General features: G+C 62.4%; 55 protein-coding genes and 1 rRNA gene (1 of these 56 cut by a window edge). 30 read left to right on the top strand and 26 right to left on the bottom strand.

Annotated features, from left to right (window positions below; translation table 11 throughout):
• A protein-coding gene (locus ACIOVD_RS13290) for a LysR family transcriptional regulator (protein WP_095169305.1) crosses the window boundary here: on the bottom strand, positions 1-216 show its beginning. Its footprint begins 669 nt before the window's first position; 216 of the gene's 885 nt are visible here — the first part of the coding sequence; the start codon lies at positions 214-216; the stop codon falls past the left edge of the window.
• Positions 217-364: 148 nt separating this feature from the next.
• On the opposite strand from ACIOVD_RS13290, the gene ACIOVD_RS13285 reads away from it, so the two are divergent.
• Genes ACIOVD_RS13285 through ACIOVD_RS13275 form a run of 3 tightly spaced genes read left to right on the top strand, consistent with a single transcriptional unit; the run spans position 365 to position 2963 of the window.
• Complete coding sequence (locus ACIOVD_RS13285; RefSeq protein WP_095169306.1) at positions 365-1063, top strand: CoA transferase subunit A; 699 nt, start codon at positions 365-367, stop codon at positions 1061-1063.
• A 38-nt stretch (positions 1064-1101) separates the two neighbouring features.
• Positions 1102-1761: a CoA transferase subunit B gene (locus ACIOVD_RS13280; RefSeq protein ID WP_401128154.1), complete on the top strand. Its 660-nt coding sequence runs from the start codon at positions 1102-1104 to the stop codon at positions 1759-1761.
• A 20-nt stretch (positions 1762-1781) separates the two neighbouring features.
• A complete protein-coding gene (locus ACIOVD_RS13275) occupies positions 1782-2963 on the top strand; it encodes an acetyl-CoA C-acetyltransferase (protein ID WP_401128151.1) in 1182 nt (393 codons plus the stop codon).
• Between the two features lie 210 nt (positions 2964-3173).
• Here ACIOVD_RS13275 and ACIOVD_RS13270 read toward each other — a convergent pair whose 3' ends face one another.
• Positions 3174-4049, bottom strand: a complete 876-nt coding sequence (locus tag ACIOVD_RS13270) for a LysR family transcriptional regulator (RefSeq protein ID WP_095170981.1) — start codon at positions 4047-4049, stop codon at positions 3174-3176.
• A gap of 133 nt (positions 4050-4182) precedes the next feature.
• Between ACIOVD_RS13270 and ACIOVD_RS13265 the strand changes: the two genes are divergently transcribed.
• Positions 4183-5076 carry a DMT family transporter gene (locus ACIOVD_RS13265; protein WP_401128147.1) on the top strand — a complete coding sequence of 298 codons (894 nt, stop codon included), beginning with the start codon at positions 4183-4185 and terminating at the stop codon, positions 5074-5076.
• Between the two features lie 28 nt (positions 5077-5104).
• Here ACIOVD_RS13265 and ACIOVD_RS13260 read toward each other — a convergent pair whose 3' ends face one another.
• Positions 5105-5638: a DUF4174 domain-containing protein gene (locus ACIOVD_RS13260; protein ID WP_095171069.1), complete on the bottom strand. Its 534-nt coding sequence runs from the start codon at positions 5636-5638 to the stop codon at positions 5105-5107.
• Between the two features lie 521 nt (positions 5639-6159).
• On the opposite strand from ACIOVD_RS13260, the gene ACIOVD_RS13255 reads away from it, so the two are divergent.
• On the top strand, positions 6160-7206 hold the full coding sequence (locus ACIOVD_RS13255; protein WP_401128144.1) for a class I SAM-dependent methyltransferase: 1047 nt from the start codon (positions 6160-6162) through the stop codon (positions 7204-7206).
• Positions 7207-7256: 50 nt separating this feature from the next.
• On the opposite strand, the gene ACIOVD_RS13250 is transcribed toward ACIOVD_RS13255, so the two are convergent.
• Together ACIOVD_RS13250 and ACIOVD_RS13245 are read right to left on the bottom strand one after the other, a co-directional pair.
• Positions 7257-8042, bottom strand: a complete 786-nt coding sequence (locus ACIOVD_RS13250) for a sulfite exporter TauE/SafE family protein (protein ID WP_095170987.1) — start codon at positions 8040-8042, stop codon at positions 7257-7259.
• Positions 8043-8196: 154 nt separating this feature from the next.
• Positions 8197-8934, bottom strand: coding sequence for a tellurite resistance TerB family protein (locus ACIOVD_RS13245; RefSeq protein ID WP_401128141.1), 738 nt, complete (start codon positions 8932-8934; stop codon positions 8197-8199).
• A gap of 194 nt (positions 8935-9128) precedes the next feature.
• Between ACIOVD_RS13245 and ACIOVD_RS13240 the strand changes: the two genes are divergently transcribed.
• The 6 genes from ACIOVD_RS13240 (at position 9129) to ACIOVD_RS13215 (ending at position 14504) form a co-directional block, all read left to right on the top strand.
• Positions 9129-9914 (top strand): ABC transporter substrate-binding protein, encoded by a 786-nt coding sequence (locus ACIOVD_RS13240; protein WP_401128138.1) that lies wholly within the window; start codon positions 9129-9131, stop codon positions 9912-9914.
• A 253-nt stretch (positions 9915-10167) separates the two neighbouring features.
• Entirely contained in the window at positions 10168-10857 is a 690-nt protein-coding gene (locus ACIOVD_RS13235; protein ID WP_095170992.1) for an ABC transporter permease, read from the top strand.
• Positions 10858-10873: 16 nt separating this feature from the next.
• A complete protein-coding gene (locus tag ACIOVD_RS13230; RefSeq protein ID WP_401128135.1) occupies positions 10874-11569 on the top strand; it encodes an ABC transporter permease in 696 nt (231 codons plus the stop codon).
• Positions 11570-11578: 9 nt separating this feature from the next.
• Positions 11579-12691, top strand: coding sequence for a succinylglutamate desuccinylase/aspartoacylase family protein (locus ACIOVD_RS13225; protein WP_401128133.1), 1113 nt, complete (start codon positions 11579-11581; stop codon positions 12689-12691).
• 17 nt (positions 12692-12708) lie between these two features.
• Positions 12709-13473, top strand: coding sequence for an ABC transporter ATP-binding protein (locus ACIOVD_RS13220; protein ID WP_401128130.1), 765 nt, complete (start codon positions 12709-12711; stop codon positions 13471-13473).
• Positions 13474-13595: 122 nt separating this feature from the next.
• Positions 13596-14504 carry a MurR/RpiR family transcriptional regulator gene (locus ACIOVD_RS13215; RefSeq protein ID WP_095170999.1) on the top strand — a complete coding sequence of 303 codons (909 nt, stop codon included), beginning with the start codon at positions 13596-13598 and terminating at the stop codon, positions 14502-14504.
• On the opposite strand, the gene ACIOVD_RS13210 is transcribed toward ACIOVD_RS13215, so the two are convergent.
• The 3 genes from ACIOVD_RS13210 to ACIOVD_RS13200 form a co-directional block, all read right to left on the bottom strand.
• Positions 14501-14812 (bottom strand): AzlD domain-containing protein, encoded by a 312-nt coding sequence (locus tag ACIOVD_RS13210; protein ID WP_095171071.1) that lies wholly within the window; start codon positions 14810-14812, stop codon positions 14501-14503. The genes ACIOVD_RS13215 and ACIOVD_RS13210 overlap by 4 nt on opposite strands.
• Positions 14812-15510, bottom strand: a complete 699-nt coding sequence (locus ACIOVD_RS13205; protein WP_095171001.1) for an AzlC family ABC transporter permease — start codon at positions 15508-15510, stop codon at positions 14812-14814. The genes ACIOVD_RS13210 and ACIOVD_RS13205 overlap by 1 nt, the downstream gene beginning before the upstream one ends.
• A 187-nt stretch (positions 15511-15697) precedes the next feature.
• Entirely contained in the window at positions 15698-17269 is a 1572-nt protein-coding gene (locus ACIOVD_RS13200; protein WP_401128126.1) for a murein L,D-transpeptidase, read from the bottom strand.
• Positions 17270-17415: 146 nt separating this feature from the next.
• Between ACIOVD_RS13200 and ACIOVD_RS13195 the strand changes: the two genes are divergently transcribed.
• Both ACIOVD_RS13195 and ACIOVD_RS13190 read left to right on the top strand, forming a co-directional pair.
• Positions 17416-18129, top strand: a complete 714-nt coding sequence (locus tag ACIOVD_RS13195) for a murein L,D-transpeptidase catalytic domain family protein (RefSeq protein ID WP_095171006.1) — start codon at positions 17416-17418, stop codon at positions 18127-18129.
• A gap of 53 nt (positions 18130-18182) precedes the next feature.
• Positions 18183-18584: a hypothetical protein gene (locus ACIOVD_RS13190; RefSeq protein WP_095171073.1), complete on the top strand. Its 402-nt coding sequence runs from the start codon at positions 18183-18185 to the stop codon at positions 18582-18584.
• A gap of 3 nt (positions 18585-18587) precedes the next feature.
• On the opposite strand, the gene ACIOVD_RS13185 is transcribed toward ACIOVD_RS13190, so the two are convergent.
• From ACIOVD_RS13185 to ACIOVD_RS13175, 3 genes are all read right to left on the bottom strand, one after another.
• Complete coding sequence (locus tag ACIOVD_RS13185) at positions 18588-19688, bottom strand: polyamine ABC transporter substrate-binding protein (RefSeq protein ID WP_401128122.1); 1101 nt, start codon at positions 19686-19688, stop codon at positions 18588-18590.
• Between the two features lie 89 nt (positions 19689-19777).
• The gene (locus ACIOVD_RS13180; protein ID WP_401128119.1) at positions 19778-20593 is read right to left on the bottom strand and encodes a carbon-nitrogen hydrolase family protein; all 816 of its coding nucleotides are present in this window, start codon (positions 20591-20593) and stop codon (positions 19778-19780) included.
• A gap of 121 nt (positions 20594-20714) precedes the next feature.
• Positions 20715-21164: a thioesterase family protein gene (locus ACIOVD_RS13175; protein WP_095171012.1), complete on the bottom strand. Its 450-nt coding sequence runs from the start codon at positions 21162-21164 to the stop codon at positions 20715-20717.
• Positions 21165-21388: 224 nt separating this feature from the next.
• On the opposite strand from ACIOVD_RS13175, the gene ppnN reads away from it, so the two are divergent.
• Positions 21389-22762, top strand: a complete 1374-nt coding sequence (ppnN, locus tag ACIOVD_RS13170) for a nucleotide 5'-monophosphate nucleosidase PpnN (protein ID WP_320334074.1) — start codon at positions 21389-21391, stop codon at positions 22760-22762.
• A 57-nt stretch (positions 22763-22819) separates the two neighbouring features.
• Here the strand turns inward: ppnN and ACIOVD_RS13165 are convergent, their stop codons facing one another.
• Complete coding sequence (locus tag ACIOVD_RS13165; protein ID WP_401128115.1) at positions 22820-23608, bottom strand: ABC transporter substrate-binding protein; 789 nt, start codon at positions 23606-23608, stop codon at positions 22820-22822.
• A 23-nt stretch (positions 23609-23631) separates the two neighbouring features.
• Positions 23632-24828, bottom strand: a complete 1197-nt coding sequence (locus ACIOVD_RS13160) for a M20 aminoacylase family protein (RefSeq protein ID WP_095171019.1) — start codon at positions 24826-24828, stop codon at positions 23632-23634.
• A 119-nt stretch (positions 24829-24947) separates the two neighbouring features.
• On the opposite strand from ACIOVD_RS13160, the gene ACIOVD_RS13155 reads away from it, so the two are divergent.
• The gene (locus tag ACIOVD_RS13155; protein WP_401128111.1) at positions 24948-25901 is read left to right on the top strand and encodes a LysR substrate-binding domain-containing protein; all 954 of its coding nucleotides are present in this window, start codon (positions 24948-24950) and stop codon (positions 25899-25901) included.
• A gap of 38 nt (positions 25902-25939) precedes the next feature.
• Here the strand turns inward: ACIOVD_RS13155 and ACIOVD_RS13150 are convergent, their stop codons facing one another.
• Both ACIOVD_RS13150 and ACIOVD_RS13145 read right to left on the bottom strand, forming a co-directional pair.
• Complete coding sequence (locus tag ACIOVD_RS13150) at positions 25940-26503, bottom strand: YceI family protein (protein WP_401128108.1); 564 nt, start codon at positions 26501-26503, stop codon at positions 25940-25942.
• A 19-nt stretch (positions 26504-26522) separates the two neighbouring features.
• The gene (locus ACIOVD_RS13145; RefSeq protein WP_095171025.1) at positions 26523-27068 is read right to left on the bottom strand and encodes a cytochrome b; all 546 of its coding nucleotides are present in this window, start codon (positions 27066-27068) and stop codon (positions 26523-26525) included.
• Between the two features lie 165 nt (positions 27069-27233).
• Here ACIOVD_RS13145 and ACIOVD_RS13140 point away from each other — a divergent pair, with 165 nt between their 5' ends.
• Together ACIOVD_RS13140 and ACIOVD_RS13135 are read left to right on the top strand one after the other, a co-directional pair.
• Entirely contained in the window at positions 27234-27911 is a 678-nt protein-coding gene (locus tag ACIOVD_RS13140) for a type 1 glutamine amidotransferase domain-containing protein (RefSeq protein WP_095171027.1), read from the top strand.
• Positions 27912-28007: 96 nt separating this feature from the next.
• Entirely contained in the window at positions 28008-28949 is a 942-nt protein-coding gene (locus ACIOVD_RS13135) for a class I SAM-dependent methyltransferase (protein ID WP_095171029.1), read from the top strand.
• Positions 28950-28966: 17 nt separating this feature from the next.
• On the opposite strand, the gene ACIOVD_RS13130 is transcribed toward ACIOVD_RS13135, so the two are convergent.
• The 3 genes from ACIOVD_RS13130 to ACIOVD_RS13120 all read right to left on the bottom strand — a co-directional run bounded on the left by ACIOVD_RS13130 (position 28967) and on the right by ACIOVD_RS13120 (position 33300).
• Entirely contained in the window at positions 28967-31531 is a 2565-nt protein-coding gene (locus ACIOVD_RS13130) for an EAL domain-containing protein (RefSeq protein WP_401128104.1), read from the bottom strand.
• Positions 31532-32036: 505 nt separating this feature from the next.
• A complete protein-coding gene (locus ACIOVD_RS13125; RefSeq protein ID WP_401128101.1) occupies positions 32037-32729 on the bottom strand; it encodes a GNAT family N-acetyltransferase in 693 nt (230 codons plus the stop codon).
• A 46-nt stretch (positions 32730-32775) separates the two neighbouring features.
• A complete protein-coding gene (locus tag ACIOVD_RS13120) occupies positions 32776-33300 on the bottom strand; it encodes a DUF3087 domain-containing protein (protein WP_159994687.1) in 525 nt (174 codons plus the stop codon).
• 190 nt (positions 33301-33490) lie between these two features.
• On the opposite strand from ACIOVD_RS13120, the gene ACIOVD_RS13115 reads away from it, so the two are divergent.
• The gene (locus tag ACIOVD_RS13115; RefSeq protein WP_095171038.1) at positions 33491-33808 is read left to right on the top strand and encodes a DUF2388 domain-containing protein; all 318 of its coding nucleotides are present in this window, start codon (positions 33491-33493) and stop codon (positions 33806-33808) included.
• Between the two features lie 197 nt (positions 33809-34005).
• Here the strand turns inward: ACIOVD_RS13115 and ACIOVD_RS13110 are convergent, their stop codons facing one another.
• From ACIOVD_RS13110 to ACIOVD_RS13090, 5 genes are all read right to left on the bottom strand, one after another.
• Positions 34006-34701 (bottom strand): tRNA (adenine(22)-N(1))-methyltransferase TrmK, encoded by a 696-nt coding sequence (locus tag ACIOVD_RS13110; RefSeq protein WP_335929845.1) that lies wholly within the window; start codon positions 34699-34701, stop codon positions 34006-34008.
• A gap of 17 nt (positions 34702-34718) precedes the next feature.
• Positions 34719-35267, bottom strand: coding sequence for a cupin domain-containing protein (locus tag ACIOVD_RS13105; RefSeq protein WP_027618083.1), 549 nt, complete (start codon positions 35265-35267; stop codon positions 34719-34721).
• A gap of 201 nt (positions 35268-35468) precedes the next feature.
• Complete coding sequence (locus ACIOVD_RS13100; protein WP_177440708.1) at positions 35469-36749, bottom strand: FAD-binding oxidoreductase; 1281 nt, start codon at positions 36747-36749, stop codon at positions 35469-35471.
• Between the two features lie 57 nt (positions 36750-36806).
• Positions 36807-38297 (bottom strand): aldehyde dehydrogenase, encoded by a 1491-nt coding sequence (locus tag ACIOVD_RS13095; RefSeq protein WP_401128094.1) that lies wholly within the window; start codon positions 38295-38297, stop codon positions 36807-36809.
• 143 nt (positions 38298-38440) lie between these two features.
• On the bottom strand, positions 38441-39817 hold the full coding sequence (locus ACIOVD_RS13090; RefSeq protein WP_095171042.1) for a glutamine synthetase family protein: 1377 nt from the start codon (positions 39815-39817) through the stop codon (positions 38441-38443).
• Between the two features lie 280 nt (positions 39818-40097).
• Between ACIOVD_RS13090 and ACIOVD_RS13085 the strand changes: the two genes are divergently transcribed.
• From ACIOVD_RS13085 to ACIOVD_RS13065, 5 genes are all read left to right on the top strand, one after another.
• Positions 40098-40859 (top strand): gamma-glutamyl-gamma-aminobutyrate hydrolase family protein, encoded by a 762-nt coding sequence (locus ACIOVD_RS13085; protein ID WP_401128091.1) that lies wholly within the window; start codon positions 40098-40100, stop codon positions 40857-40859.
• A gap of 236 nt (positions 40860-41095) precedes the next feature.
• Positions 41096-42238: an ABC transporter ATP-binding protein gene (locus ACIOVD_RS13080; protein WP_095171046.1), complete on the top strand. Its 1143-nt coding sequence runs from the start codon at positions 41096-41098 to the stop codon at positions 42236-42238.
• Positions 42239-42267: 29 nt separating this feature from the next.
• Positions 42268-43149 carry an ABC transporter permease subunit gene (locus tag ACIOVD_RS13075; protein ID WP_401128335.1) on the top strand — a complete coding sequence of 294 codons (882 nt, stop codon included), beginning with the start codon at positions 42268-42270 and terminating at the stop codon, positions 43147-43149.
• A complete protein-coding gene (locus ACIOVD_RS13070) occupies positions 43146-44030 on the top strand; it encodes an ABC transporter permease subunit (RefSeq protein WP_095171050.1) in 885 nt (294 codons plus the stop codon). Before ACIOVD_RS13075 ends, ACIOVD_RS13070 begins: the two co-directional genes overlap by 4 nt.
• An 88-nt stretch (positions 44031-44118) precedes the next feature.
• Positions 44119-45216, top strand: coding sequence for a polyamine ABC transporter substrate-binding protein (locus ACIOVD_RS13065; protein WP_095171052.1), 1098 nt, complete (start codon positions 44119-44121; stop codon positions 45214-45216).
• Between the two features lie 316 nt (positions 45217-45532).
• On the opposite strand, the gene ACIOVD_RS13060 is transcribed toward ACIOVD_RS13065, so the two are convergent.
• Positions 45533-47896: a DNA polymerase II gene (locus ACIOVD_RS13060; RefSeq protein WP_401128088.1), complete on the bottom strand. Its 2364-nt coding sequence runs from the start codon at positions 47894-47896 to the stop codon at positions 45533-45535.
• Positions 47897-48497: 601 nt separating this feature from the next.
• Here ACIOVD_RS13060 and ACIOVD_RS13055 point away from each other — a divergent pair.
• The 6 genes from ACIOVD_RS13055 (at position 48498) to ACIOVD_RS13030 (ending at position 53093) form a co-directional block, all read left to right on the top strand.
• Positions 48498-48827 (top strand): hypothetical protein, encoded by a 330-nt coding sequence (locus tag ACIOVD_RS13055; protein ID WP_095171056.1) that lies wholly within the window; start codon positions 48498-48500, stop codon positions 48825-48827.
• A 217-nt stretch (positions 48828-49044) separates the two neighbouring features.
• The gene (locus tag ACIOVD_RS13050; protein ID WP_095171058.1) at positions 49045-49485 is read left to right on the top strand and encodes a CBS domain-containing protein; all 441 of its coding nucleotides are present in this window, start codon (positions 49045-49047) and stop codon (positions 49483-49485) included.
• A gap of 163 nt (positions 49486-49648) precedes the next feature.
• A complete protein-coding gene (locus tag ACIOVD_RS13045) occupies positions 49649-50245 on the top strand; it encodes a paraquat-inducible protein A (protein WP_095171060.1) in 597 nt (198 codons plus the stop codon).
• Positions 50242-50886 (top strand): paraquat-inducible protein A, encoded by a 645-nt coding sequence (locus ACIOVD_RS13040; protein WP_159994677.1) that lies wholly within the window; start codon positions 50242-50244, stop codon positions 50884-50886. Before ACIOVD_RS13045 ends, ACIOVD_RS13040 begins: the two co-directional genes overlap by 4 nt.
• The gene (locus ACIOVD_RS13035; protein ID WP_401128083.1) at positions 50867-52522 is read left to right on the top strand and encodes an intermembrane transport protein PqiB; all 1656 of its coding nucleotides are present in this window, start codon (positions 50867-50869) and stop codon (positions 52520-52522) included. The genes ACIOVD_RS13040 and ACIOVD_RS13035 overlap by 20 nt, the downstream gene beginning before the upstream one ends.
• Positions 52523-52538: 16 nt before the next feature.
• Positions 52539-53093: a membrane integrity-associated transporter subunit PqiC gene (locus ACIOVD_RS13030; protein ID WP_095171066.1), complete on the top strand. Its 555-nt coding sequence runs from the start codon at positions 52539-52541 to the stop codon at positions 53091-53093.
• 9 nt (positions 53094-53102) lie between these two features.
• Here ACIOVD_RS13030 and ACIOVD_RS13025 read toward each other — a convergent pair whose 3' ends face one another.
• Positions 53103-54071 (bottom strand): hypothetical protein, encoded by a 969-nt coding sequence (locus ACIOVD_RS13025; protein ID WP_178112606.1) that lies wholly within the window; start codon positions 54069-54071, stop codon positions 53103-53105.
• A gap of 215 nt (positions 54072-54286) precedes the next feature.
• Here ACIOVD_RS13025 and ACIOVD_RS13020 point away from each other — a divergent pair, with 215 nt between their 5' ends.
• Entirely contained in the window at positions 54287-54640 is a 354-nt protein-coding gene (locus tag ACIOVD_RS13020; protein WP_159994671.1) for a DUF2784 domain-containing protein, read from the top strand.
• Positions 54641-54703: 63 nt separating this feature from the next.
• Here the strand turns inward: ACIOVD_RS13020 and rrf are convergent.
• A 5S ribosomal RNA gene (gene rrf, locus ACIOVD_RS13015) occupies positions 54704-54819 on the bottom strand.
• Positions 54820-54991: the final 172 nt, after the last annotated feature.

Below are 54991 nucleotides of genomic sequence, written 5' to 3'. Positions count from 1 at the left end.
AATCAGGCGCCGGGCCAGGGGCAGCAGGGACTCGCCTTCGGGGGTCAGCGCGACATTACGCGTGGTGCGGCTGAACAATCGTCCGCCGAGGCTTTCTTCCAGGGCCTTGATGGTCAGGCTCAGCGCCGACTGCGACAGGTGCAGCCGCTCACAGGCCACGGCGAAGCTCAAACTCTGGGCCACGGCGAGAAACGCGCGGATCTGCTTGACGGTCATCTGCGTTCCTTATTATGAAGTACGTCACGGATTAACGAGTTTTATCTATTAATCCACCTTAAAAATCAACTTATCAAATGAATCGGATGGCGCAACACTCAACCCCATACGGCTAGCCAGCCGCCCACAAAGAATAAAAGAGGTGCATATGGCAGGTTTCGACAAGCGCGTGAGTTCCTATGAAGAGGCCCTCGCCGGCCTTGAAGACGGCATGACCGTGATCGCTGGCGGTTTCGGCTTGTGCGGCATTCCGGAAAACCTGATTGCCGAGATCAAACGCAAGGGCACGCGCGACCTGACCGTGGTTTCCAACAACTGCGGCGTCGACGGTTTTGGCCTCGGCGTGCTGCTCGAAGACCGGCAGATCAGCAAGGTGGTGGCGTCCTACGTCGGTGAAAACGCCCTGTTCGAGAAACAACTGCTGAGCGGTGAAATCGAAGTGGTGCTGACCCCACAAGGCACCCTGGCAGAAAAAATGCGCGCTGGCGGCGCGGGTATCCCTGCATTCTTCACTGCTACCGGCGTCGGCACGCCCGTGGCCGAAGGCAAGGAAGTGCGTGAGTTCCATGGCCGCCCATACCTGATGGAAGAGTCCATCACCGGCGACTTCGCCATCGTCAAAGGCTGGAAAGCCGACCACTTCGGCAACGTGGTCTATCGCCACACCGCCCAGAACTTCAACCCGCTGGCCGCCACTGCCGGCAAGATCACCGTGGTCGAAGTCGAAGAGATCGTCGAGCCTGGCGAGCTGGACCCTGCGCACATCCATACCCCTGGCATCTACGTTGACCGGGTGATCTGCGGCACGTTCGAAAAACGCATCGAACAGCGCACCGTGCGCAAGTGATCCACGCCCCCAGCCCGACGAACAACGGAGAATAAAAAATGGCTCTTACCCGCGAACAAATGGCTCAACGCGTCGCCCGCGAAATGCAGGACGGCTACTACGTGAACCTGGGCATCGGCATTCCGACCCTGGTTGCCAACTACATTCCCGAAGGCATGGAAGTCATGCTGCAGTCGGAAAACGGCCTGCTCGGCATGGGCGCTTTCCCGACAGATGATCAGGTCGACGCCGACATGATCAACGCCGGCAAACAAACGGTGACCGCGCGTATTGGCGCATCGATTTTCTCTTCCGCCGAATCCTTCGCGATGATTCGCGGCGGCCACATCGACCTGACCGTGCTCGGCGCGTTCGAAGTCGACGTACAAGGCAACATCGCCTCCTGGATGATCCCGGGCAAACTGGTCAAGGGCATGGGCGGCGCAATGGACCTGGTAGCCGGTGCCGACAACATCATCGTCACCATGACTCACGCCTCCAAGGACGGTGAGTCCAAGCTGCTGAGCCATTGCAGCCTGCCACTGACCGGCGCCAACTGCATCAAGCGGGTCCTGACTGACCTGGCCTACCTGGAAATCGAAAACGGCGCCTTCATCCTCAAGGAACGCGCACCGGGTGTCAGCGTCGAGGAAATCGTCAGCAAGACTGCCGGTAAACTGATTGTTCCGGACCACGTTCCAGAAATGCAGTTCGCCTGAACCCTTTGAGGAGAAATACGATGCAAGAAGTCGTGATTGTCGCCGCCACCCGGACTGCCATCGGCAGCTTCCAGGGTTCGCTGGCCTGCATCCCGGCGCCGGAACTCGGTGCTGCGGTGATTCGCCAGTTGCTGGCACAGACCGGTCTGGCCGCCGACCAGGTGGATGAAGTGATCCTCGGCCAGGTCCTGACCGCAGGCTCGGGCCAGAACCCGGCGCGCCAGGCCTCGATTCTCGCCGGCCTACCCCACGCGGTGCCGGCGCTGACCCTGAACAAAGTCTGCGGTTCGGGCCTCAAGGCCCTGCACCTGGGCGCCCAGGCGATCCGCTGCGGCGACGCCGACGTGATCATCGCCGGCGGCATGGAAAACATGAGCCTGGCGCCGTATGTGTTGCCAGCCGCCCGCACCGGCCTGCGCATGGGTCACGCGAAGATGGTCGACAGCATGATCAGCGACGGCCTGTGGGATGCGTTCAACGATTACCACATGGGTATCACCGCCGAGAACCTGGTGGACAAGTACAGCCTCAGCCGTGAGGAGCAGGACGCCTTCGCCGCCGCCTCCCAGCAGAAGGCCATGGCCGCCATCGAAGCCGGGCGTTTTGCCGACGAGATCACGCCGATCCTGATTCCTCAGCGCAAAGGCGATCCGCTGACCTTCGCGGTCGATGAGCAACCGCGCGCCGAGACCACCGCCGCCTCCCTGGCCAAGCTCAAGCCGGCGTTCAAGAAAGACGGTAGCGTCACCGCCGGCAACGCCTCTTCGCTCAACGACGGCGCCGCTGCCGTGCTGTTGATGAGCGCTGAAAAAGCCAAGCAACTGGGCCTGCCAGTACTGGCGAAGATCGCCGCCTACGCCAATGCCGGTGTCGATCCGGCGATCATGGGCATCGGCCCGGTATCGGCCACCCGCCGCTGCCTGGACAAGGCTGGCTGGAACCTGGCGCAACTGGACCTGATCGAAGCCAACGAAGCATTCGCCGCGCAGTCCCTGGCGGTTGGCAAAGAGCTGCAGTGGGATACGAGCAAGGTCAACGTCAACGGTGGCGCGATTGCCCTCGGCCACCCGATCGGCGCCTCGGGCTGCCGCGTGCTGGTGTCGTTGCTGCACGAGATGATCAAGCGCGACGCCAAGAAAGGCCTGGCTACCCTGTGCATCGGTGGCGGCCAAGGCGTGGCATTGGCCATCGAACGGGACTGATTCAACCCGCAACTGTGGGGCCGGTCCATTCAACATTGATGGTGCCTGACATGCCGCCATCGCTGGCAAGCCAGCTCCCACAGGTTGATGGGGTGTACCCAAAATCTGCGAAAGCCCAGAACCACTGTGGGAGCGGGCTTGCCCGCGATGGGGCCGGCCCATTCAACATCGATGGTGCCTGACTCACCGCCATCGCGAGCAAGCCCGCACCTACAAGCTGGCAGTCGCAAACTCTTCCTGCAGCATCGCGACGAACGCTTCCCGGGCCGGGTGATGCCGGGAGTGTTCGTGCCAATAGAACAGGTTGTCGATGGCCGTCAGCTCCGGGAATTCGTAGCTGGCCCAGCCGGCGCCCGGTCCGTACTGTTCGAAAATCCCCCTGGGCACCAGCGCCACGCCGGCCCCCGCACTGACGCAACCGACAATGCTGCCGTAACTGGCAATGCTGATGATCGGCAAGGCCTCCCCCTGCCCTAGCAGCCAGCGCTCCAGCGTTGCCCGGTACGGGCACCCCGAGGGCCACATGAAGATCGACTTGCCGCGCAGGTCGGCGGCCTCGCGCAACGGTCCCAGAGACGGCGACGCGATCAGCACCAGGTCTTCGCGGTACATGAGCTTGCGCTTGAGCAGTGGTCGCTCGACGTCGACCGCCACAATCACCCCGTCGAGCTTGTGCAGGAGCGTGTCCTCGAGCAACTGCGCCCAAGGCCCGGTCGTCAGCTCCAGGGCGACCGCCGGATAACGCCTATGGAATCGGGCCAACAACCTGGGCAGGCGGCCGCTGGCCGATGATTCGATCGCGCCGATGCGCAGCGGCCCGGACGGCGGCGCTCCGGGATCCACGGCACGCTTGGCTTCCTCGGACAGGGCCAGGATCTGCGCAGCGTAGGTCAGGAAGATTTCACCGGCCGGGCTGATCTGCAACCCCCGCCCCGCCCGGTAAAACAATTCGACGCCCAGCTCGCTTTCCAGCGACTTGAGGCGCGCGGTGATGTTCGAGGGCACGCAATGCAGCACCTGCGCAGCACGGGCAATGCTGCCGGTCTCGAAAACCGTCTTGAACATGCGAATCTGCGCCAGCTCCATACATCACCAAAAGTGAACATTCACCTCATGTTAAGTCAGTTGTAGTGAATAGGTAAGGCTCCAATACTCAAGGGGCAGAAGCCGTCACCTCGTCGCGGTCTTCGTTGCGCACCTGACCTGGCAGGCCGACCTGATGCCCACTCGTTCAACCCTGAAGATTCTCCTGGCCGTGCTGTTTGTGATCGTCTGCTGGGGTTACTCGCCGACCGGCATCCGCATCGGCCTGACCGCCTATGAACCCGGACACCTGGCGTTGTTGCGGTTCCTCGTGGCCTCGTTGTTGATGGCGTTGATCGCAGCCTGCAAGGGCATCGAGCTACCGCGCCTGCGCGACCTGCCACTGTTGCTCATGCTGGGATTGTTTGCCGTGAGCCTGCACCACATTGCGCTGAATTTCGGTCAACGCGGGGTCAGTGCCGGCGCCGCCAGCGTGCTGGCGCAGTCAACCCCGTTGTTCAGCGCGCTGCTGGCACATTTCATCTTCAACGACCGCGTCAGCGCCTGGCGTTGGGGATGTGTGGTGCTGGGGATGTGTGGCGCCGGCATCGTGGTCGCCGGTGATCGCGGCCTGGGCAGCATCGACCCCCACGGCCTGTTGATCCTGCTGGCCGCGCTGTCCTGGAGCCTGTACTTCGCCCTGCACAAACGTCATTGCCAGCGTTACAGCGGCCTGACGATGGTCTGCTACACGGTATGGTCCGGCACCCTGCTGTTGCTGGTGTTCCTTCCGGGCCTGGGCGCTGCGGTGGCCAGGGCACCGGCGCAGGTTCACCTGGCGGTGACGATTCTCGGGGTGTTCCCCAGTGCCCTGGCCTATCTGGCCTGGGCCTTTGTCTTGCGCCAGGTCGAGGCCAGCCGCGCCGCCATGGCGCTGTACCTGACACCTCCCACCGCCATGTTGATTGCCGCCGCCCTGCTGGGAGAACGGCCGGGATTGATGGTGATGGTGGGAGCGCTGGTGGTGTTGATCAGCGTGCTGGCGATGAACCTGGAGCAGCGGTGGGGGGTGGCCTGGTCAAGTCGATGACCTATGCAGGAGCACCCCCGCTCGAGTTTCAATCATCCAGCGGCTGTGGTGGTTTCGCCGGCTTGGCAGGCTTGGCGGCCTTGGTGCCTTTGGCTGGCGTTTCGGCGACCGCAGGTGCCGGTGGTGCCGCTTCTTTCTCGGCGGCAGGCAACTGGTCGACGGTCTCGAACAGCGCCTTGGCGTCTATCGGGCCCAGGTGTTCGAGTTTCTTCTCGCCGTCCTTGCCCACCAGGATGACCTTGGTCTCACCGCTGACCCCCAGTTTCAGTTCGCGAATCAACGCCATGGTGGTTTGCGCATCCAGGTCCTTGCCATCGCGCTGGCCCATCAACTGAACCACGGTGTAGAGCACCATGCTGCGGTCCTGGAAGGCTTTTTTGGTGGCCGGGTCGTCGAGGGATTTTTTCAGGTTGACCAGCGTCGGGTCGATGCTGCTGGGGGCGATGACAATCAGCGGCCGGCTCTTGCCGCGTTCCTGGGCCAGAGGCGTGTCGTTGTCGGCAGCGAACAAGGGGCCCGCGACAGCCAGCAAAGTAGCGAGGGTCAGTGACCGAATGAGCATGCGCATCTCCTTTTGATTTTCACGCTTATGATTGCGCATCAAGGCGAAAGATCCAGTTTTGATGTGGGAAATTTCTATCGCCATGTTGCCAAGCTTAGGTCAGCAGGGTTAATCCGCCACTGGCCGCCAGCCTCAAAGGAACGGGCATAGCGTGCAATGCGCCAGGCAAGACCAACGGCCAGGCGCATCTATACAACGCGTACTACACTGTTAGTGTTCCCAATAGGGGGACGTAGCCAAATCCGCGTCCGTCAGCAGCGTGCCTGCCCATTACCACGTTCATGACGCTGGAACCAATGGCCACTTCGTAAGCGTCCTGTGGGGCCCTGCCCCACAGCGACAACTCTGCAGGACGACGACTTCGCGTCCAACACGCCCGGACATGGTCTATGCCCGGGCATTCGCGTGGCAGGCAGTTCGCCCACGGTCGTCCCGATCATCCATCCGACCATCGCCTGACAGGCTGCTGTCGCTGCATGGTGTGCCTGGTTCAGCGGTGGCCTTTTTCAGGAGGCGCGGTTATGGACGAAGGCAAACTGCAGGACTTCATGGGCAAGCTGGTGACCGACATGGGCGGTGCCGCGATGCTCGCCAATGTGATCGTCGGCGAAGAGCTGGGCCTGTATCGCGCCATGGCGGACAGCCTGCCGGTGACCCCCGAGGTACTGGCCACCAAGACCGGCTGCAATGCCCGGCTGTTGCGTGAATGGCTCAGCGCCCATGCGGCATCAGGCTACATGGAGCACGCCGACGGGCAGTTCCGCCTGCCGGAAGAACAGGCCATGGCGCTCGCCCACGAGGACTCCCCGGTGTATGTCGCAGGTGGTGCCGGGGTAATAGCCGCCCTGTACCACGACAAGGACAAACTGCTGGCGGCCATGCGCGGCGACGGTGCATTGGCCTGGGGCGATCACCACCCATGCATGTTCAGTGGTACCGAACGCTTCTTCCGACCCGGCTACCGCGCTCACCTGGTGGATGAATGGCTGCCCGCCCTGGAAGGCGTGGTCGACAAGCTCAAAGCCGGCGCCAAGGTGGCGGATATCGGTTGCGGCCACGGGGCTTCCACCGTGGTCATGGCCAAGGCCTTCCCGGCCTCGACCTTTGTTGGCTTCGACTACCACGCCCCCTCCATCGCCACCGCCAACCAACGCGCCGAAGAAGGCGGCGTGGCCGACCGCGCGCAGTTCATCCAGGGCACCGCCAAAAACTACCCGGGCCACGACTACGACCTGGTCTGCTATTTCGACTGCCTGCACGACATGGGCGACCCGGTGGGCGCGGCCAAGCACGCCTATCGATCGCTCAAGGCCGATGGCAGCGTGCTGTTGGTGGAACCTTACGCCAGCGATCAACTGGACCAGAACAGCACCCCGGTAGGTCGCTTGTTCTACGCCGCCTCGACCTTCATCTGCACGCCCAACTCGCTGTCCCAGGAAGTGGGCCTGGGGCTGGGGGCGCAAGCGGGTGAGGCACGGTTGCGGGACGTGTTCAGCGAAGCCGGGTTCAAGCACTTCCGCCGGGCGGCGGAAACCCCGTTCAACCTGATTCTGGAGGCGCGCAAGTAACTGGAGAATGGCCAGGCACTGCGGCAACAGTGCCCGGCCAGCGCCCTGAATCAGAACGCCAGCTTGTAGCCGATGAACACCAGCATGGCCGCCAGGCACGGACGCAGCACGCCGTCGGAGACTTTGCCGGTCAGGTGACTGCCGATGTAGATCCCCGGCAGCGACCCCATCAGCAGGAACCCCAGCAGGTGCCAGTCCATGTTGCCCATGCTCGCGTGGCCAAGGCCGGCGACCAGGGTCAAGGGCACGGCGTGGGCGATTTCGGTACCCACCAAACGTTTGGTGGCCAGGAACGGGTACAGCAGGAACAGCGCCACCGTGCCCAGGGCACCGGCGCCAATGGACGTCAGCGCCACCATCACCCCGAGCAACGCCCCGGTGCCGATGGTCAGCAGATTGAGTTTGCGCTCGCTCAGGTGATAGTGATCGCCCGCGTGTTTATGGGCGAAGGCCAGTAACTGCTTCTTGAAGAAAATCGCCAGCGCGGTCAGCAACAGCACAAAACCCAGGGCCTGCTTGATGATCGCGTTGGTCGCCTGGGCGTCGTTGTTGAAGAAGGTGAGAAATAGCAGGGTCAGGGCCACGGCCGGCACACTGCCTGCGGTCAGCCAGCCGGTGATTTTCCAGTCGATGTTCTTGTTCTTCTGATGAACCAGCACCCCACCGGACTTGGTGATCGCCGCGTACAGCAGGTCGGTGCCGACGGCGGTGGCCGGATTGATACCGAACCACAGCAGAATCGGGGTCATCAACGAGCCGCCACCAATACCGGTCATACCGACAATAAATCCGACAACCAAGCCTGCAACTACAAAACCCAAATTACCGAAATCCATTGCCATACCTTACAGAACCAGCGTGACGAGCAAAAACTGGCAGGCAGCATAGCGATTTTTCTTATAACCACTTATATCAATGTGATCTGACTTTATAACCACGCGTGCAGCCCCTCCTGCCTCAATCCCGGCTGCTCCTACAGGGGGCTTGTGTTCACACGCCAGCCTGTTTCTCCAGCTGCACCTGCAATTGCGGATCGAGCTTCAACGCTGCGGCCAACTCGTCGAGGTAGGCGCGCTCGGCATCCTGCTGGTGATCGACCAGCATCACGCTGGCCAGGTACATTTCCGCGGCGATGGCCGGGTCGGTGGCCGATTGCGCGACGTCATTGGCGTCCAGCGGCTTGGCGACTTCGTCATCGAGCCACTGCTGCAGGTCGGGGTCGTCGGTGTGCCGGCCGATCTCGGTGCTGATCATCTGCTTCTCTTGGTCGTCAATACGCCCGTCAGCCTTGGCGGCGGCGATCAGTGCCCGCAACACGGCATGGCTATGGGCTTCGATTTGCGGGCCGGCAAGCAACTGGTCAACAGTCTGCGGCGCCTGTTGCGGGGCTGAAGCCTGGCTGCGTTGCCAGGCTTGATAGGCCTGGAAGGCCATCATCCCCAGGGACGCCAGCGCGGCATAATTGGTGCCGCTGGAGCGACCCTGGGTCGTACCGCCGCTGGCCCCCGCCCCACCCAGCAATCCTCCCAGCCCGCCGAGCAGGCCACCCAAGCCACCGAGGCCGCCGGCACCAGCAGCGGCGCCACCACCACCGGCGCCCAACAGGCCGCCAAGCAGCCCGCCCAAGTCACCCAGGCCGCCTTGCCCACCCGCGGCACCACCGCCCTGTTGGCCCTGCGCGCCCTGGCCGGCGCGCAGTAATTGTTCAAGCAGATCGCTGGTATTCATGGCAGTGCCCTCTTCGATGGCAGGAGTTCAGTCAGGCAACTCTAGCCCCACACAGCCATTGCGCCATGACCGTCTGGCTGACATAAAGCGCCAAACTGATATTTTTATTTTCATTGTATTGATTAATGAATTATTTCATGTCAATCATAGACCCATAAGAAGGGCATCCGCCCCCTACTCACGGAGTCAACACGATGAACACGACCGGACTTCTGGCTGCTCTGGCCTTCTGTGCCGCCAGCACCCTCGCCCACGCCGACGACAGCACCTTGCGCATTGGCATCGAAGCCGCCTACCCGCCGTTTTCCTTCAAGACCCCGGAAGGTGAGATCAGCGGATTCGACTATGACGTCGGCAATGCGCTGTGTGATGAGATGAAGCTCAAGTGCCAGTGGGTGGTCCTGGCCTTCGACGGGATGATCCCGTCGCTCAAGGTGCGCAAGGTCGATGCGATTCTGTCATCGATGTCGATCACCCCCGATCGCCTGAAGTCCGTCGACTTCACCAAGAAGTACTACCACACCCCCGGCAAGCTCGCGATGAAGGACGACGTGGTAATCAACGACCCGTTGCTGGATCTCAAGGGCAAGAAGGTCGGCGTGCAGCGTGCCTCGACCTACGACCGTTACGCCACCGAGCAACTGGCCCCGGCCGGAGTCGAGGTGGTGCGCTACTCCTCGCAAAGCGAAGCCTCGCTGGACCTGGCCTCAGGTCGCCTGGACGCGACCCTGGCGGACATCGTCAACACCGACGAAGCCTTTATCAAGACCCCGGCCGGCAAGGGTTTTGCCCTGGTGGGCCCGGACATCAACGACCCCAAGTACTTCGGCCGGGGTGCCGGGATTGCCTTGCGCAAAGGTGACACGGCCAACGTCGAGCGCCTGAACGCCGCGATCGACACCCTGCGCACCAACGGCAAATACCAGCAGATCATGGGCAAGTACTTCGCCTATGACATCTACGGTTCGACTGCCGAGTAAAGGTGGGTAAAGCGACTGCAGAGTTGCTTGCATGGGCGCCATCGCGGGCATGGGTGGAATACAGATGTGAGTTCGCCCCCGATCCAATGTGGGAGCGGGCTCGCCCGCGATGGCGGTGGGCCTGCCGACATCGATGTTGAAGGTGCCAGCCTCATCGCGGGCAAGCCCGCTCCCACAGGTTTTACCCCTTGTCTGATCGTCATCAACCCCTGTCGTCCCGCACGCCCAACGCGTGTCGGGTGAGGATTTCATCATGTTGCACGGCTACGGATCGAGCATTCTCGATGGCGCCTGGCTGTCGATCAACCTGGCCCTGAGTGCCATGGCGTTGGCCATTACCCTGGGCCTGCTCGGCGCGGCGTTTCGCCTGTCGCCGGTCAAGTGGCTGGCGAATCTGGGCGAGGCCTATACCACGGTGATTCGTGGCATCCCCGACCTGGTACTGATCCTGCTGATTTTCTACGGCGGCCAGGACCTGGTGAACCGTATTGCCCAAGGCGTTGGCTACGAGCAGTACATCGACATCAACCCGTTTGTCGCGGGGGTCTGCACTATGGGGTTCATCTTCGGAGCCTACCTGTCGGAAACCTTTCGCGGCGCCTTCATGGCCATTCCCGCGGGCCAGGGCGAAGCCGGCCGGGCCTATGGCCTGAGCGGCTGGCAGGTGTTCTGGCGGATCCTGGTGCCACAGATGATCCGCTTCGCCATTCCCGGTTTCACCAACAACTGGTTGGTACTGACCAAGTCCACCGCGCTGATTTCGGTGATCGGCCTGCAGGACATGATGTTCAAGGCCAAGAACGCCGCCGATGCGACCCATGAACCCTTCACGTTTTACCTCGCGGTTGCGGCGCTGTACCTGGTGATCACCAGTGTCTCGCTGGTGCTGCTGCGCACCCTGGAAAAACGTTATTCGGTCGGCATCAAAGCCGCCGACCTGTGACCGGGAGACCCTGACCATGCTCGACTACACCTTGATCTGGGACAGCCTGCCGCTGTACTTCGGCGGCGCCCTGCTGACCCTCAAGCTGCTGCTGATTTCCCTGGCCCTGGGCCTGATTTTGGCGGTGCCCCTGGCCCTGATGCGCGTCTCCCGGGCGCCCTGGCTCAACGCACCGGCCTGGCTCTACACCTACGTCATCCGGGGCACCCCGATGCTGGTGCAGTTATTCCTGATCTACTACGGCCTGGCGCAATTCGAGGCGGTGCGTCACAGCGTGCTCTGGCCGTACCTGTCCAGCGCGACCTTCTGTGCCTGCCTGGCCTTCGCCCTCAACACCAGTGCCTACAGCGCCGAACTGCTGGCGGGGAGCCTGAGGTCGACCCCCGGCGGCGAGATCGAAGCCGCCAAGGCCATGGGCATGTCGCGCCTGACCCTGTACCGACGCATCCTGCTGCCCTCGGCGCTGCGCCGGGTGCTACCGCAGTACAGCAACGAAGTGTTGATGATGCTGCAAACCACCAGCCTGGCCTCCATCGTCACCCTGGTGGACATCACCGGCGCGGCGCGCACGGTCAGTTCGCGCTACTACATGCCGTTCGAAGCCTTCATCACCGCCGCCCTGATGTACCTGGCCCTGACGTTCATCCTCGTGCGCCTGTTCAAGCTCGCCGAGCGCCACTGGCTGGCGCACCTGGCCCCACGTAAACACTAAGGAATTGCCATGCAGCACATTCAACACGTCCTGCCCTGGAGCGCCAGCGGCACGCAACGCACCCTCTCGGTGTTCCGCTTCGGCAGCGGCCCGCGCAAGGCTTATATCCAGGCGTCCCTACACGCCGACGAACTGCCCGGCATGCGTGTGGCGGTCGAACTCAAGCGCCGGCTGCGCGAACTCGAAGCACAAGGCCGCCTGAATGGGGTCATCGAACTGGTGCCGATGGCCAATCCGATTGGCATCGGACAGATGTTCCAGGCCACCCACCAGGGGCGCTTCGAATTCAACAGCGGCAAGAATTTCAACCGCGACTTCCCGGCACTCGCCGATGCGGTGGCCGAACGGGTCGCCGGCCAACTGGGCAGCGATGCCGAGACCAACGTGGGATTGATTCGCGAGGCCATGGTCCAAGCACTCAATCAACTGCCGGGCGCCGCGTCGGAACTCGACGGCCTGCGCGTGCTGCTGATGCAGCATGCTTGCACCGCCGATGTGGTGCTGGACCTGCACTGCGACTTCGAGTCGATCATGCTGCTCTACGCCCTGCCCCAGAACTGGCCACGGGTACGCTCGCTGGCCGCGCGCCTGGCGGCCGGCGCGGTGCTGCTGGCCGAGGACGCTGGCGGCAATGCCTTCGATGAAGCCTGCGCGGTGCCATGGCTGCACCTGGCCGAACGTTTCCCGCAGGCCAACATTCCCCTGGCCTGTGTGGCAACCACTGTGGAACTGCGCGGCATGCTCGACACCGAGGGCGATACCTGCGCGCTGGATGCCGAACAGATCCTCGGCTACCTGGCCGAAGTCGGCCTGATCAGCGGTGACTGGCCAACCGCGCCGGTCGAATGCTGTGAAGCGACGCCCTTTGCCGGAGCCCAGTACGCCTATGCGCCGCACCCGGGCGTGGTGAGTTTCCTGCAACCGGTGGGCGCCCGCGTCAAGGTCGGCGACCCGTTGTTCGAGGTGCTCGACCCCCTGACCGACCGCCACAGCGTGGTCACCGCCAGCACCGATGGCATCCTTTACGCCCGCGAACGCCTGCGTTTTGCCCAGCCCGGGTTGTGGTTGGCCAAGGTCGCAGGCAGCACCCCCATTCGCCAGGGTCGCTTGCTCAGCGACTGACTTCCGAGACCAAGACCATGAACACACTGGAAATTCGCGACCTGCACAAATCCTATGGCAGCGTCGAAGTACTCAAGGGCGTTTCACTCCAGGCCAGGGCCGGCGATGTGATCAGCATCATCGGCTCCAGCGGTTCGGGCAAAAGCACCTTCCTGCGCTGCATCAACCTGCTGGAGCAACCCAACGCCGGCGAGATCGTGCTCAACGGCGAACCGCTCAAGCTGCTGGCCAACAAGACCGGCGGGCTCAAGGCTGCCGACCCCAGGCAACTGCAGCGCATGCGCTCGCGCCTGGCCATGGTGTTCCAGCACTTCAACCTGTGGTCGCACATGAGCGCCCTGGAAAACGTCATGGAGGCCCCGGTGCATGTGCTGGGGATGGACAAGAAGGCGGCGCGGGAAAAGGCCGAGCACTACCTGGATAAAGTCGGCGTCTCCCATCGCAGGGGCGCCTACCCGGCCCATATGTCCGGGGGCGAGCAGCAGCGTGTGGCGATCGCCCGGGCGCTGGCCATGGAGCCTGAGGTGATGCTGTTCGATGAGCCGACTTCGGCCCTCGACCCGGAACTGGTGGGCGAAGTGCTCAAGGTCATGCAGGACCTGGCCCTGGAGGGCCGGACCATGGTGGTGGTGACCCACGAAATGGGCTTTGCCCGGGAAGTGTCGAACCAGTTGGTGTTCCTGCACAAAGGCGTGGTCGAGGAACGGGGCGTGCCTCGTGACGTGCTCGCCAACCCCCAGTCCGAACGCCTGCAACAGTTCCTGGCCGGCAGTTTGAAGTAATGCGCTGATCGGCGCCGGCCATCGCGAACGCAGTGCCGATGCGCTTCGGCTACACTGGCGCCCACTTATGTCGAGGGGGCGCTGTCGACCCCTTGAACCCTCTGGTAGATGGCGAGCCGGTTATGTCTGATTCCCCGAAAAACACCACGGTCTATGCCTCCCCGGTGATGCGCAAGCTGGCGCAGATCCTCGCGGACCTGCCGCCTTCACTGCGCAAGGTCGCCGACTTCATCCTGCGCCACCCGCTCAAGGCCGCGACCCTGACCATCGAGGAAATGGCTGCCGAGACCGCCACCTCCCCCGCGGCGGTCAATCGCCTGGCCAAGGCCCTGGACGTCGGTGGCTACAGCGGCATGAAGGCCGAGCTGGTGACCACCTTGCAGCAGATGGTCTCGCCCGTGGACAAGCTGCGCAACGAACTGGCGCAACGTCCCGGTGGCGCGTTCGGCCTGCACGAGCAGATCCAGAGCGCCACCAGCAACCTCGATACCGCCGGCAGCAACAATCACCCCGACACATTCGAGGCCGTGGTCACGTGCCTGATCCAGGCACGCAAGATCTACATCCTCGGTTTTGGCAACAGCGTCTACCTGGCCGGCCTGGCCGCCTCGACACTGATGCCGTTCTGCGCCGACGCCACGGCCATCAGCATGGAAGGCGGCAACGAAAACGCCGCCTACCGCCTGGCCGCCATCACCCGGGACGACGTGCTGCTGGCGATCTCCCTGCCCCGCTACTCCCTGGACACCCTGCAACTGTCGCGCTTTGCCCACGAGCGAGGCGCTACGGTGCTGGCGATCACCGACTCCCCGGCCTCACCCCTGACCCACGTCGCCCGGCACGTGCTGTTCGCCCCGGCCGATCATCCGGTGTTGACCAGCTCCTACATCGCCGTGCTGGCGCTGATCGAAGGGCTGGTCGCCGGGGTCATGGCACGCAACAAGGAAGCGGTGAAATTGGCCACTGAACTCACCGAAAGCGTGATGAGCTACCTGCACATCCCCGGCAGCAGCAAACCTGGCAAGCCTTAGAGCCACCAGCGCAGCAGGAAAAAGAACGCCATGCTCAACAGCATGCTGATCAGCGTGCTGCGGGTGTAGAGCACCAGGCCGATGGCGACGAGCGAGCTGAGCAGGTAGGGGTTGTCCCACTGCAGGTTCAGTTGCTGCTCGGGCATGAACACGATCGGCCCGCAGATCGCGGTCAGCATGCCGGGCACGGCAAAGCCGAGGAACTGGCGCGCGTTGCTGCTCAGGCGCACCGGCAGACGGGGTTCGAGGAACAGGTAGCGGTTGAGAAACACCAGCAGGCCCATGCCGAATATGACTGCCCAGACCATCATGTGCGTGCTCCCTGGAACTTGTTGCAGATAAAACCGGCGGTCATCCCCAGCAACCCGGCCAGCACCAGCGCCGAGCCCACTTGCCAGTAGGCGAACAGCACCGAGCAGAACAGCGAGACCGCCACGCAGACCACGGTGGGAATATTGCGCACCACCGGGGTGATCAAGGCGATGAAGGTGGCGGCGATGGAGAAGTCCAGCCCCAGGTGTTCAAGCCCCGGGATGCTGCTGCCCAGCACGATGCCGGCCAGGGTGAACAGGTTCCAGGCGATATAAAACGTCAGCCCCACCCCCAGCGCGTACCAGCGATTGAACTGCTGGCGGTCGAACTGACTGGTGAGGGCGAACAACTCATCGGTCAGCAGAAAACCCAGGCCAACCCGCCAGCGCGCCGGTAAAGGTGACACCACCGGGCGCAGGCTCATGCCGTACAGCAGGTGTTGCGAGGTCAGCAGCAAGGTGGTCAGCAGAATCGAGAAAATCCCCGCACCGCCCTTGAGCATGCCGATCGCCACCAGTTGCGCGGCGCCGGCAAAGACAATGCTCGACAGGCCCTGGCCCTGCAGGGGCGTGAGGTTGGCCTCGATGGCCATGGAGCCGGCCAGCAGCCCCCACGGCGCCGTCGCCAGGGACAACGGCATCACGGCCGCGGCACCGCGCAGGAAGGCACTGCGCGGCAGGAGAGTGTCAGACATAGTGCTCTACAACAAAAAGAGGGGATCTGAATGTGCCAGCCAAACGCCGGGCTGTCTTGAACAATCTTGCGCAATTCGCGGCAAGCCCCGCTGACGCCATCGCGGGCAAGCCTTGCTCCTACGGTCCTCGGGGCGCTGCAACCATGGGGACAGCCAGGACTTTGTGGGGTTAATGTCCCTGGGTTGTCTACAGGGTCACGCCCAGCGCGTTCAACAGCACCGGGTCGCGGCTGTAGATGTCCGGGGCGTACAACAGACGGCCGTGGCTGTCGGCCTGTACTGTCCAGTACGTCAGCAGGATCGGCACCGGTGTCGTCAGCCTGAACTCATGCGTCAGCCCGGTGGCCAGCAATTCGTTGGTGCGCAAGCGCTCCGCCGGGCTGAGCAGCATGTCGCGTAACTGCAAGGCATGCTCGACCCGCACGCAACCTGAACTGAACGCCCGCGGGCCCTTCTCGAACAACGCCTGGCTCGGGGTGTCATGCAGATACACCGAGAACGGATTGGGGAAACGCACCGCCATCTGCCCCAGGGGGTTTCGCGGGCCGGCGCTCTGGCGCAGGAGGATATTGCCCGGGTTGTCCCAGTCGATCTCGTCCACCGCCAGGGGATTGCCGTTGCGGTCCAGCACCTGCAGGTTCTGACGGCTGAGGAACGACTGGTCGCGGCGGATCTGCGGCAACTTGTCCTCGCGCATGATGGTCGGCGGTACGGTCCAGGTCGGGTTCAGGGTCAGCCGCGTGACCCGGGATTTCAACAACGGGGTTTGCCGTTCGGCGCGGCCGACCTGGGTGCGTGTCTGCCACACCGGCACCCCGCCCTGGAACAGGGTCAACTGGGCCGCGGCAATGTTCACCAGCAGGCTGTCGGGTTCCATGTCCTGCGCCAGCCAGCGAAAACGTTCGAGGTTGATCCGCAGTTGCTCACGGCGCAGTGCCGGGCTGATGTTGAGCTCCGCCAGGGTGCCGGCGCCGATGACCCCATCGGCTTGCAGCGAGTGGTCGAGCTGGAAGTTTTTCACCGCGCTGGCCAACTGCGCGCTGTAGTCGCTGCCGACATGGGCCGGCACGCTGGGCAGGTAGCCCTCGCTGACCAGGCGCTGGGCCAACCCGGGGACTCTGGGGTCCTGCATGCCCGGGCGCAACAAGGCGCCCGCGGGCAATTGCGGCCAGTGCGGTAACGGCTGTTGACGCTGCGCCGCGTACACCAGGCGCAAGCTGCGGTACTGCTCAAGTGACGGGCGTGCGGCCTCGAAGGCGGCACCCAGGTCATGCACGCCGGGGCCAGCAATCGCCAGCAACTGGGCCGTGCGATCATCCGCGGGCGGCTGCGCATGCCACAGTGGCTCGAAGCGGCTTTGCTGCAGGCGCCCGTAATGCAACTCACGCAGGGCCTGCAGGTAACGCAGGCTGATGCCGATGTCGGTGCACAACAGGCCACCGACCGCATCCGCCGGCGGCAGGCTGTAGCGATTGGGGTCCAGGCCATCATCGACCAGCAACTGGAACTGCGCCAGCAAGGCCGCGACCCGGGCCTCGTCGGTCCACACCGGCAGATAGTCGTGCTGCTGGTAGAAGGCCTGCAGCAATGCCTGCGCCGAGGCGTCCGGACGCAGCTTCAGGCCCGGGCAATCCACCGGCACCTGGGTCACGGCCAATTGCATCGGCCCGGGGTGGTCTGCCAACTCGTTCTGGGCAGTCGCGACCAATGGCACAGCGAGCAGGCAAAGGCTCAAGTAAGATGCGTGTTTTTTGAACAACTGCTTTACTCCAATCCATGGCCGTCACGATTTGACGGTCGACCTCTGCAGCAGGTGCGGCAAGCAATCAGGCGAGCCCAACATGGGCCTGCCAGGGGCACGACAGGAAGTCGGGAGCCAACAATAGCATTGAGGACTCTCTTCGCATGTTTACCCTTTTGCGCCGGCTTGGCCTGGCACTGATCACCCTGGGCGCCATCTGTACTCCGGCGTTCGCCGCCAATACCTCACAACAGGCGTTATACAACAGCCTCGCCCACGCCGCCCCGGAACTCAATCCCCAAGCACTAAAAAGCGCCCTGAGCGCCATGCAATGTGCGGTCAGCAGCGGTGCCCAGCGCGCCGAGCACCTGGCAGTGATCGACTATTCCCAGCCTTCGACCGCGCGCCGCCTGTGGATATTCGACCTGCGCAAAAAATCCCTGGTGCTGCGCGACCTGGTGGCCCATGGGCAAATGTCCGGGGAAAACTTCGCCACCCAATTCTCCAATCGCATGGGCAGCTACCAGTCGAGCCTGGGCCTGTTCCGCACCCAGGAAAGCTATCAGGGCGCCCACGGTTATTCGTTGCGCATGGACGGCCTGGAGCCGGGCTTCAACGACCTGGCCCGCGATCGCGCGATCGTGATCCATGCCGCCGATTACGTGAACCCATTGTGGAGTGAGCGTCAGGGCCGGATCGGCCGCAGCCAGGGTTGCCCGGCGGTACGCCCGCAGGTGGCGCGCCAGGTGATCGATAAACTCAAGGATGGCCAGTTCATGTTTTCCTGGTACCCGGACCAGCGCTGGCTGAAGTCCTCGCCCTACCTCAACTGCCAGCCGCGCCAGGTGGCCAGTATCCTGAGTGCCAACAAGGGGTAACGGGTCACCGCCAGGACAAGCAAAAGCACGCGCATCTGGCTATGCTGCAAGCCATGACAGCCTCATTGCCGATTCGCCAACCCTGCCCACCCGGCGCCTGCGATTGCGGGCGTGAGGCCTTGCTCGACCTGCCCGGCGCCGACCCGCGCATCCTCCACCTGACCCGCCAGGAAGAAAAGCGCTTGCTCGAACGCCTGGAGAACCTCAAGAGCCTTGCCGACCTGGAGCATCTGCAGCAACGGATGTTCGAGCAGTTGGGCATCGGCGTGGAAATCAGCCCCAGCTTCCACGAGGTGCGCAGCATGCGCGGCATCGGCATTCGCCTGCGCGACCAACCGGGGCTGTGCCGCAAGACCCGACAAGCGATCCCGGCGGCGATTCGCCGGGGCCTGGAAAACCATCCGCAAATCGCCTACGAACTGCTCAACGCCAACGACCTGCTGCGTGATGCCTGAGGCTCAACTGCCCGTCTTGACCTTGCTCCAGACCCGGGTACGCACCCGTTCCATCTTCAGCGGCAAGGGTTCCAGCGGGTACAAGGTGGCCATGGTCTGCGGGCTCGGGTAGACACCCGGATTGGCGCGCACCTTCTGCTCCACCAGCGCCGTGGCGTCCTTGTTGGCATTCGGGTAGCCGAGGTAGTTGGAGGTTGCCGCGATCACGTCGGGGCGCAGCATGTAGTTGATGAAGCTCAGGCCCTGTTGCGGGTGCGGCGCGTCTTTGAGCAGCACCAGGTTCTCGACCCAGACCGGCGCGCCCTCGCGGGGGATGCGGTACACCAGGTTGCGCCCATTGCCGGCCTTGGCCGACGCCAGTTGCGCGTCATACACCCCACCCGACCAACCGAGCACTACGCAGACATTGCCATTGGCCAGGTCCGAGATAAACCGCGAAGAGTCGAAGTAACGAATGTACGGCCGGATCTTCAGCAACAGCGCCTCGGCCTTGCGGTAGTCCTCGGGGTTCTGGCTGTTGTAGGGCAGCCCGAGGTAATGCAGTGCAATCGGGATGATCTCGCCGGGCGAATCGAGCATGGCCACCCCGCACTGGCTGAGTTTGGCGATGTTCTCCTGTTTGAAGATCAGGTCCCAGGAATCCACCGGGGCGTCGGTGCCCAGCAGCGCCTTGACCTGGTCCGCATCGTAGCCGACCCCGGTGGTGCCCCACAGGTAGGGTGCCGCGTAGCGGTTGCCCGGATCATTGTGCTGGACCTTGGCGAGGATCTCCGGGTCCAGGTGGGGCAGGTTTGGCAACTGGCTGCGGTCCAGTTCCTGGAGTACCCCGGCCTTGATCAGGTTGGGCAGCAGTTCGCTGCTGGCCACCACCACGTCATACCCGCTGCGCCCGGCCATGAGCTTGCTCTGCATCACATCGCCGTTGTCGAACACGTCGTAGACCGTGGCGACCCCGGTTTCCTGCTGAAAGTTTTTGGTCGCATCCGGAGCGATGTAGTCGTACCAGTTGTAGATCGAGACGCTGGGCTCGGCGGCGTTGACGCCGCTTATTGCCAGGCTGAGCACGGCGGCCGCGGCCAGTTGCAGACTGCACAGTGGTTTCATCGCAAGACTCCAGGACAACGGCATGCGCACGCTGCCGGCTACCGGTAAAGGTTAAGGAACGCGCCGTCTGCGGCGCTGATGCAAAAGACTCAGTCAATCAGCAGTTCGCGGCGCCCATCGGCGTGGTCGATCTGCCGGCAGGCCAGTGGCAGGCGCCGGTCCTTGAGGTAGTCGTAGTCCTTGCGTGAACGTTGCAGCTCGCTGAAATCCAGCTCCACCACCTGCCGACATTCCTCGCGCCCGGCCTCGAACAGCAGCCGTCCCGAGGGATCGACCACCGAGCTGGCACCCGCAAAGACCAGGCCGCCATCGCCTGCCCCACAACGATTGACCAGCACCGCAAACGCCTGGTTTTCCTGGGCTCGGGCGAGGATCGCGGTGCGGTGCACCGGGCCGAAGGGGTCCATGTTGGCGTTGCAGACCAGCATCAGGTCGACCCCCAGTTGCGCCAGCGCACGGGCCGGCTCCGGGAATTCGATGTCGTAGCAGATCAGCAGCCCGACCCGCACGCCCTTGTACAGGGTCGTGCCGAAACGATCGCCGGGTTGCACCACACCACGCTCCGACGGCCACAGGTGGGTCTTGCGGTAGCGCAAGGCAATGCCCTGGGGTGTCAGCAGCAACGAGGTATTGTAGAAATCCTCGCCATCACGCTCGGCGATGCCTACGACCGCCGCCATATCCCGCTCGCGCAAGGCCTGCAGCACCGCCTGAACGCTGGGCCCATCGGCCGCCTCGGCCACTTCGCCGAGTTGCGCGGCGCTGGCAAAGCCCATCAATTGGGTCTCGGGGAACACCAGCAAGTCGGTGTCCGGGGCGCAGGTGGCAATGGTGTGCAGCGTGCGTTGCAGGTTGTACGCCGTGTCACCATCGCGACCGGCCAGTTGTACTAGTTCAATCTTCATGGGTTGTCCTTCGAGCTATCCGACCAGGCAGCCCGTTTTCAGGCTGTGGCCGAGTATGGGGCGCCAGCCAGGGCTGGCGTAATCCCGTCGAAGGGGTACCCCTGAAGGGGTAGAGACGGCTTCAGTGCGGCGCAGGCATGGCGGCAAACAGCACGTTGACCTCGGGAAACCGCGAGATGAAGTCCGCCGGCATCGGTGCCACCTTGCCGGCGCCGTAGTCGAAGAACACAAACCCCGACTTGGCCAGCGCCACCAGCGTGCCATCGACCGGCCGGGTGATGCGAAAGATGATGTCGCCCCCGTACTTGTTGAGGTCCATCAACCCCACTTCGAACAGCAGGCGATCACGGGCGTGAGCCTCGGCGCGATAGACCGTCGCCAGGTCCGTGACAATGATGCCCTCCTCACTCACGCCATACTCGAACAGCATCCGCGCCCGGGCTTCGGAGATCATCGAGATCATCGAGTCATTGGCCAGGTGGTTGGCGGCGTTGACGTCGGTCACCCGCACGGTCAGGGCGGTGGCGTAGAAAAACGGATTGTGGGGAAACTCCAGGTGCAGGCGGGCCATGGCGGGTCTCGTGGCAGGAAAAGAGGCAGCCACTGTTAGTCAGGCGCGGGAAATCTGGGACAGCGCTATCAGACAAATTGCGATCACGTGCACCACTGCTCATGGATATTTGCATTCAACGGCGCTCGCCTAGAAGATGACGGCAGCACGATCGCTTCGGCGCTGACTATCCTGATGTAATTGAGCCCGTCGGGCTCGCGACCATCGTTCTCAGGGAATCCAGAATGACAGCAAGACAAGTAATCAATGCGTCGGTGAGCCCAAAAGGCAGCCTGGAAACACTGTCCCAACGCGAAGTACAACAACTGAGCGCCGCGGGTACAGGCAGCATCTACTCGCTCTTTCGCCAGTGCGCCCTGGCCATCCTCAATACCGGCGCCCATGTCGACAACGCCAAGACCATCCTCGAAGCCTACCGCGACTTCGAGATCCGCATTCACCAGCAGGACCGTGGCGTACGCCTCGAACTGCTGAACGCCCCGGCCGATGCCTTCGTCGACGGCGAGATGATCGCCAGCACCCGCGAGATGCTGTTCAGCGCCCTGCGCGACATCGTCTACACCGAGAATGAGCTGGACAGCCAGCGCATCGACCTCAGTACTTCGCAGGGCATCAGCGACTACGTCTTCCACCTGCTGCGCAACGCCCGCACCCTGCGCCCCGGCGTCGAGCCGAAGATCGTCGTGTGCTGGGGCGGTCACTCCATCAGCACCGAGGAATACCAGTACACCAAGAAAGTCGGCCACGAACTGGGCCTGCGCAGCCTGGACGTCTGCACCGGTTGCGGACCAGGCGTGATGAAAGGCCCGATGAAGGGCGCAACCATTTCCCACGCCAAACAGCGAATCACCAACGGCCGCTACCTGGGCCTGACGGAGCCTGGGATCATCGCCGCCGAGGCACCGAATCCGATCGTCAACGAGCTGGTGATCCTGCCGGACATCGAGAAACGCCTGGAAGCCTTCGTCCGCGTCGGCCACGGCATCATCATTTTCCCCGGCGGCGCCGGCACGGCCGAGGAGTTCCTGTACCTGCTCGGGATCCTGATGCACCCGGACAACCGCGACCTGCCCTTCCCGGTGATCCTCACTGGCCCGCGCAGTGCCGCGCCGTACTTCCAGCAACTGCATGCCTTCGTCGGCGCCACCCTGGGCGAAGAAGCGCAAAACCACTACGAGATCATCATCGACGACCCGGCCCAGGTGGCCCGGCAGATGGTCCAGGGGCTCAAGGCGGTCAAGCAGTTCCGCCGCGAGCGCAACGACGCCTTCCACTTCAACTGGCTGCTGAAGATCGACGAGGGTTTCCAGCGTCCGTTCGACCCGACCCACGAAAACATGGCCAGCCTGCAACTGCGCCTCGACCTGCCCGCCCATGAACGGGCGGCCAACCTGCGCCGGGCGTTCTCCGGGATTGTTGCCGGCAACGTCAAGGACATGGGTATTCGCTTGATCGAGGAACATGGCCCTTACGAGATCCATGGCGATGCGGCAATCATGCAACCGCTGGACAAACTGCTGCAGGCCTTTGTTGCCCAGCACCGGATGAAACTGCCCGGCGGCGCGGCGTACGTGCCGTGCTACCGGGTCATCAGCTAACAACCGCTGTAGCCGCTGGCGCAGGCAGCGCCAGCGGGTTACCCAGTCCCGGGCTGATTATTTCGCGCCGTAGACGTCGAAATCGAAGTACTTGTCGTTGATCCGCCCATAGGTGCCGTTGGCCAGGATGGTCGCCAGTGCCTTGTTCAGGTCTTCGCGCAGCTCGACGTCGGCCTTGCGCACGCCGATACCGTCGCCCACACCGAAGAACTTCGGGTTGTCGAGGGTGGCACCGGAAAACTCATAGCCCTGGCCCTGCGGTTTATTGAGAAAGCCGTAACTGGCCTGGATCGAGCCTTGCAACGAGGCATCGAGCCGGCCCACCACCAGATCGTTGTAGACCTGATCCTGATTCTGGTAGGACAACACATCGACGCCCTTCGAGCCCCAGACCGCCTTGGCGAACGCTTCCTGAGTCGAGCCCTGCTCGACGCCGACACGCTTGCCCTGGAGCGACTCGACGGTTGGCTGCAGATTCGCCCCGCGCTTGATCACCAGGCGTGCCGGGGCGTTGGAGACCTTGTCGGTAAAGGCGATCATTTCCTGGCGTTTGGCGGTGACCGTCATCGAGGAAGCAATGGCGTCGAATTTGCGCGCCAGCAAACCAGGAATCATCCCGTCCCAACTGCTTTCCACCCACACACACCGGGCCTTGAGCTCGTCACACAGTGCTTGGGCGATGTCGACGCCAAAGCCGGTCAGGCTGCCATCCTGGTTTTTGTATTCCAGTGGCGGATAGCTCGGATCAACTCCCAGGCGCAACACTTTGCCCGACCAGTCCGCCGCGCCTGTCAGGCCGGAGGCGCTGATCAGGGTCAGGGAAATCGCTGCGATCATCTTGTTCATTATTGTTGTGCTCCAGAGTTGGCTCAGCTGTGGCGTGAAATCGCCGCCTCGACAGGTAAAAAGGCCTCGACCAGCTTCACCCAGTAACTCGCCCCGATGGGCAGGCAGTCATCATTGAAGTCATAGCCGGGGTTGTGCAACACACAGCCGCCCTCACCCGGGCCGTTGCCGATCACCAGGTAACTGCCGGGGCATTGTTCGAGGATGAAGGCAAAGTCTTCACTGGCGGTAAAGGGCCGCAGGTCCTCGATCAAATGCTCCGCCCCCAGCCAGTCCTGCGCGACCTGACGGGCGAACGCGGTTTGCCCGGCATCGTTGATCAGCACCGGGTGACAGTGCTGATAGTCGATCTCGGCCCGTGCGCCAAAACTCGCGGCCTGGCCGTGCACCAGCTCGGTGATGCGCTGTTCCAGCAACTGCCGTACCTGGGGGGTCAGCGCGCGCACGCTCAGGCTCATTTCGGCAGATTCGGCGATCACATTCGACGCCGTGCCGGCATGGATCGAGCCCACCGAGACAATCGCCACGTCCTGCGGATTGACGTTGCGCGAGACAATGCTTTGCAAGGCCATCACGATTGATGCACAGACCAGCACCGGGTCCACCGCCTTGTGCGGTACCGCGCCATGACCGCCCACCCCGATCACCTTGATCGTCACCGTATCGGCCGAGGCCATGAACGCACCGCTGTAAAAACCCAGGTGCCCGGCAGGATGACCAGGCACGTTGTGCATGGCGAAGATCGCATCACAGGCAAAACGCTGGAGCAACCCGTCGTCGAGCATCGCCCGCGCCCCGCCCAGGCCTTCTTCGGCTGGCTGGAACACCAGGTGCACAGTGCCGCTGAAAGCGCGGGTTTGCGCCAGGTGCTTGGCCGCCGCAAGCAGCGTGGCGGTATGCCCGTCGTGGCCGCAGGCGTGCATCACGCCGTGGTTGCGACTGGCGTACGGCAACCCGGTGGTTTCCACAATGGGCAGCGCGTCCATGTCGGCACGCAGCCCGATGGCCCGACCCGGTCCCGTGCGCAGGGTACCGACCACGCCGGTCCTGCCGACGCCGGTGCTGACCTCATAGCCCCATTGGCGCAGGCACTGCGCAACCAGTGCGCTGGTGGTGAACTCCTCGAAGCCCAGCTCCGGGTGGGCGTGGATGCGCTGGCGCAGGGTGATCATTTCCTCCTGCAGTGCGGCGATTCCCGGCAGGACATGGCCCGTCAGCATGCTGCTACTCCTCAATGGCTAGGGTGGGTGGCTGGCATCGATCTTATGCAGCCTGGCGTAGGCTGGGGAGGCGCAGTTTGGTTATGATGACAACCCTTGGTTGTCACATCGGTGAGCGGATGAAACTGCATCAATTGCAAGCCCTGGTCAGCAGCGCCGAGACCGGCAGCATTCGCGCCGCCGCCCGTGCGCTGAACCTGTCCCAGGCAGCCGTGACCAAGGCCCTGCGCGAACTGGAAAGCGCGCAACAGCTACCGCTGTTCGTCAGGACGGCCAGCGGCCTGAACTTCACCGAATACGGCAAGGTGCTGGTGACCCACGCCCGGCTGGTACTCAAGCAACTGGAGCGTGCGCAAACCGAACTCGATGAGCTGCGCGGCCAGCACCGCGGACGACTGTGCGTCGGCGTCACGCCGTGGGTCGCCCTGACCTTCCTGCCGGAAGTGGTGCTGGCCTTTCGTGAGCGGATGCCGGACATCCAGCTGGAACTGTTCGAGAGCCTGATGGCGGTGGCGCAACCGCTGCTGCGCGATGGCAGCATGGACTTTGCCATCGGCCAGTTGCACCCGACCCAGGCAAGCCCCGAATTTGCCTGTCAGCCCCTGCTCGACTACCAGACCGCAGTGCTGGTCCGCCAAGGTCACCCGTGCCAGGACGCCCGTTCGATCCACGACCTGCTGGAGCAGAACTGGACCCTCAACTACGCCCCCGATGGCCATGATGCCCTGATGCACGAGCTGTTCTGGCGCCACCACGCGCAGGTTGCCGAACAACGCATCGTGCGGGCCCAGTCACTGGCGATCCTGCAGATGCTGGTGGAGCGCGCCGACATGTGCACCTGGGGCCCGGCGTTGCTGAGCAGCGCCCCGTTCTTCCTCGGCCGCCTGGTGGCGCTCGACCTCAAGGAGCCATTCGAGCCACGTCAACTGAGCATTGTCACCCGCCGCAATGGCTCGCTGAGCCAGGCTGCGCAGTGTTTTGCCGACTGCCTGCTACAGGTGATCCGCCGTCACGCCCGCTCGGCGAAAAAACCCGACCGGGCACTGTTCGAGACCTTGCGCGTACTGGTGTGAGGCGCTGCTCAGCCGACCGAGAGCATCCACCTCGACACTTATTGCTCGGGCGCCACCACCCGAAAACGGATGCTGATTTCGTTGGAGACCACACCGTAGTCCGCCCACTCGCCATCACCAATATTGAAGTCGCCACGCTTGAGAATGAAGGTGCCGTCAAAAATACCGATGCCGCTTTCCGGCTTCAGGGCGATCCGCGCGCCAACCTCGCGGGTCAGGCCCTTGAGCGTCAGTTGGCCGTCAACCTGGTACAGGTTATCGCCCAGGGCGGTGACGCTTTGCGATTCGAACCGGGCCTGGGGATAGACCGCCGTGTCGAACCAACCGGGCTTTTGCAATTCGCTATTGGCGTCGGGGTTGCCGGCGTCAATGCTGGTCAGCTCGATGATGATCCCGGCATGTGCCGCCGAGGGGTTGGTCGAGTCGAAATCGATGGTCGCCTCGAACCGGCTGAAAGTGCCGTAGACCCGGGCGCCCATCTGGTTGTAGGTGAAGCTGACCTGGCTGGCGCTCGGGTTGACTTGCCGGTACTGCGCCGCACTCGACGAGCCGCACGCGAGCATGGCGAGCACCAGGGTGACGGTCGCTGTTCGATGGTTCATGACAGGCTCCAGCCGGCAGTCAGGGATCAGCTTTTTGGCGGAACGCCAGCATGCGGCGCAGCACGTCATCGCGGTCGATGAAGTGATGCTTGAGCGCCGCACCGGTATGCAGCAGGACCAGCGCCAGCAGGCCGTAATTCAGGCTTTGATGCAGCGTCAGCAAGCGTTCGCCCAGGGCTTCGTCCTTGGCCAGCAGGTCCGGCAGGGGCAAGATGCCGAACCAGGCAGTCTGGAAACCCTTGGCTGAACTCATCAGCCAGCCGCTCAAGGGGATGATCAGCATCAGCCCATACATCAGGCCGTGGGTCAGCCGCGAGACTCGACGCAACAACACCGGCACGCTGGCGGGTAGCGGTGGCGCGGCATGGCTCAGGCGCCAGCCGAGGCGGATCAGCACCAGCAGGAACAGGCTGACCCCGGCCCACTTGTGCCACGAATAAAGCTTGAGCTTGGTCGGCGACAGGGCCAGGTCCGGCATGTAGAGACCCAGGGCAAAGGTGCCGATCAGTCCCAGCGCTACCAACCAGTGCAGGTACACCGCCGTGCGGGTGTAGCTATCGTTCATGAGTGCTCCGTGCCGATCGCTACAGTGTTGATCCACCCTGGCACTTGTGCAAATGCGCGCATGACCCTTGGTCCTTTAGTGCTGGCATTCCTGGCGCTGGCGACCATAGTTAGACGTCCCGGGCTTGCTGGCCTGGGGGCTTATCAATGGCAATCAGAGGTCACGATGAACATCCTGATGGTACTGACTTCCCACGACCGGCTCGGCGACACCGGCGAGAAGACCGGGTTCTGGCTGGAAGAGTTCGCCGCACCCTACTACGTGTTCAAGGACGCCGGGGTCAACGTGACCCTGGCCTCGCCCAAGGGCGGGCAACCGCCGCTCGACCCGAAGAGCGACGCCCCCGACGCACAGACCGAGGCTACCCAGCGCTTTCGCGAGGACCCGGTGGCCTTCCAGGCGCTGGCCCACACCGAGCCGCTGGCCCAGATCAAGGCCAGCGACTTTGACGCGGTGTTCTACCCGGGCGGTCATGGTCCGCTGTGGGACCTGGCCGAAGACCGCGACTCCATCGCCCTGATCGAAGCGCTGTATGGCGCCGGCAAACCGGTGGCCGCGGTGTGCCATGCGCCAGGGGTGTTGCGCCACACCCAGGCCCAGGGGCAGCCGCTGGTCAAAGGCAAGTCGGTGACCGGCTTCACCAATTCCGAGGAAGCGGCCGTCGGCCTGACCGAGGTGGTGCCGTTCCTGGTGGAGGACATGCTCAAGGCCCACGGCGCGCACTACTCCAAGGGCGAGGACTGGCAGTCGTATGTGGTGGCCGACGGCAACCTGATCACCGGGCAGAACCCGGGGTCATCGGCAGCGACGGCCGAGGCGACCTTGCAACACCTGGGACTCTGAGCCCTGCCGCTGGCGGGATTTGTGGCCAATGCTGCGAGTCCCGGCAGCCCATTTATGTATAAAATGCCGCCCCTTTGACTTGCCGGCCCCTGCTCGATGACCCCTGAAGCCCTCGCCACCCTGCACGACCATCTGTTGACGGCCCTGGCAGCCCCACCCGCAGAAACCCGCCGCCTGTTTCACGGACGCGGGCGTTGCTGGCCGGGCCTGGAGCAACTGACCGTGGACTGGCTGCAGGGCATTGTGCTGGTCGCGCTGTTCAAGGAACCCGAACCGCAGCAGTTGCAGGCCTTGCAACAGATGCTGCGGCAGATCAGCCAGACGCCGCAGTGGCAGGCGAGCGCGGCCCACACGCTGCTGTTGCAACACCGCTATCTGCCACAAAGCACCACCGAGTGGCTGCTGGGGCCGGAAATCGACGAGTGGACGCTGACCGAAGGCGGCCTGCGCTATCGCATCGACCTGGGTAAAAAGCAGAACGCCGGCTTGTTCCTCGACATGCGCTACGGGCGCAACTGGGTCAAGGCCCAGGCCCAGGGCAAGCGGGTGTTGAACCTGTTCGCCTACACCTGCGGCTTCTCGGTGGCGGCCATCGAGGGCGGCGCCGAGCATGTGGTCAACCTCGACATGTCCCGTGCCGCCCTGAGTCGCGGGCGCGACAACCACCGCCTGAACGGCCACGACCTGAGCCAGGTGAGCTTCCTCGGCCACGACCTGTTCAAATCCTGGGGCAAGGTGATCAATAACGGACCTTACGACCTGGTGATCATCGATCCGCCGTCGTTCCAGAAAGGCAGCTTCCTGCTGACCAAGGACTATCAACGGGTGTTGCGTCGCCTGCCGGAACTGCTCGCGCCGCAGGGCACGGTGCTGGCCTGTATGAACGACCCGGCCTTCGGCGCCGACTTCCTGATCGACGGCGTCACCCGCGAAGCCCCGAGCCTGCGTTTCGTCGAACGCCTGGACAACCCGCCGGAGTTTCCGGATATCGATGTGCAAAGCGGCTTGAAGGCGTTGGTCTTCACCCTGGCGGACTGAAAGGCGCAGCCCTGGGCTTACTCCAGCGCCGCCAACGGGCTCTCGTGGCTCATGGGCGGCACCCTGCCCTGGCACGCCAGCAACCATTGCCTGAACGCCCCGGCCGGAAGCGGTACCGAGAAGAAGTAGCCCTGCCCGACCTCGTAGCCTTGCGCCTTGAGGATGTCGCGCTGGGCCGCGTGCTCGATGCCTTCGGCCACCACCAGCAAGGACAGGCCCCTGCCGATGCCAATCACCGATTCGCTGAGGGCGCGGCAGGAGGCATCGCACTCCAGGTCATCGACAAAACTCTTGTCCAGCTTCAGCTCACTGATCGGCAGGTGGCGCAAGTAACCCAGGCTGGAATAACCGGTGCCAAAGTCATCGATGGCCAGGCGCACCCCCAGGGCATGCAGCTCTTTCAAGGTTTGCTCGGTGCCGGGGCTGTTGGACAGCAACACCCCCTCCGTGACCTCCACGCACAAATCCGCCGCCTGCAATTCGTAGCGTTGCAACTGCTGGGTAATCTGCGCCGCCAGATTGAGATTGTGAAAGTTGATCGGCGACAGGTTGATCGACAGCGACGGCACCGTCAGGCCCTGCTCGCGCCACTGCGCCAGCTGACCGCAGGCGGTTTGCAGCACCCACTGGCTCAGCTCATTGATCAGCCCGCACTCCTCGGCCAGGGGGATGAAGCGCTCCGGCGAGATAATGCCCAGGGTTGGATGATCCCAACGCGCCAACGCCTCCACTCCCACCAAGGTCCCGCTGTGCAGATTGATCTGCGGTTGATACTCCAGCTCCAGGCCCTCACCAGCAAGGGCCATGCGCAGCGCGGTCTCGAGAATCAGGCGACTCTGGGCGATCCGGTTCATCTCTTCGAGGAAAAAACTGAAGCTGCCGCGTTCGGCGCGCTTGGCCTGGTACATCGCAATGTCGGCGCACTGCAGCAAGCTTTCCATGTCCTGGCCGTCACCGGGAAACAGGCTGATGCCGATGCTGGCCGACAACACCACCGAGGTCCCGGCAATGGGCGCCGGAAAACTCAGTACGCGCTTGAGCCGTTCAAGAAACCGCGTGACCTGGGTCGCGTTGCGTCGCGGCAAAACCAGCACGAACTCATCCCCGGACAAGCGCCCGACGATGTCCGACTCACGCAGCACACTGCTCAGGCGCTGGGCCATGACTTGCAACAGTTCGTCGCCGGCCGCATGGCCAAGGGCATCATTGACCTGCTTGAAGCGATCCAGGTCGACAAACAGCACGGCCAGTTCGGCCTGCTCCCTGGCCACTTCGGCAATGGTCCGTTGCGCCTTGGCCAGCAGCAGGTTGCGGTTGGGCAAGCCGGTCAAGCCATCGTAATACGCCATCCGGCGAATGGCCTGGCGCGCTTCCTCGCGCTCCAGCGCCAGCATGCACAGGTGTGTACCGGCGGTCACCAGGTGCGCATGCAGGGTGTCGGGCCCACGGCACTCGCGAAAATACAGGGCGAAGGTGGCGGCCACGCGGCCGCAGCTGTTGCGCACCGGAATCGACCAGCACGCGCGCAAACCCGCCTTCGCGGCCAGCTCCTTGTAGTCCGCCCACAGCGGGTCGTTATTGATGTCCGTGACCAGCACCGGCTTGCCTCGGTGAGCCGCCGTGCCGCAGGACCCGGCAATCGGCCCGATCGCCAGGCCTTCGATTGCCCGCGAGTACTCCACTGGCAAGCCAGGGCTGGCCAGTGGGTGCAGGATGCCGTTGGGATCGACACTGAGGATCGAGACGATGACTTCCGGGGCGATGCGTTCGATTTCCTGGCACATCAGGGCCAGTACGTTTTCCAGCGACTCTTCCTTGAGCAGCGCGCCGACCACCTTGTCCTGCAGCACCTCATGCAATTTGAAGCGGGTGATGTCGGTGAGCACGATCACCGTGTTGTCGACCTGCCCCCGGGCATCGAACACCGGGGCCGAGGACACATGCACCCACAGCCGTTGGCCATTGCGCTTGCTGATCAAGGCGCTGACTTCATGGGGCTCGCCACCGAACATTCGCTCCAGTTCAGGTAGCACCGGCACATCGACCTCGGTGTCGAGCACAAAAAACATCAGCGGCGACAGCCCAAGAACTTCTTCGCGGCTGTAGCCGAGCAGTTGCACCAGGCCGTCATTGACGTAGAGCAGGCGCGCAGCGGCGTCGACAATGCAGGTGGCCGAGCGGGTGGCATTGACCGACAGCGACAGCAAGCGGTGTTCGATGTCCTGGAGGCGGGTCTGGGTGATGTCCTTGAGAAAGGCCGCATAGAGGGTGCGGCCCTGCAGGGTGATCCTGGAGACGGACAACGCGCCCCAGCGTGCCTGCCCATCCTTACCCAGGATACTCAGGTCGTGGCTGCAACCGGGATCATCGGCCGTGCGCAGGGTTTCGGGAAACAGGCTGTCGACGTGACTGCCCACTACGTCCTGTCGGGGACAACCCCAGAACCGTTCGGCAGCGGCATTAAAAAACATCACTCGGCTCTGGTCGTCGATGACCACTACCGCATCGCCCCATTGCTCCAGGGTCTGCACGAAGAAGTCTTGCGCATCAATGCGCCGGGCCCGCCTGACTCTCGTGTCCATTGCAGTCACTTGTCCACTGCCACCACCGCCCAGCATCCTGGCCGCGTGTGGGGCGCCATAAGAACCCTCGGAACCGGAAGGAACCCATCTTCGCAGAGACGCTACATATTCTTGATTGATAGTGAATGACGGCAGTTATTCACTTTAGTTCGCCAAGCACAGCGCGACGCTTGTCAGTTGAAATCACAGGATAGACGCGAAGTGACGAGCCCATGAAAAATACCTCGGTCGCGTCGCTCCAGCGGTCTGCCACAGGCGACTAATGGTACTTGAGTGCACCCTGCCACCTTCCTACGATGAAACTACGCCACTGCTTGTTTTCTGCGGCAGCGGCGTGAGTGGCGAGTGCTCTGAACCCCAATCAAGCTTGCCACTGGCTCTACGTACAACTTGAGCCTCGGGGCTCTACTTTCTCCCCATCAAAGAGCTTTGAGGCTCTTTTTTGAGCAAGCCAAACGGGGTCCGGTGTAGGCGCTGGCTTGCTGGCACCTGCACAGGGGGTTTGCTAGCCAGCGTCGTGACCCAACCGCCCCTGCACAAACACCCGCGCCTTGGCCGTCAGTTGATCCAGATGGCGGTCGCGCTGTTTTTCCGCGTCGAGCATCGCCCGCTTGCCATTCTTCTGCAGCAGGTAGGTGTGGATCTGCCGCACTTCGGTGGAGCGGTAGATAGGCGCGATATCCAGTACCGCGATCAGGCCGTCTGTCACGCGGTCGTGGGTGTTCATCAGCACCTGCGGTCCGCGCACGCCCAGGACCTGCAAGCCCATTGCCTCGAAGTACGGCACCTTGGCCACGGCACAGGTCAGTTCGGCATGCGGGTAGCGGCCGAGCATGTCCTGGACCATGGCGCGGGCGATGCCATGGCGACGATGGCTGGCGTGTACGGCCATGAAGGCCACGCCGCAGGCATGCGGATCATCCTTGACCGGCAGGTACAGCAAAAAGCCGACGACCTTCGAGGGGTCCTCGGCGTCCAGCGCGACGATCAATTCGACGCTTAGGCCCTGGGTGCCATCGAGGGCCTGCAGGTAGAGGTGGACCTCGTAGCCCACTGCGTATTGATAGATCGCGAACAACGGGTTGCTCGGTGGCAAGGCGACGCTGCTGATGTCGGTCAGGTTGTCGACCACCAGTTGCAGGATCTGGTCGGTCACGTGCTCGGAGCACGGGGTATCGAAGTGGCTAAGGGTAAACATCAATCGGGGCTCCGAGGGGAAAGTCCTGGAAAAAGGCAGGCAATGATCAGGCCTGGGTTTTCAGCGCCGTCAGCCACTCGGGGTGCAGGCGGGTCTGTTCGGTCTCCAGCCCCAGCGCCTCCATGGCTGCTTTGTGCTGGTCCATTTCACGCACCAGTTGCGCATGGCTGCTGGAGTTGGCGTCCAGCTCGTGCATCTGCGCCAGCCCCAGGTGGTAAAAGCGCAGCAGCTTCATCGCGCTCGGGTTGCCGGCGGCGACCGCATCGGTGACCTGGTGCATGACGTTGGTGATGCGCATCAGGCTGCGCTTGAGCTGCCAGCCGTAGACGGCGGCGGCCATCCAGGGTTGCGACCAGAACTTGAGTTTCATCAGCGCCGCGCTGACCAGCACCGCCGCGATTACCCCGCCGAGGTTGTAGCGAAAGTTATCGCCACCCGGCTCGCCCAGCACCATCACCGCCAGCGTCGACAAAGCCATCGCCAGCACAATGAACAGCACGGCAATGATCAGGGTGCTGCGGCGCGTCTGCTGGCGAAAGGTTTCGGGGTTCCACGGCTTGATCTCAAACATCAGGGGGCAGCGCTCTTTGGCAAGGTGAACGGAGAATTGCCCGGCATTATCGCCCGTAGCGCCGGTAACAGACACGTTTAATCCACATCGCCATCTGGTCCTCGCTTGATCTGCGGAACTCCTGAGCCGCACCGCGCATCATATGGGTATGTGACACACCCTTTGGCTTCACGCTTTTGGAGGACTCACCATGCGCCGTCTACTGCTCGTGCCAACGCTTGCGCTCTGCCTGCCCTTCGGATCGGCCATGGCCGATGTCGATGCCAAGGATGTCGCCACTTCAGCGGGGGTCTCTGCGTCGCTGTACTCGACCTTCAAGGACGACAAGATCGTCGTCCCCGCCCGCGATGACCTCTCCAGTTTCGTCGCCAGCGGCGGCACCATCCGCGGCGCCTACCTGGAATCCGTGCTCAAGCAGATGCGCCAGGACCACCCTGGCCTCAATGCCACGGACGAAGAACTGGCCCAGGCGCTGCTGACGCAGACCCCGCCTTCGCCAGGCCAGTAAGCTCGCCCTCTCGCTATTACCCACTTAACTTAAGTGGGAGCGAACCTGCTCGCGATGGCGGTGTGTCAGGCACCATCGATGTTGGTTGTACTGGCCCCATCGCGAGCAGGCCGCAAGCGGGCGCTCGCTCCCACAGCGGTTTTACCGGCTTGCAGATTTTGCGTACACCCACCAAACCCGTTGCAGCTGTCGCGCGTTCAGGCCAGCAGTTGGTTGATCCAACGCACCTGGCGGGTGATGTCCTGTACTTTTTCCGCGGGTACCGCCGAGCCGGCCTGGGTGAAGTGGGCCAGGGTCTGCTGCTTGTGGCGCAGCAGGCGCTGCCACTTGAGCAGGAATGCCGGGGTGCGTGCCTGCATCTGCAGGGGGCCGAAGTACAGTTGCTCGGGGCTGTAGCTCACCGGGCCGGTGCGCTCGGCAACGATGATTTCGTAGTCGAAACGATTCTCCCGCAGCACTTCCTCGCAGAGGATGGAATAACCATTGTCCATCAGCCATTGCCGCAGCGGCTGCTCGCCGCCGTTGGGTTGCAGGATCAATCGCTCCTGGCCACTGAGGCGAGTCTTGCCACGCTCGAGAATGTCGCGGATGGTCTCACCGCCCATGCCGCAGATAGTCAGCGCGCTAATCTCGTCAGCCGCCTCGAGCGCCGCCAGGCCATTGGCCAGGCGTACGCTGATGCGTGACTGCAGGCCGTTGTCGCGCACCGTACGCTGGGCCGAGTGAAACGGTGTCGCGGCCAGTTCACCGGCCACCGCCGCCGTGATGGCTCCACGGCGCATCAATGCCACCGGCAAGTAGCCGTGGTCGGAGCCGATATCGGCCAGGCGCGCACCGGCTGGCACATGGGCCGCCACGCGCTCCAGGCGCATGGACAAGGTGTGTTGGTTCAATGTTCAGCGCCTTGCGATCAAAAGTTGGCGGGCGTGTTCGCACTGATGATTTCCGCCTCGTCCGCGCCGATGTTGCGAAACCGGTGCGGCAGCGTGGTCGGAAAGTAATAACCATCCCCGGCGTTCAACACGCTGACCTGGCCATCCACGGTGAGTTCCACGGTACCCCGCGTCACCAACCCGCACTCCTCGCCTTCGGCATGCACGATCGGTTCTTCGCCCGAGCTGGCGCCCGGTGCGTATTGCTCGCGCAGCAGGCGCATCTGGCGGCTGGGCACCGAGGCGCCGATCAGCAGCAGGCGCAGGCCGTGGCGACCGAGGTCGGGCTGTTCGTTGGCGCGGAAGATGTATTGGTGTTCGCGCGGTGGCTGGTCGAAGGTGAAGAAGTCCGCCAGGGACATGGGGATGCCCTCCAGCAGTTTTTTCAGTGAGCTGACGGAAGGACTGACCCGATTCTGTTCGATCAGGGAGATGGTGGCATTGGTGACGCCGCTACGCCGGGCCAGCTCGCGCTGGGACAGCTTGTAGCTTTCGCGTACTAATTTGAGTCGAGAGCCCGTGTCCATGACAGCCTTATGTGAGAAAAACTTAAGGGTAGTGTGGGGGGATGGCGGGCGACTTGTGTCGCGAAAATCGCCGTTCCTCTGTCCCGAAGACGTGAAAGGCGGCTATTAAATCACGTTTTCCGCCCACGGCTCAGCAGCTTGGAGAAAGGCCGGATAAAAAACCGACGACCTTCCTCAAGACGGCCGTCGGCGAGCGTCAGACTAGATACCGAAACGGTCACGCATCGCGTAGTACACCGCGCCCATGGCGGTCAGTGGGGCCTGGAAGGTGCGGCCACCGAACATCGGCATGTGTGGCAGGGAGGCGAAGGCGTCGAAACGCTCGGCGTCGCCACGGATCATTTCCGCGATCAGCTTGCCGGCCAGGTGCGAACAGGTCACCCCGTGGCCGCTGTAGCCCTGCATGTAATAGGCGTTTTTCTCGATGCGACCAAATTGTGGCATGCGTGACATGGTCAGCAGGAAGTTGCCGGTCCAGCGGTAGTCGATCTTCACGTCCTTGAGCTGGGGGAAGGTCTTGAGGATTTTCGGCCGGATCAGTTGCTCGATGTCGTCCGGTTCGCGCGCGCCGTAGACCACACCGCCACCATAGAGCAGGCGGTTGTCGGCAGTCAGGCGGTAGTAGTCGAGCAGGTAGTTACAGTCTTCGACGCAGTAGTTGTTGCTGATCAGGCTCCTGGCGACTTTTTCCGACAGGGGCTCGGTGACCACGATCTGCGAACCGCAGGGCATGCTCTTGCGGGTGACGCGGTTGTCGAGGTCTTGCGGCAGGTAGGCGTTGCCGGCGATCAACAGGTACTTGGCGCGCACCACGCCCTTGGCCGTGCGCACGACTATGGGTTCGCCGTAGGTGATTTCCACCGCTGCCGACTGCTCGAAGATTTTTCCGCCAAGACTGAGGATGGCAGCCGCTTCGCCCAGGGCCAGGTTCAGCGGATGGACGTGGCCACCCTGCATGTCCAGCAGGCCACCGACATAGTTGCGGGTCCCGACTTCCTTGGCGATCTCTTGCGCGTCGAGCATCCGCAGGTGGTGGTTGCCGTAGCGCTCCCAACCGTTCTTCTGTTCGGCCAGGCCCTTGAGTTGTTTCTTGTTCAGCGCGGCGAAAATGCCACCGGGCTTGTAGTCGCACTGGATGTCGTATTGCTTGATCCGCGAGCGGATGATGTCCGCGCCTTCGAAAATCATGCTGCCCAGCACTTCGGCGGTCTTTTCGCCGTAGCGCTGCTCGATCACATCGACGTCGCGGCTGTAGGAATTGACCAGTTGCCCGCCGTTGCGCCCGCTGGCGCCGTAGCCGACCTTGGCGGCTTCGAGCACCGTGACGCTGTAGCCCGCTTCGCTGAGGAACAACGCCGAGGACAGGCCGGTGTAGCCGGCGCCGATCACACAGACGTCGCATTCCACCAACTCTTCGAGCACCGGGAAGTCGATGATCTCGTTGCGGGTGGCGGCGTAGTAGCTGTTTACATGTTTTTGCATGATTGAGTTCCCGCGCGGTGACACGCCAAAGGCCTGTCACCGCGACTGTCTAATAGGTCAGAGCTTGATCCAGGTGGCTTTGAGCTCGGTGTACTTGTCGAAGGCGTGCAGGGACTTGTCGCGACCGTTGCCCGACTGCTTGAACCCACCGAAGGGCGCGGTCATGTCACCGCCGTCGTACTGGTTGACCCACACGCTGCCGGCGCGCAGGCCCCGGGCGAAGGTGTGGGCCTTGCTCAGGTCGCGGGTCCAGACCCCGGCGGCCAAACCGAAGATGCTGTCGTTGGCGATCTGCAACGCTTCTTCTGCGGTGTCGAAGGTGATCAGCGACAACACTGGGCCGAAGATTTCTTCGCGGGCGATGGTCATGGCGTTGCTCACACCGTCGAAAATCGTCGGCTCCACGTACTGGCCACCGCTGTCCTCGAGGGTGCGGTTGCCGCCGGCGATCAGCTCGGCACCTTGCTCGCGGCCGATGGCGATGTAGCGCAGGATGTTGTCCAACTGACGTTGATCGACCACCGCGCCGACCCGGCTTGTCGGGTCCAGCGCGTGCCCGGGTTGCCAGGCTTGCAGGGCCTCTACCAGCAGCGGGATGAACTGCTGGCGAATCGAGCGCTCCACCAGCAGGCGTGAGCCGGCGGTGCAGACTTCGCCCTGGTTGAAGGCGATGGCACTGGCCGCCGCCTGCGCCGCCGCGCGCAGATCCGGCGCATCGGCAAACACCACGTTCGGACTCTTGCCGCCAGCTTCTAGCCAGACGCGCTTGAGGTTGCTTTGCCCGGCGTAGATCAGCAACTGCTTGGCAACCGCGGTCGAGCCGGTGAAGGCCAGGACGTCGACGTCCATGTGCAGCGCCAGTGCCTTGCCGACGGTGTGGCCGTAACCCGGCAGGACGTTGAACACGCCCTTGGGGATGCCAGCCTCTAGCGCTAGTTGGGCGATGCGGATGGCCGTCAGCGGGGACTTTTCCGACGGCTTGAGGATGAACGAGTTGCCTGCCGCCAGGGCCGGGGCGAACTTCCAGCTGGCCATGATCAACGGGAAGTTCCACGGCACGATGGCCGCCACCACGCCGGACGCTTCGCGGGTCACCAGGCCCAGTTGATCGTGGGGCGTGGCGGCGACTTCGTCGTAGAGTTTGTCGATGGCTTCGGCACTCCAGCGGATCGCGTTGGCGGTCGCTGGAATGTCGATGGCCATGGAGTCGCTGATGGGCTTGCCCATGTCCAGGGTTTCCAGCAGCGCCAATTCTTCCTGGTGCGCCAGGATCAGGTCGGCGAAGCGGATCAGGACGCGCTTGCGCTCAGCGGGGGCCAGCTTGCACCAGATACCGGATTCGAACGCCTGGCGGGCGACGAGCACGGCGGCATTGGCATCGGCTTCATCGGTGCTGGCGACGTTGGCCAGGAAGCGCCCGTCAACCGGGCTGATGCATTCGAAGGTGGCGCCGCTGAGTGCCGGACGGTATTGACCATCGATGAAGGCGCGGCCTTCGATGCTTAAGGACTGGAAGCGTTGCTCCCAGTCGCTGCGAGTGTTTGTCATGGTTGTGACTCGACGCAGGGGAATAGGCTGTGGTCGGACTGAATGCCAGTCCCTTGAGGATTTGCAATGCAATCGCTGTGGGAGTGGGCTTGCCCGCGATTGCGATATCGCGGGCGAGCCCGTTCCCACAGGCACACCAACCATCAGACCGTATGCAGGTACCAGTTGTACTCAAGGTCGGAGATGGAGTTCTCGAACTCGGCCAGCTCGCTTTCCTTGCACGCCACGAACACGTCGATGTACAGCGGGTCGATGTACTTGGCCATGACTTCGCTGTCGTCCAGCTCACGCAGGGCATCGCGCAGGTTGTTCGGCAGGCTCTGCTCGTTCTGCTCGTAGCTGTTGCCTTCGACCGGCGCACCCGGCTCGATCTGGTTGGTCAGGCCGTGGTGAATACCGGCCAGCACCGAAGCCATCAGCAGGTACGGGTTGGCGTCGGCACCGGCCACGCGGTGTTCGATGCGCACGGCATCCGGCGAACCGGTCGGCACGCGCACGGCCACGGTGCGGTTGTCGATACCCCAGCTCGGCGAGTTCGGCACGTAGAACTGTGCGCCGAACCGGCGGTAGGAGTTGACGTTCGGGCAGAGGAAGGCCATCTGCGCGGGCAGGGTCTCCAGCACACCGCCGATGGCGTGACGCAATGCGGCGTTCTGCTCGGGATCCTCGCTGGCGAAGATGTTGTTGCCGGCCTTGTCGAGGATCGAGATGTGCACGTGCAGACCGTTGCCCGCCTGGCCCGGATACGGCTTGGCCATGAAGGTGGTGTCCATCTCATGGTCGTAGGCGATGTTCTTCACCAGGCGCTTGAGCAGGACCGCATAGTCGCAGGCCTTGATCGGGTCGCTGACGTGATGCAGGTTGACTTCGAATTGCGCCGGGGCACTTTCCTTGACGATGGCATCGGCCGGGATGCCCTGCTCTTTCGCGCCTTCGAGGATGTCCTGCAGGCAGTCGACGTATTCGTCGAGGTCGTCGATCAGGTAAACCTGGGTCGATACCGGGCGCTTGCCGGAAACCGGTGAGCGTGGCGACTGCGGACGGCCGTTCACGTTGTCCTGGTCGATCAGGTAGAACTCCAGTTCAAACGCCGCGCAAATGGTCAGGCCGAGGTCATCGAACTTGCGCACCACGTTGGCCAGCACTTCACGCGGGTCAGCGAAGAACGGCTGGCCTTCGATCTCGTGCATGGTCATCAGCAGTTGCGCGGTTGGGCGCTTCTGCCACGGCTCGATGCTCAGGGTGCCGGGAATCGGGTAGCAGATGCGGTCGGCGTCGCCGATGTCCAGGCCCAGGCCGGTGCTTTCCACCGTGGAACCATTGATGTCGAGGGCGAACAGCGAGGCCGGCAGGTTGATGCCTTTCTCATAGACCTTATGAAGACTGGTGCGCTCGATGCGCTTGCCGCGCACCACACCGTTCATATCCGCAATCAGAAGGTCGACGTACAAAACCTCAGGATATTTCTTAAGGAATGCGTTTGCTTCGTTGAGTTGAACGGTACGCAGGGGGACCGACATGATGCACCTATTAGCTGTTAATTATTATGTTCACTGCACTTTCGGACCTCAGTCAATCCGAAAGGCAAAGTGAAGTCAATAGCGGACAAATAGGCTTTTTTGTTGATTTTATTGGTCACCACAGCCAGCCATCGCTCAACAATCACCCGCAAACCCACAGCCAATCTGAGTTCCAGCGATCCAGCCGTTTAGAATTATTTACATGAGAGTTGTTAAAAAAAATCAACGAGGCTAAGCTCTGGAAAAGCTCGTTCAAGTGTGAAACTTCGAGGTGATAAAAATGGCATTCAAGCCATTGATCGGCGTTACTGCGTGCGTCAAACAGATTGGCCTGCACCCCTACCACGTCAGCGGTGACAAGTACTTGCGTGCTGTCAGCGTCGCGGCGCTGGGGCTGCCTGTGGTCATTCCTTCCCTGGGCAACCTGACTGAAATCGACGACCTGCTCGGTCAACTCGACGGTCTGTTGCTGACCGGCTCACCATCGAACGTGGAGCCTTTGCACTATCAAGGCCCGGCCAGCGCTCCCGGCACGGATCACGATCCGGCGCGGGACGCCACCACCCTTCCTCTATTGCGTGCTGCCATCGCGGCGGGCGTTCCGGTGCTCGGGATCTGCCGGGGCTTCCAGGAAATGAACGTCGCGTTCGGCGGCAGCCTGCACCAGAAGGTGCATGAGTTGCCGGGCATGCTCGATCACCGCGAAGCAAATCACCCGGACCTGGCGGTGCAATACGCACCGGCCCACGCGGTCAGCGTGCAGCCGGGCGGTGTATTCGAGGCGCTGGAGCTGCCCGCGACATTCCAGGTCAACTCGATTCATAGCCAGGGTATCGACCGGTTGGCGCCAGGCCTGCGTGCCGAGGCCATCGCGCCGGACGGCTTGATCGAGGCGGTCTCGGTGGCGCACAGCAAGGCCTTCGCCCTCGGCGTGCAATGGCACCCGGAATGGCAAGTGCTGGACAACCCTGCGTACCTGACGATTTTCCAGGCGTTCGGCGCAGCTTGCCGGCAACGGGCGGCGCTGCGACACGCACGCTGAGCTAAACCACAACCCGGTATTTCTACCCCCGCGAGTCTGGCGGGCGTGCCTTCGCGCGCCCGTTTCTCGCAATAACCACACACCGCAATAACAACAAGCACGACCAGGCAGCCAGGACGGCGGTGCCGAACCAGTCGAATCGCCATGCGCACCTCCAGGTGGCACCTGGCGATTGGCAATCAACTATTAAGTCAGGCCGCGTTGGCCCGGCGACTGAAACCTGTTGGGAGTTTCACATGGCAAACGCCTCCAGCATTTACAGGAAGGCTCTTGAGGGTCATCAGCAACCGAAAAAGGTGCTGGTACGAGTCGATCGTGTCACCAAGAAGTTCGACGAAACCACGGCGGTGGACGATGTGTCCCTGGACATCCATCAAGGCGAAATCTTCGCCCTGCTCGGCGGCTCCGGTTCGGGCAAGTCGACCCTGCTGCGCATGCTCGCTGGATTCGAGCGCCCCACCGAAGGACGGATCCTGCTCGACGGCGTCGACATCACCGACATGCCGCCCTACGAGCGGCCGATCAACATGATGTTCCAGTCCTACGCCCTGTTCCCGCACATGACGGTGGCGCAGAACATCGCCTTTGGCCTCAAGCAGGACCGTTTGCCCGCCAGCGAAATCGACGCCCGTGTCGAGGAGATGCTGCGCCTGGTGCACATGACCCAATACGCCAAGCGCAAGCCACACCAACTGTCCGGTGGCCAGCGCCAGCGTGTCGCCCTCGCCCGCTCCCTGGCCAAGCGGCCCAAGCTGCTGCTGCTCGACGAGCCGATGGGGGCGCTGGATAAAAAGCTGCGCTCGCAGATGCAGCTGGAACTGGTGGAAATCATCGAGCGGGTCGGCGTGACCTGCGTGATGGTGACCCACGACCAGGAAGAGGCCATGACCATGGCCGAACGTATCGCCATCATGCACCTGGGCTGGATCGCGCAGATCGGCAGCCCGGTGGACATCTATGAGGCCCCGGTGAGCCGCATGGTCTGCGAGTTCATCGGCAACGTGAACGCCTTCGACGGCACGGTGGTGGAAGACCTGGAAGGCCACGCGATCATTCACTGCCCGGACCTGGAGCAGCAGATCTACGTCGGCCATGGCGTCAGCACCTCGGTGCAGGACAAGTCGATCACCTACGCCATCCGCCCGGAAAAAATGCTGGTCAGCAGCACAAAACCCGAGAGCCGCTACAACTGGTCCCGGGGCAAGGTGCAGGACATTGCCTACCTCGGCGGGCACTCGGTGTTCTATGTCGAGCTGCCTGGCGGCAAGGTCGTCCAGTCGTTCATGGCCAACGCCGAGCGCCGCGGCGCCCGCCCGACCTGGGACGATCAGGTCTACGTCTGGTGGGAAGACGACAGCGGCGTGGTACTGCGCGCATGAACACACTCACTCAGCAGTTCCAGCGGTTTCTGCCCAGTGGGCGCAAAGTCGTGATCGGCCTGCCGTTCCTGTGGCTGTTCCTGTTCTTCATGCTGCCGTTCTTCCTGGTGATGAAGATCAGTTTTTCCGAAGCTGCACTGGCTATTCCGCCCTACTCCGAGATCTACAGCTTCGCCGAGCAGAAGTTCGAACTGATGCTCAACCTGGGCAACTACACGATGCTCGCCGCCGATGAGTTGTATATCTCGGCGTACCTGGGCTCGTTGAAAGTCGCCTTGCTCAGCACCGTGATGTGCCTGGTGCTTGGCTTCCCGATGGCCTACGCGATTTCCAAGGCCAGCAAGGAGGCGCAGAACGTGCTGTTGCTGCTGATCATGATGCCGACCTGGACGGCGATCCTGATTCGCGTCTATGCGTGGATGGGCATCTTGAGCAACAACGGCCTGCTCAATGGCTTCCTGATGTGGACCGGCTTGACCTCGCACCCGATCGAAATCCTCAACACCAACACTGCGGTGTACATCGGCGTGGTCTACGCCTACCTGCCGTTCATGGTGCTGCCGCTGTACGCCAACCTGGTCAAGCATGACCAGAGCCTGCTGGAAGCCGCGTCCGACCTGGGTTCGAGCACCGTCAACAGCTTCTGGAAGATCACCGTGCCGCTGGCCAGGAACGGCATCATCGCAGGCTGCATGCTGGTGTTCATCCCGGTGGTGGGCGAGTTTGTGATTCCGGAACTGCTGGGCGGCCCGGAAACCCTGATGATCGGTCGCGTGCTGTGGCAAGAGTTCTTCAACAACCGTGACTGGCCGGTGGCATCCGCCCTGGCGGTGGTGATGCTGGCGATCCTGATCGTGCCGATCATTCTGTTCAACCGCAGCCAGGCCAAAGAGATGGAGGGACGGGCATGAAGCGTTTCGGATTTTCCCGATTGATGCTGGTATTGGGCCTGGCGTTCATCTACCTGCCCATGCTGATTCTGGTGATTTACTCGTTCAACGCCTCGAAACTGGTAACGGTCTGGGGCGGCTGGTCGGTGAAGTGGTACGTCGGCCTGCTGGACAACAGCCAACTGATGGGCTCGGTACTGCGCTCGCTGGAAATCGCCTGCTACACCGCGATTGCCGCCGTGGCGCTGGGGACGTTGGCCGCGTTCGTGCTGACCCGGGTCACCCGCTTCAAGGGTCGCACCCTGTTTGGCGGCCTGGTCACCGCGCCGTTGGTGATGCCAGAAGTGATCACCGGCCTGTCGTTGTTGCTGCTGTTCGTGGCCATGGCACAGATGATCGGCTGGCCGATGGAACGTGGCATCGTCACCATCTGGATCGCCCACACCACATTTTGTGCCGCCTATGTGGCAGTGGTAGTCTCCGCGCGTTTGCGTGAACTGGACCTGTCGATCGAAGAAGCGGCGATGGACCTGGGGGCACGGCCGTTGAAGGTGTTCTTCCTGATCACCATCCCGATGATCGCGCCCTCGCTGGCAGCGGGCGGCATGATGTCGTTCGCCTTGTCGCTGGATGACCTGGTGCTGGCCAGCTTCGTCTCGGGTCCGGGGTCCACGACCTTGCCGATGGAAGTGTTCTCGGCGGTGCGTCTTGGGGTCAAACCCGAGATCAACGCGGTGGCCAGCCTGATTTTGCTGGCAGTATCGCTGGTGACCTTCCTGGTCTGGTACTTCAGCCGCAAGGCCGAAGCCAATCGCAAACGGGCGATCCAGGACGCCATGGACCAGACCGCCAGTGAATCCTGGCAGCCCGCCGCCAAGCCCATGACTGGCGCAACGGCCTGATGCCCGCTGGCGAGAGAGCACGCTTGCTCGCCAGCGGTTTTACCCACGCTTTACGTTATTCGTATAAGAAGAAAATGGAGCTGTACCGATGAAAATGCTTGGCAGGACTCTGCTGACACTGTCCTTATTGGGCGCGATTGCCACGGGCGCCCAGGCCAATGACAAGGTTCTGCGCGTCTACAACTGGTCCGACTATATCGCCCCGGACACCGTCAAGAAGTTCGAAGACGAGACGGGCATCAGCGTGACCTACGATGTCTTCGACAGCAACGAAACCCTTGAGGCACGCCTGCTCGCCGGTAAATCCGGGTACGACATCGTGGTGCCGTCCAACAGCTTCCTGGCCAAGCAGATCAAGGCCGGGGTCTACCAGACGCTGGACAAGTCAAAACTGTCGAACTGGAAGAACCTCAACCCGGTGCTGCTGAAAAACGCAGCGGCCAGCGACCCGGACAACGGCCACGCTTTCCCCTACATGTGGGGCTCGATCGGCATCGGCTTCAACCCGGACAAGGTTCGCGAAGTATTGGGCGCCGACGCCCCGGTGAATTCCTGGGACCTGCTGTTCAAGCCCGAGAACGCAGCCAAGCTCAAGGCCTGCGGCATCAGCTTCCTCGACTCGCCCACCGAAATGCTCCCGGCCGCCCTGCACTACCTGGGCTACCCGGTGAACACCCAGGACAAGCAGCAGATAAGCGAGGCCGAAGCGCTGTTCATGAAGATTCGCCCGTCGGTGGCGTACTTCCATTCGTCCAAGTACATCTCCGACCTGGCCAACGGCAATATCTGCGTGGCGGTCGGTTATTCCGGCGACGTGCTGCAAGCCAAGGCCCGCGCCGAGGAAGCCGGGGGCAAGGTCAAGGTCGACTACAGCATTCCCAAGGAAGGCGCCGGCAGCTTCTATGACATGGTCGCCATCCCGCGGGATGCGGCCAACGTCGACAATGCCTACCAGTTCATGAACTTCCTGATGCGCCCGGACATCATGGCCGAGATCACCAACAGCGTCGGCTACAGTAACGCCAACGCGGCCGCGACCCCGCTGGTGGACGAAGCGATTCGCAACGACCCGGGCTCGTATCCGTCGCAAGCGGTAATGGCGACCCTGTATGCCGTGCCGGACATGCCCATCGCCACGCAACGGATCATGACCCGCGGCTGGACCCGGGTAAAACTCGGCAAGTAAACCTGCCGCGCCCGTCGGGGGCGCGGCGTGCAACACCGTTCATGCAGCAGCGCTGTTGCCACACGAACGGACTCACCGGGCTCCCTCGGTCACGGTGATTCAGGCGCCCTTCGGGTAATGCCGATCAGTTAAGGAAAAACGACCACCTATGTGGGAGCGAGCTTGCTCGCGATGGACGTGAACGATAACGCGTAAATGGATAAACACGCGGCGCTTTCAAGTTCATCGCGAGCAAGCTCGCTCCCACAATGGTCGGCGTCGCTTAACTGATCGGCATTACGCCCTTCGGGGCGCTTTTTTACGTCTGCAGCCTTGCCTAGAACAAGCCCATCTGCCCGCCAACCAGGGTGCTGAAGTCGTCGTCGACAAACGGCAGGATCGCATCCGCCACCGGCTGCAGTTGGCGGCTGACGTAATGCTCATAGTCGATCGGCGCGCTGCGGGTTTCCAGGGGTTCGGGACCGGCGACGGTGATCAGGTAGCTGATCCAGCCACCCCGCTGGTACTGGCGCGGTCGCCCCTGCTGGGCGTTGTACTCGTCGGCGATGCGTGCCGCCCGCACATGGGGCGGTACGTTGCGTTCATAGTCGTCCAGGGGCCGACGCAGGCGCTTGCGGTAGATCAGCAATGGGTCCTGCTCGCCGGCTACGGTGGCGCGGACGAACTCACGCACATAGTCCTGATAGGGCTGGCGGTGGAAGATGCGCGAGTAGAGTTCCTGCTGGAACTGCCGGGCCAGCGGCGACCAGTCGGTGCGCACCGTCTCCAGGCCTTTGTAGACCATTTGCTCGCTGCCGTCGGCATGCATCACCAAGCCGGCGTAGCGCTTCTTGCTGCCCTCCTCTGCCCCTCGGATGGTCGGCATCAGGAAACGCCGGAAATGGGTTTCGTATTGCAGCTCCAGCACACTGTGCAAGCCGAACTCGGCCAGCAGGTGTTCGCGCCACCACTGGTTGACGTGGGCCACCAGGGCGTGACCGATCTGCGTCGCTTCTTCCTGGCCGTGGGCCCGGCGCAACCAGACGAACGTGGAGTCGGTGTCGCCGTAGATCACCGCATGGCCCTGGGCTTCGATCAGTTGCCGGGTGCGCTGCATGATCTCGTGTCCACGCAGGGTGATCGAGGATGCCAGGCGGGTGTCGAAGAAACGGCAGCCGCTGGAGCCCAGCACGCCGTAGAAGGCGTTCATGATGATCTTCAGCGCCTGGGACAGCGGCGCGTTCTGTTCACGCTTGGCCACTTCCCGGCCTTCGGAAACGCGCGCGACGATGGCCGGCAGGCAATGCCGGGTCCGCGAGAAACGCGCCCCGCGAAAACCTGGCACCGACTCACTGTCGTCCGGGTGACGCAGGCCTTCGATCAGGCCTACGGGATCAATCAGGAAGGTGCGGATGATCGAGGGGTACAGGCTCTTGTAGTCGAGCACCAGCACCGACTCGTACAGGCCCGGCTGCGAATCCATGACAAACCCGCCGGGGCTGGCCTGGGGTGGGCGCTCGCCCTGGTTCGGCGCAACAAACCCCTGGCGATGCATCAGCGGCATGTACAGGTGGGTGAAGGCCGCCACCGAGCCGCCACTGCGGTCGGCGGGCAGTCCGGTGACACTGGCCCGCTCCAGCAGGAAGGTCAGCAGTTCGGTCTTGGCGAAGATCCGCGTTACCAGCTCACAGTCCTTGAGGTTGTAGCGCGCCAGGGCCGGCTTGTCCTCGGCGAACATGCGGTTGATTTCGTCCATGCGCTGGTAGGGGTTGTCGATGGACTTGCCTTCACCGAGCAGGGTCTGTGCGACGTTCTCCAGGCTGAACGAGGGGAAACTCCAGGTCGCCGAACGCAGGGACTCGATGCCGTCGATGATCAGCCGGCCCGCCGCCGCGGCAAAATAGTGATTGTTGCCCGAACCGTGTTCACGCCACTGCATCTCCTCGCCACCACGTCCCAGGCGCAACGGCACCGCCAGGCGCCGGGCATGCTCGTGCAGCACCCGCAGGTCAAACTGCACCAGGTTCCAGCCGATGATCGCATCAGGGTCGTGCTCGGCGAACCATTGGTTGAGTTTCTTCAACAGCGTGGCCCGCGAGTCGCAGTACTCCAGGTCGAAGTCGACGGCGCCGGCCTCGCCGTTGGGTGCGCCGAGCATGTAGACCTGGCGCTGCCCGCAACCTTCAAGGGCAATCGAGTACAACTCGGCTTGCTCGGTGGTCTCGATGTCCAGCGACACCAGCTTCAGGCGTGGACGGTAATCCGGCGCTGGCTTGAGATGGGTTTCGAGCAACAGGTCACCGTCGCCGGCCGTACCGCTGAACGACACGGGGGCGGTGATGAAGCGCTCCATCAGGTAGCGCTCCGGCGGGCGGATGTCAGCCTCGAAAACTTCGACGCCCGCCCGACGCAGCACCGACTCCAGGTGCATCAACTGGCGGTGTTGCGGGCAGTACAGGCCGAACACCGGGCGGTGCTGGAAGTCCTGCAACCCCAGAGGCCGCAGTTCCACACCCGGCTCGCCGCGCACCAGTTCCTGGGTGCGTTCACGGTACAGTTCCGGGATAAACGCCACCGAGGTCTGCACGGGCAGGCGCACCTGGCGCGGCCCGGCATCGGTCGCCAGCCAGAACTCCACGTGGGTGCCGGTCGGGGTGTCGCGCCAATGCCGGGTCAGGACGAAGCCCTGCTGTAAATCCACCGCAACAACCTCGAAGATGATTGGCCTTCGATTCTACGCGTCATTGCTGCTTCACGTGACCCTTTGCATGAGTGACGCAAGGGATTGTAGGACAAGGTTAAATCCTTCCTCGCAGGCCTCGATATTATTTTTGTAGTGAATGAAATATTTCACTACAAAACCGTTGACGAGGAGTTTTTCCCCTTGCATGATGCAGACACCTCCCCGATCGGGAGCACAGGCAAAAGTGTTGTGAAAAGGCTCGACTGACCGCCGAGCTGTTCCCGGATGTGTACTGCTCACAAGGCAGATTGATGAAGCTGACCTGGCATGTGCGTCCACTACACGGACGAGAAACGCCGGCGATCAATCCTCAAGATGCTTGTGGCCGAGTGAGTGGTATCGGTAGCAACTTCCAGGCAATCGTCGTTTCTCCCCCGCTGTGCCGCAAGTGCGTAGCAGTTTCTCGGCAAGACTACATGCATCCTGCTCAAGGCCCTGCCGATATTCGGCAGACAACCACTGTCGCCCTGGTTTCGGTACCAGATATCAACTTACCGAAGTAGAGAAGTGAATTAGCGAATCAACTAGACAGATCAAACATTGGTCAAGGGGCTTTAACATGAATCTGAACAATCAACCGACTATTGATGAACTGGCTCGTATGTTCGCAGCGCATAAAGACAGCCACGACAGCCATATCCTGTGGATTGCCAAATCTGGCCAGGTGCATATCGACTGCCTGTCGCCCCACGCCCATGAAGACGAGTTCGCCAAGAACAACCATGACTTGCGTGCCCGACTGAAGATGTACCGTCGCGGCCAGGGTTATGTCGGCAAAAAAGCCGCCGCCGACAAAGACTATGTCGGTCGCGTTCTGGCCACACTGACCCAGGAGTGGCAGCACCTGCAGGCCAAACCTGAAGTGTGTGTCATCGACCGCTACTGCTGAGTTGTTCTGCACAGCCGCTGATGACGTTTACCCGTTGTCAGCGGCTTTTTTGTCGCTGTTTTTCGCCAGCCAAGGCTGATGCCGCACCTGTATGGCGCAGACAGAGCAGGTAAATGCCGCTTTGCCTACTTGTCCCGCAGGCTGGCGTCTATGATTCTGTATGGGTGTCCGGGCGTAAGGCGCCTGCCAACCATTACCACCTCGCAGAGGCTCCTCCATGAAGACAGTCGCGCAACTGCTCAAGCTCAAGGCCCAGCAGAACCAGCAGGTCCACACCATCAATTCCCATCAGATGGTGCTGGAAGCGCTGATGGTGATGGCGGCAAAAAACGTCGGCGCCCTACCGGTGCTCGAAGACGGCAATATTGTCGGGGTGATCAGCGAACGGGACTACGCGCGCAAGCTGGTGCTCAAGGGCCGCTCCTCGGTCGGCACGCCGGTCAGTGAAATCATGAACTCGCCGGTGATCACCGTAGACTCCCATCAAAGCGTGCAGACCTGCATGAACATCATGACCGACAAGCACCTGCGCCACTTGCCGGTGGTCGAGGACGGCCAGTTGCTGGGCTTGCTGTCGATCGGCGACCTGGTCAAGGAAGCCATTGCCGAACAGGCCGAACTGATCCAGCAGTTGGAGCAGTACATTCGCGGCGAGTAACTAGCCCTTTCTCTTATGGGCTGCGCGCCCTCATGGCGAGGACGCGCAGTTTTTCGTTTCAGCCAGGTGCTGGCCTCGGCAAACTTTATATTTGCTCTATGGCGAGGCACTTCTATATTCATTTAACGCCCCTGAAGCTTCTGCCTCCCCTTGAGTGCTAACCATGGCCAGGACTGACACACTGATCATCTGTGAGCACTGCGATGGCGTGTATGAAAAAGCCACGCTTGCCAAACACCAGACTGCCCTGTGCCAGCGCTGTGGCGGTGTGCTGCAGCGCTACAACGGCCTGTCGGTACAACAACGCCTGGCGCTGACCCTGACAGCCGCGGTGCTGTGGGTGTTCGCCAACTTCTATCCGGTGATGAGCATCAGCCTGAAGGGCCTGAAGAACAGTGCCACGCTCTGGGACTCGGTGGTGGCCCTGAGTGATGGGCCGATTACCTTCATCGCCCTGGTGGCGGCCATCTCCATCATCATTGCGCCAGTTTTCCAGTTGTTGCTGTTGATCTGGGTCTTGAGTTTCGCCCTGGCGTCCCGGCGCTCGCCGGCCTTCAAACTGTGCATGCGCTGGCTGGAAACGCTGCGGCCATGGAGCATGCTCGAGGTCTGCTTGCTGGGGGCCATGGTGGCAGTGTTCAAACTCGCCGGCCTGCTAGATGTGGTGCCAGGCTTGGGTCTGTTTGCCCTGGCAATCCTGAGCCTGTTGCTGATCCGCATTGCCGGACGCGATGTACGCGAACTGTGGGACATCCTATGAACACCCTGCCCGAGGCACGCGACCTCAACCTGTGCCTATGTCACAGCTGTGGCCTGGCTTGCGACATGCGCGACGAACCCCACACATGTGAGCGCTGCGATGCGCCGTTGCACCGACGCAAAACCAACTCCCTGGCCCGAACCTGGGCCTTTCTGCTGGCGGCCCTGGTGTTCTACATTCCGGCCAACCTGTTGCCGGTGATGAACACCAGCATGCTCGGCAGCGGTGCCGACAGCACCATCATTGGCGGGGTGCTGGAGTTCTGGGAACACGGCGCCTGGGACATCGCGCTGATTATTTTCATTGCCAGTATCGCCGTCCCGGGGGTCAAGTTTGTTGCCCTCAGCCTGCTCCTGGTGACGGCGCAACGTGGCAGTCTCTGGGCGCGTAAAGAACGCTCGAAGCTGTATCGCTTCGTCGAACTGATCGGTTACTGGTCCATGCTCGACGTGATCGTCGTGGCACTGGTAGCCGCACTGGTGAAATTCCAGGCGCTGGGGGATATCGAGCCACGGGCCGGCATTCTGTTCTTTGGCATGGTGGTGGTGTTCACCATGCTGTCAGCCATGAGTTTTGACCCACGCCTGATCTGGGACAACCGACAATCCGAGGAGGTCATGGATGCAATCGCGAGCCACTGACGGGCAGCAAGCACCCGGCACAGCCAACATCAAGACCCGGCGCTGGAGCGTTTCGCTGGTGTGGATCGTGCCGATCGTGGCCGTGCTGGTGGGGATTTCCCTGGTGATCCACAACGTAATGCAGCAAGGACCAGTGATCGTCCTCAACTTCAAGACCGGGCAAGGCCTGACCGCCAACAAGACCGAGGTCAAGTACCGTAACGTGGTGATTGGCCATGTCTCGGAGGTCGAGCTCAGTGACGACCAGAAAAGCGTCAATGCCACGGTGAAACTGGCCAAGCAGGCCGAGTCCTTCACTCGCAAGGACTCGAAGTTCTGGGTCGTGCGCCCGCGCATTGGCGCCGGCGGGGTATCGGGTATCGACACCCTGCTGTCCGGCGACTTTATCGGCGCCGACGCTGGCCAGTCGAACGATCGCGCCAAGACCTTTATCGGCCTCGAAGCACCGCCGCCCATTACCTATGGCGAGCCCGGCAAGCGCTTCATGCTGCGCACCCGGGACCTTGGCTCGCTGGATATCGGCTCGCCGGTCTATTACCGCAAGATTCCCGTGGGCCAAGTGGTGGCCTATGCCCTGGACGCTGATGGCAAAGGGGTGAACATCGAGGTGTTCGTCACCTCGCCAAACGATGTCTATGTCACCAATAACACCCGCTTCTGGAACGCCAGTGGCATCGATGTCGAAGTGGGCGCCAATGGCTTCGCGGTCAAGACCGAGTCACTCTCCGCCCTGTTGCTGGGGGGCATTACCTTCCGCGCTCCCGACTACAGCCCCGACGACAAACCGGCCGTCGAAGACACCAGCTACGAGTTGTTCGAGGACCAGAAAAGCGCACTCGCCCCGCCCAATGGCAAGCCGCAATTCCTCGCCCTGCGCTTCGATCAACCCTTGCGTGGGCTGAAGGTCGACGCGCCTGTTGAGTTCCAGGGACTGGAAATTGGCAAGGTGGTGGCGATCAACCTGGATTTCGATGAGAAGACCCGCAGCTTTCCGATCAATGTCGGCATCGTCATCTATCCGCAACGCCTGGGCCGTGCGCACCTGAAAATGCTCGCGGCACTCAAGCATGATCCCGATGACGAACAGGCCGGGATCCGGCTCATGGGTACCTTCGTCGAGAACGGCCTGCGCGCCCAGGCCCGTAGCGGCAACCTGTTGACCGGGCAGTTGTATATCGCCCTGGAATTCTTCCCGAAAGCGCCAAAAGTCGTCTTCGATGCCACTGCGCGCCCAGTGATGATCCCGACCGTGCCAGCCAGTCTTGAGCAGTTGCAGGAGCAATTGCAGTCCATGGTGGAGAAGATCAACAAACTGCCGATCGAGCGGATCGCCAACAACCTGGACGCCAACCTGACGGAAATGCGCAAAGGCATCAAGCAATTCAGCGGGAAAACCCTCCCTGGGGTACAGGACACCTTGCAAGAGGTGAGCAAAACCCTGCAGTCGGCCAACTCGACCCTCGCCGAAGACTCACCACAACGCGAGCAACTGACCCAGACCCTGGATGAACTGGGGCGTATGTCACGCTCGCTGCGTGAATTGTCCGACTACTTGAGCAGAAATCCGGAATCCTTGCTACGCGGCCGTCCGAAAGATGCCCCGGCGCAAAATCTGCAACCGTCTTCGAGCCGCTGACCACAGGAGCAGGTCCATGTCTTTGTCGTTGAGAGTGTCGTTGCTCAGTGCACTGTTGCTGCTTGCGGCGTGCCGCAGTGACCCGATTCATTACCACACGTTGCTCCCGGCGCAACCAGCCCCGGGCGCCCATGGGTCGGCGAACATCCAGTTCGAGCAGATCAGCGTGCCGCCCCAGGTCGACCGTCCACAAATGGTCATTCGCCAAGGCAGCAGCGGCTTGGCGATTCTGGAGACACAATGGTGGGGGGCGAGCCTGGTGGATGAGTTACGCAATGCCCTGGTCGACCAACTGTCCAGCCCCGTCGCTGGGCCCAAGCTGTCTTTACGCCTGGATGTGCAGCGCTTCGATTCAGTCCCAGGGCAGTACGCGCTTATCGATGCGCAATGGCGCCTGCGTATGGAAGAGGGAAAAAACGGCGAGAGCTTCCTCAATTGCCGCACCACCGTGCAGACGCCCTCGGGCCCGAGTATCGACGACCTGGTGGTGGCTCAACAGAACAACGTGAAACGCCTGGCCGCAGCCATCAGCCAGGCGGCCACTACTACTCGCTGCCCTACCTCCCCATGAACAGCCGGCTCACTGGACTGCGCTACCAGGGGTGTCGGGGCTGAACACTTCACCCTGCTTGGGCGCTACCAACGGGCCAGCTCTCAGGCCACCTTCGATTTGCCGGGAGATGTAGTTGACCCCGGCCATCACCCCGTTGGTCTCGTTCTCCATCAGGCCCAGCCATGCCTTGTCGAAGGCGGCATTCAAGCTTCTGCGCATTTGCGCTTGCGCTTCGGGTCGGTCGCTTTCATTGGACATGGCACCGATGCCCAGCGAGACCACCGATATCACCGCGCCCGCTACCCGACCGACGGCCGCTGCCACCGCGCTGGCGACGCTGCGCGAGGCAATCTGCGCCTCGAGCCGTTCACTGGCGCGCTTGGCCACTGACGAGATCCCAGCGTCCGACAACCCGGCCCCTGCCCCACTATTGGAGCCGCGTACTTGCTCGATCAGGGCCAGATAAGCCGGCAATCGGTTGACTGGTTCGGTGTGGACGATCTGATACAGTGAAGCATTGCGCGCAGGTGGCGGTGCCAGGGTGATGGCGGGTATCCGGTTGAGACGCTGGTCGAATTGATCCTGGGGCACGGCGTAATGCTCCTGGATCTCCCCCAGATGGGCACTGAGCATCTGCAGGTACAGGGTGACGGCGTCGCCCATGATCACGTTAGGGTCTGTGACCTTGGCCACCGGATCCAGCACGCGCTCGTGGTACTGCTCCTGCAGGTACAGGCTCAAGCGGTTGACCACTGTATCCTTCTCGTCCTTGGCGCTGAGCTTGTACCAGCCCACTTTCATGCCCAGCCATTGCTGGGTCCAATAGCCGGTAAACCAGGGAATGAAGTCGCTCTCGGTGCGCTGGAACACCTGCTCGCGCCACCGTTCCATGGCTTTGCGCGTGTACTGGCGGACCGTTTCCCTGGAGGACAACGAGACAGTTTCGATGTCTTTATCAATCTGCTGCCAGGTCGCGTCCGTGATCACTACTTGCACCGTCGGTTCGACGCGACGCGCAGTCGAGCATCCAGCCAGTAATATGACCAGTAAAGTAAAAAACAGGACACGCCGATTCAAGATCGCAGTCCTCCCCGCAAATGACACGACAGCCGTAGCCACGCATCAATGCGAATCGAACGCCTGGCATTTTGGGTCACGGTACGGTGAGTATAGGTGGTGAAGAACCTGCTCAATTACCGACGGGAGGCACCATGCTCTATCGACTGACGGCTGACGGCCTGCTGCTCGTGCATTTGCTGTTCATTCTGTTCGTCCTGTGCGGCGCCCTGCTCGCGTTCAAATGGCGCCCGGTGATCTGGTGGCACCTGCCAGCGGTAGTGTGGGGCACCCTGGTTGAAGTCTGCCACTGGAGCTGCCCCCTGACCCGCTGGGAAAACCTCATGCGCCGCAGTGCCGGCCAGGCCGGGTATGAGGAGAGTTTCATCGAACATTACCTGTGGCCCCTGATTTACCCCGCTGGGCTGACGCCTAGTATCCAGCTAGGCCTCGGTGGCCTGGTGGTGCTGGTCAATGGACTGATCTACCTGCGCCTGGCCAGGCGCTGAGCTTTCTCGCGGACAAAAACAAAACCCCTACCTGCATACGCAGATAGGGGTTTCGGAATTTAATCTTGACGATGACCTACTCTCACATGGGGAAACCCCACACTACCATCGGCGATGCATCGTTTCACTGCTGAGTTCGGGATGGGATCAGGTGGTTCCAATGCTCTATGGTCGTCAAGAAATTCGGGTACTGAATCGTGGCCAGATAGCCTCGCTTCAGCAAATTGGGTATGTGATAGCTTTCAGTGTTGTGCGCTGCTTTGAGCAGATTCGAACTTTCGGTTCGTTTCGTCTTCACACACCGCAATCTGATGCTTCTTTCGAAGTAGTCAAATTGCTTGGGTGTTATAT

This window comes from Pseudomonas sp. NPDC087626, assembly GCF_044743405.1.
Taxonomy (GTDB): Bacteria; Pseudomonadota; Gammaproteobacteria; order Pseudomonadales; family Pseudomonadaceae; genus Aquipseudomonas.
The sequence above is the reverse complement of the archived record's forward strand: the minus strand, read 5'-3'. Positions and strand labels throughout refer to the sequence as shown.

What these genes read in the sequence shown, in the direction of transcription:
- ACIOVD_RS13045 (WP_095171060.1), top strand. Translation starts at nt 49,649, where the DNA reads ATGGCCAGGACTGACACACTGATCATCTGTGAGCACTGCGATGGCGTG.
- ACIOVD_RS13090 (WP_095171042.1), bottom strand. Translation starts at nt 39,817, where the DNA reads ATGTCGGTCCCCCTGCGTACCGTTCAACTCAACGAAGCAAACGCATTC.
- ACIOVD_RS13270 (WP_095170981.1), bottom strand. Translation starts at nt 4,049, where the DNA reads ATGGAGCTGGCGCAGATTCGCATGTTCAAGACGGTTTTCGAGACCGGC.
- ACIOVD_RS13070 (WP_095171050.1), top strand. Translation starts at nt 43,146, where the DNA reads ATGAAGCGTTTCGGATTTTCCCGATTGATGCTGGTATTGGGCCTGGCG.
- ACIOVD_RS13120 (WP_159994687.1), bottom strand. Translation starts at nt 33,300, where the DNA reads ATGTTTGAGATCAAGCCGTGGAACCCCGAAACCTTTCGCCAGCAGACG.
- ACIOVD_RS13235 (WP_095170992.1), top strand. Translation starts at nt 10,168, where the DNA reads ATGTTGCACGGCTACGGATCGAGCATTCTCGATGGCGCCTGGCTGTCG.
- ACIOVD_RS13160 (WP_095171019.1), bottom strand. Translation starts at nt 24,828, where the DNA reads ATGCTGACGGGCCATGTCCTGCCGGGAATCGCCGCACTGCAGGAGGAA.
- ACIOVD_RS13210 (WP_095171071.1), bottom strand. Translation starts at nt 14,812, where the DNA reads ATGGTCTGGGCAGTCATATTCGGCATGGGCCTGCTGGTGTTTCTCAAC.
- ACIOVD_RS13260 (WP_095171069.1), bottom strand. Translation starts at nt 5,638, where the DNA reads ATGCTCATTCGGTCACTGACCCTCGCTACTTTGCTGGCTGTCGCGGGC.
- ACIOVD_RS13145 (WP_095171025.1), bottom strand. Translation starts at nt 27,068, where the DNA reads ATGAACGATAGCTACACCCGCACGGCGGTGTACCTGCACTGGTTGGTA.
- ACIOVD_RS13165 (WP_401128115.1), bottom strand. Translation starts at nt 23,608, where the DNA reads ATGAACAAGATGATCGCAGCGATTTCCCTGACCCTGATCAGCGCCTCC.
- ACIOVD_RS13215 (WP_095170999.1), top strand. Translation starts at nt 13,596, where the DNA reads ATGTCTGATTCCCCGAAAAACACCACGGTCTATGCCTCCCCGGTGATG.
- ACIOVD_RS13130 (WP_401128104.1), bottom strand. Translation starts at nt 31,531, where the DNA reads ATGGACACGAGAGTCAGGCGGGCCCGGCGCATTGATGCGCAAGACTTC.
- ACIOVD_RS13100 (WP_177440708.1), bottom strand. Translation starts at nt 36,749, where the DNA reads ATGCAAAAACATGTAAACAGCTACTACGCCGCCACCCGCAACGAGATC.
- ACIOVD_RS13105 (WP_027618083.1), bottom strand. Translation starts at nt 35,267, where the DNA reads ATGGACACGGGCTCTCGACTCAAATTAGTACGCGAAAGCTACAAGCTG.
- ACIOVD_RS13250 (WP_095170987.1), bottom strand. Translation starts at nt 8,042, where the DNA reads ATGGATTTCGGTAATTTGGGTTTTGTAGTTGCAGGCTTGGTTGTCGGA.
- ACIOVD_RS13040 (WP_159994677.1), top strand. Translation starts at nt 50,242, where the DNA reads ATGAACACCCTGCCCGAGGCACGCGACCTCAACCTGTGCCTATGTCAC.
- ACIOVD_RS13205 (WP_095171001.1), bottom strand. Translation starts at nt 15,510, where the DNA reads ATGTCTGACACTCTCCTGCCGCGCAGTGCCTTCCTGCGCGGTGCCGCG.
- ACIOVD_RS13265 (WP_401128147.1), top strand. Translation starts at nt 4,183, where the DNA reads ATGCCCACTCGTTCAACCCTGAAGATTCTCCTGGCCGTGCTGTTTGTG.
- ACIOVD_RS13065 (WP_095171052.1), top strand. Translation starts at nt 44,119, where the DNA reads ATGAAAATGCTTGGCAGGACTCTGCTGACACTGTCCTTATTGGGCGCG.
- ACIOVD_RS13280 (WP_401128154.1), top strand. Translation starts at nt 1,102, where the DNA reads ATGGCTCTTACCCGCGAACAAATGGCTCAACGCGTCGCCCGCGAAATG.
- ACIOVD_RS13190 (WP_095171073.1), top strand. Translation starts at nt 18,183, where the DNA reads ATGACAGCCTCATTGCCGATTCGCCAACCCTGCCCACCCGGCGCCTGC.
- ACIOVD_RS13230 (WP_401128135.1), top strand. Translation starts at nt 10,874, where the DNA reads ATGCTCGACTACACCTTGATCTGGGACAGCCTGCCGCTGTACTTCGGC.
- ACIOVD_RS13125 (WP_401128101.1), bottom strand. Translation starts at nt 32,729, where the DNA reads ATGTTTACCCTTAGCCACTTCGATACCCCGTGCTCCGAGCACGTGACC.
- ACIOVD_RS13030 (WP_095171066.1), top strand. Translation starts at nt 52,539, where the DNA reads ATGTCTTTGTCGTTGAGAGTGTCGTTGCTCAGTGCACTGTTGCTGCTT.
- ppnN (WP_320334074.1), top strand. Translation starts at nt 21,389, where the DNA reads ATGACAGCAAGACAAGTAATCAATGCGTCGGTGAGCCCAAAAGGCAGC.
- ACIOVD_RS13240 (WP_401128138.1), top strand. Translation starts at nt 9,129, where the DNA reads ATGAACACGACCGGACTTCTGGCTGCTCTGGCCTTCTGTGCCGCCAGC.
- ACIOVD_RS13185 (WP_401128122.1), bottom strand. Translation starts at nt 19,688, where the DNA reads ATGAAACCACTGTGCAGTCTGCAACTGGCCGCGGCCGCCGTGCTCAGC.
- ACIOVD_RS13020 (WP_159994671.1), top strand. Translation starts at nt 54,287, where the DNA reads ATGCTCTATCGACTGACGGCTGACGGCCTGCTGCTCGTGCATTTGCTG.
- ACIOVD_RS13115 (WP_095171038.1), top strand. Translation starts at nt 33,491, where the DNA reads ATGCGCCGTCTACTGCTCGTGCCAACGCTTGCGCTCTGCCTGCCCTTC.
- ACIOVD_RS13135 (WP_095171029.1), top strand. Translation starts at nt 28,008, where the DNA reads ATGACCCCTGAAGCCCTCGCCACCCTGCACGACCATCTGTTGACGGCC.
- ACIOVD_RS13155 (WP_401128111.1), top strand. Translation starts at nt 24,948, where the DNA reads ATGAAACTGCATCAATTGCAAGCCCTGGTCAGCAGCGCCGAGACCGGC.
- ACIOVD_RS13275 (WP_401128151.1), top strand. Translation starts at nt 1,782, where the DNA reads ATGCAAGAAGTCGTGATTGTCGCCGCCACCCGGACTGCCATCGGCAGC.
- ACIOVD_RS13035 (WP_401128083.1), top strand. Translation starts at nt 50,867, where the DNA reads ATGCAATCGCGAGCCACTGACGGGCAGCAAGCACCCGGCACAGCCAAC.
- ACIOVD_RS13225 (WP_401128133.1), top strand. Translation starts at nt 11,579, where the DNA reads ATGCAGCACATTCAACACGTCCTGCCCTGGAGCGCCAGCGGCACGCAA.
- ACIOVD_RS13245 (WP_401128141.1), bottom strand. Translation starts at nt 8,934, where the DNA reads ATGAATACCAGCGATCTGCTTGAACAATTACTGCGCGCCGGCCAGGGC.
- ACIOVD_RS13255 (WP_401128144.1), top strand. Translation starts at nt 6,160, where the DNA reads ATGGACGAAGGCAAACTGCAGGACTTCATGGGCAAGCTGGTGACCGAC.
- ACIOVD_RS13140 (WP_095171027.1), top strand. Translation starts at nt 27,234, where the DNA reads ATGAACATCCTGATGGTACTGACTTCCCACGACCGGCTCGGCGACACC.
- ACIOVD_RS13095 (WP_401128094.1), bottom strand. Translation starts at nt 38,297, where the DNA reads ATGACAAACACTCGCAGCGACTGGGAGCAACGCTTCCAGTCCTTAAGC.
- ACIOVD_RS13080 (WP_095171046.1), top strand. Translation starts at nt 41,096, where the DNA reads ATGGCAAACGCCTCCAGCATTTACAGGAAGGCTCTTGAGGGTCATCAG.
- ACIOVD_RS13285 (WP_095169306.1), top strand. Translation starts at nt 365, where the DNA reads ATGGCAGGTTTCGACAAGCGCGTGAGTTCCTATGAAGAGGCCCTCGCC.
- ACIOVD_RS13180 (WP_401128119.1), bottom strand. Translation starts at nt 20,593, where the DNA reads ATGAAGATTGAACTAGTACAACTGGCCGGTCGCGATGGTGACACGGCG.
- ACIOVD_RS13085 (WP_401128091.1), top strand. Translation starts at nt 40,098, where the DNA reads ATGGCATTCAAGCCATTGATCGGCGTTACTGCGTGCGTCAAACAGATT.
- ACIOVD_RS13220 (WP_401128130.1), top strand. Translation starts at nt 12,709, where the DNA reads ATGAACACACTGGAAATTCGCGACCTGCACAAATCCTATGGCAGCGTC.
- ACIOVD_RS13175 (WP_095171012.1), bottom strand. Translation starts at nt 21,164, where the DNA reads ATGGCCCGCCTGCACCTGGAGTTTCCCCACAATCCGTTTTTCTACGCC.
- ACIOVD_RS13150 (WP_401128108.1), bottom strand. Translation starts at nt 26,503, where the DNA reads ATGAACCATCGAACAGCGACCGTCACCCTGGTGCTCGCCATGCTCGCG.
- ACIOVD_RS13050 (WP_095171058.1), top strand. Translation starts at nt 49,045, where the DNA reads ATGAAGACAGTCGCGCAACTGCTCAAGCTCAAGGCCCAGCAGAACCAG.
- ACIOVD_RS13195 (WP_095171006.1), top strand. Translation starts at nt 17,416, where the DNA reads ATGTTTACCCTTTTGCGCCGGCTTGGCCTGGCACTGATCACCCTGGGC.
- ACIOVD_RS13055 (WP_095171056.1), top strand. Translation starts at nt 48,498, where the DNA reads ATGAATCTGAACAATCAACCGACTATTGATGAACTGGCTCGTATGTTC.